Source organism: Hungatella sp. L36, from assembly GCF_014288035.1.
Window position 1 is genome coordinate 57672 of record NZ_JACOPC010000020.1, and the last position, 57671, is coordinate 115342.

General features: G+C 50.8%; 40 protein-coding genes (2 of these 40 cut by a window edge). 29 read left to right on the forward strand and 11 right to left on the reverse strand.

The window, feature by feature from the left end; translation table 11 throughout:
* The 5 genes from H8S80_RS29880 to H8S80_RS29900 form a co-directional block, all read left to right on the forward strand.
* On the forward strand, nucleotides 1–458 hold the 3' portion of the coding sequence (locus H8S80_RS29880; protein WP_117622908.1) for an RNA 2'-phosphotransferase. It extends 118 nt beyond the left edge of the window; the window shows 458 of its 576 coding nt (coding positions 119–576); the start codon falls outside the window, past its left edge; the stop codon is at nucleotides 456–458.
* Nucleotides 459–476: 18 nt separating this feature from the next.
* Nucleotides 477–1364, forward strand: a complete 888-nt coding sequence (locus H8S80_RS29885; RefSeq protein ID WP_117622880.1) for an SDR family oxidoreductase — start codon at nucleotides 477–479, stop codon at nucleotides 1362–1364.
* A gap of 458 nt (nucleotides 1365–1822) precedes the next feature.
* Nucleotides 1823–2587 carry an FAD binding domain-containing protein gene (locus H8S80_RS29890; protein ID WP_117622881.1) on the forward strand — a complete coding sequence of 255 codons (765 nt, stop codon included), beginning with the start codon at nucleotides 1823–1825 and terminating at the stop codon, nucleotides 2585–2587.
* A gap of 3 nt (nucleotides 2588–2590) precedes the next feature.
* A complete protein-coding gene (locus tag H8S80_RS29895; protein WP_117622882.1) occupies nucleotides 2591–3052 on the forward strand; it encodes a (2Fe-2S)-binding protein in 462 nt (153 codons plus the stop codon).
* Nucleotides 3053–3060: 8 nt separating this feature from the next.
* A complete protein-coding gene (locus tag H8S80_RS29900; RefSeq protein WP_117622909.1) occupies nucleotides 3061–5346 on the forward strand; it encodes a xanthine dehydrogenase family protein molybdopterin-binding subunit in 2286 nt (761 codons plus the stop codon).
* Nucleotides 5347–6136: 790 nt separating this feature from the next.
* Here the strand turns inward: H8S80_RS29900 and H8S80_RS29905 are convergent.
* The 5 genes from H8S80_RS29905 to H8S80_RS29925 all read right to left on the reverse strand — a co-directional run bounded on the left by H8S80_RS29905 (nucleotide 6137) and on the right by H8S80_RS29925 (nucleotide 12092).
* On the reverse strand, nucleotides 6137–7042 hold the full coding sequence (locus H8S80_RS29905; RefSeq protein ID WP_117622884.1) for a glycine betaine ABC transporter substrate-binding protein: 906 nt from the start codon (nucleotides 7040–7042) through the stop codon (nucleotides 6137–6139).
* 139 nt (nucleotides 7043–7181) lie between these two features.
* The gene (locus tag H8S80_RS29910) at nucleotides 7182–7904 is read right to left on the reverse strand and encodes an ATP-binding cassette domain-containing protein (protein ID WP_002601445.1); all 723 of its coding nucleotides are present in this window, start codon (nucleotides 7902–7904) and stop codon (nucleotides 7182–7184) included.
* 29 nt (nucleotides 7905–7933) lie between these two features.
* Entirely contained in the window at nucleotides 7934–8578 is a 645-nt protein-coding gene (locus H8S80_RS29915; protein WP_002601444.1) for an ABC transporter permease, read from the reverse strand.
* A gap of 186 nt (nucleotides 8579–8764) precedes the next feature.
* Nucleotides 8765–10303: a response regulator transcription factor gene (locus H8S80_RS29920; RefSeq protein ID WP_117622885.1), complete on the reverse strand. Its 1539-nt coding sequence runs from the start codon at nucleotides 10301–10303 to the stop codon at nucleotides 8765–8767.
* A complete protein-coding gene (locus H8S80_RS29925) occupies nucleotides 10278–12092 on the reverse strand; it encodes a sensor histidine kinase (protein ID WP_117622886.1) in 1815 nt (604 codons plus the stop codon). The genes H8S80_RS29920 and H8S80_RS29925 overlap by 26 nt, the downstream gene beginning before the upstream one ends.
* Nucleotides 12093–12273: 181 nt before the next feature.
* Here H8S80_RS29925 and H8S80_RS29930 point away from each other — a divergent pair, with 181 nt between their 5' ends.
* The 4 genes from H8S80_RS29930 (at nucleotide 12274) to H8S80_RS29945 (ending at nucleotide 17702) form a co-directional block, all read left to right on the forward strand.
* On the forward strand, nucleotides 12274–13647 hold the full coding sequence (locus H8S80_RS29930) for an ABC transporter substrate-binding protein (protein ID WP_117622887.1): 1374 nt from the start codon (nucleotides 12274–12276) through the stop codon (nucleotides 13645–13647).
* A 99-nt stretch (nucleotides 13648–13746) separates the two neighbouring features.
* Entirely contained in the window at nucleotides 13747–14655 is a 909-nt protein-coding gene (locus tag H8S80_RS29935) for a carbohydrate ABC transporter permease (RefSeq protein ID WP_117622888.1), read from the forward strand.
* Nucleotides 14655–15494 carry a carbohydrate ABC transporter permease gene (locus H8S80_RS29940; RefSeq protein WP_117622889.1) on the forward strand — a complete coding sequence of 280 codons (840 nt, stop codon included), beginning with the start codon at nucleotides 14655–14657 and terminating at the stop codon, nucleotides 15492–15494. Before H8S80_RS29935 ends, H8S80_RS29940 begins: the two co-directional genes overlap by 1 nt.
* Nucleotides 15495–15506: 12 nt before the next feature.
* The gene (locus H8S80_RS29945) at nucleotides 15507–17702 is read left to right on the forward strand and encodes a glycoside hydrolase family 88/105 protein (RefSeq protein WP_117622890.1); all 2196 of its coding nucleotides are present in this window, start codon (nucleotides 15507–15509) and stop codon (nucleotides 17700–17702) included.
* A 77-nt stretch (nucleotides 17703–17779) separates the two neighbouring features.
* Here the strand turns inward: H8S80_RS29945 and H8S80_RS29950 are convergent, their stop codons facing one another.
* Entirely contained in the window at nucleotides 17780–19198 is a 1419-nt protein-coding gene (locus H8S80_RS29950) for a PspC-like choline-binding domain-containing protein (protein ID WP_025529171.1), read from the reverse strand.
* Between the two features lie 381 nt (nucleotides 19199–19579).
* Between H8S80_RS29950 and H8S80_RS29955 the strand changes: the two genes are divergently transcribed.
* The 7 genes from H8S80_RS29955 to H8S80_RS29985 are packed head-to-tail and all read left to right on the forward strand — an operon-like array spanning nucleotide 19580 to nucleotide 25812.
* On the forward strand, nucleotides 19580–21478 hold the full coding sequence (locus tag H8S80_RS29955) for a BglG family transcription antiterminator (protein WP_117622891.1): 1899 nt from the start codon (nucleotides 19580–19582) through the stop codon (nucleotides 21476–21478).
* Nucleotides 21472–21909, forward strand: a complete 438-nt coding sequence (locus tag H8S80_RS29960; protein WP_002601441.1) for a PTS sugar transporter subunit IIA — start codon at nucleotides 21472–21474, stop codon at nucleotides 21907–21909. The genes H8S80_RS29955 and H8S80_RS29960 overlap by 7 nt, the downstream gene beginning before the upstream one ends.
* Nucleotides 21910–21920: 11 nt before the next feature.
* The gene (locus H8S80_RS29965; protein ID WP_002601440.1) at nucleotides 21921–22184 is read left to right on the forward strand and encodes a PTS sugar transporter subunit IIB; all 264 of its coding nucleotides are present in this window, start codon (nucleotides 21921–21923) and stop codon (nucleotides 22182–22184) included.
* 30 nt (nucleotides 22185–22214) lie between these two features.
* Nucleotides 22215–23498, forward strand: a complete 1284-nt coding sequence (ulaA, locus tag H8S80_RS29970) for a PTS ascorbate transporter subunit IIC (protein WP_117622892.1) — start codon at nucleotides 22215–22217, stop codon at nucleotides 23496–23498.
* Nucleotides 23499–23541: 43 nt separating this feature from the next.
* Complete coding sequence (locus tag H8S80_RS29975; protein WP_002601438.1) at nucleotides 23542–24459, forward strand: phosphotriesterase family protein; 918 nt, start codon at nucleotides 23542–23544, stop codon at nucleotides 24457–24459.
* A gap of 11 nt (nucleotides 24460–24470) precedes the next feature.
* Nucleotides 24471–25091, forward strand: a complete 621-nt coding sequence (locus H8S80_RS29980) for a bifunctional 4-hydroxy-2-oxoglutarate aldolase/2-dehydro-3-deoxy-phosphogluconate aldolase (protein ID WP_002601437.1) — start codon at nucleotides 24471–24473, stop codon at nucleotides 25089–25091.
* Between the two features lie 4 nt (nucleotides 25092–25095).
* Nucleotides 25096–25812 (forward strand): creatininase family protein, encoded by a 717-nt coding sequence (locus tag H8S80_RS29985; RefSeq protein ID WP_025529174.1) that lies wholly within the window; start codon nucleotides 25096–25098, stop codon nucleotides 25810–25812.
* Between the two features lie 68 nt (nucleotides 25813–25880).
* Here the strand turns inward: H8S80_RS29985 and H8S80_RS29990 are convergent, their stop codons facing one another.
* Complete coding sequence (locus H8S80_RS29990; protein WP_117622893.1) at nucleotides 25881–30131, reverse strand: 2-hydroxyacyl-CoA dehydratase; 4251 nt, start codon at nucleotides 30129–30131, stop codon at nucleotides 25881–25883.
* 234 nt (nucleotides 30132–30365) lie between these two features.
* Here H8S80_RS29990 and H8S80_RS29995 point away from each other — a divergent pair, with 234 nt between their 5' ends.
* The 6 genes from H8S80_RS29995 (at nucleotide 30366) to H8S80_RS30020 (ending at nucleotide 39352) form a co-directional block, all read left to right on the forward strand.
* Nucleotides 30366–31307, forward strand: coding sequence for a magnesium transporter CorA family protein (locus H8S80_RS29995; protein ID WP_002601434.1), 942 nt, complete (start codon nucleotides 30366–30368; stop codon nucleotides 31305–31307).
* A gap of 33 nt (nucleotides 31308–31340) precedes the next feature.
* Nucleotides 31341–32186 (forward strand): rhomboid family intramembrane serine protease, encoded by an 846-nt coding sequence (locus tag H8S80_RS30000; RefSeq protein ID WP_002601433.1) that lies wholly within the window; start codon nucleotides 31341–31343, stop codon nucleotides 32184–32186.
* Nucleotides 32187–32204: 18 nt separating this feature from the next.
* Complete coding sequence (gene pyk / locus H8S80_RS30005; RefSeq protein ID WP_117622894.1) at nucleotides 32205–33641, forward strand: pyruvate kinase; 1437 nt, start codon at nucleotides 32205–32207, stop codon at nucleotides 33639–33641.
* A 547-nt stretch (nucleotides 33642–34188) separates the two neighbouring features.
* Nucleotides 34189–35457, forward strand: coding sequence for a diaminopimelate decarboxylase (locus H8S80_RS30010; protein WP_002601431.1), 1269 nt, complete (start codon nucleotides 34189–34191; stop codon nucleotides 35455–35457).
* A 443-nt stretch (nucleotides 35458–35900) separates the two neighbouring features.
* Nucleotides 35901–36611, forward strand: a complete 711-nt coding sequence (locus tag H8S80_RS30015; RefSeq protein ID WP_025529176.1) for a Bax inhibitor-1/YccA family protein — start codon at nucleotides 35901–35903, stop codon at nucleotides 36609–36611.
* A 272-nt stretch (nucleotides 36612–36883) separates the two neighbouring features.
* Nucleotides 36884–39352, forward strand: coding sequence for a transporter substrate-binding domain-containing diguanylate cyclase (locus tag H8S80_RS30020; RefSeq protein ID WP_117622895.1), 2469 nt, complete (start codon nucleotides 36884–36886; stop codon nucleotides 39350–39352).
* Nucleotides 39353–39448: 96 nt separating this feature from the next.
* Here H8S80_RS30020 and H8S80_RS30025 read toward each other — a convergent pair whose 3' ends face one another.
* On the reverse strand, nucleotides 39449–40609 hold the full coding sequence (locus H8S80_RS30025; RefSeq protein WP_117622896.1) for a M20 family metallopeptidase: 1161 nt from the start codon (nucleotides 40607–40609) through the stop codon (nucleotides 39449–39451).
* Nucleotides 40610–40708: 99 nt separating this feature from the next.
* Here H8S80_RS30025 and H8S80_RS30030 point away from each other — a divergent pair, with 99 nt between their 5' ends.
* Together H8S80_RS30030 and H8S80_RS30035 are read left to right on the forward strand one after the other, a co-directional pair.
* Nucleotides 40709–41599, forward strand: coding sequence for a S8 family peptidase (locus H8S80_RS30030; RefSeq protein WP_002601427.1), 891 nt, complete (start codon nucleotides 40709–40711; stop codon nucleotides 41597–41599).
* A gap of 223 nt (nucleotides 41600–41822) precedes the next feature.
* On the forward strand, nucleotides 41823–49652 hold the full coding sequence (locus H8S80_RS30035; protein WP_117622897.1) for a carboxypeptidase regulatory-like domain-containing protein: 7830 nt from the start codon (nucleotides 41823–41825) through the stop codon (nucleotides 49650–49652).
* Nucleotides 49653–49748: 96 nt separating this feature from the next.
* Here the strand turns inward: H8S80_RS30035 and H8S80_RS30040 are convergent, their stop codons facing one another.
* Nucleotides 49749–51062 carry a DEAD/DEAH box helicase gene (locus H8S80_RS30040; RefSeq protein WP_117622898.1) on the reverse strand — a complete coding sequence of 438 codons (1314 nt, stop codon included), beginning with the start codon at nucleotides 51060–51062 and terminating at the stop codon, nucleotides 49749–49751.
* A gap of 210 nt (nucleotides 51063–51272) precedes the next feature.
* Between H8S80_RS30040 and H8S80_RS30045 the strand changes: the two genes are divergently transcribed.
* Nucleotides 51273–51632: a helix-turn-helix domain-containing protein gene (locus H8S80_RS30045; protein ID WP_002601424.1), complete on the forward strand. Its 360-nt coding sequence runs from the start codon at nucleotides 51273–51275 to the stop codon at nucleotides 51630–51632.
* Between the two features lie 151 nt (nucleotides 51633–51783).
* Here H8S80_RS30045 and H8S80_RS30050 read toward each other — a convergent pair whose 3' ends face one another.
* Complete coding sequence (locus H8S80_RS30050; RefSeq protein WP_002601423.1) at nucleotides 51784–53247, reverse strand: SLC13 family permease; 1464 nt, start codon at nucleotides 53245–53247, stop codon at nucleotides 51784–51786.
* Between the two features lie 174 nt (nucleotides 53248–53421).
* On the opposite strand from H8S80_RS30050, the gene H8S80_RS30055 reads away from it, so the two are divergent.
* The 3 genes from H8S80_RS30055 to H8S80_RS30065 all read left to right on the forward strand — a co-directional run bounded on the left by H8S80_RS30055 (nucleotide 53422) and on the right by H8S80_RS30065 (nucleotide 56508).
* On the forward strand, nucleotides 53422–54102 hold the full coding sequence (locus tag H8S80_RS30055; protein ID WP_002601422.1) for a Crp/Fnr family transcriptional regulator: 681 nt from the start codon (nucleotides 53422–53424) through the stop codon (nucleotides 54100–54102).
* Nucleotides 54103–54129: 27 nt separating this feature from the next.
* Entirely contained in the window at nucleotides 54130–54525 is a 396-nt protein-coding gene (locus H8S80_RS30060) for a nucleoside 2-deoxyribosyltransferase (protein WP_002601421.1), read from the forward strand.
* Between the two features lie 117 nt (nucleotides 54526–54642).
* Entirely contained in the window at nucleotides 54643–56508 is a 1866-nt protein-coding gene (locus H8S80_RS30065) for an aryl-sulfate sulfotransferase (protein ID WP_117633161.1), read from the forward strand.
* A 150-nt stretch (nucleotides 56509–56658) separates the two neighbouring features.
* Here H8S80_RS30065 and H8S80_RS30070 read toward each other — a convergent pair whose 3' ends face one another.
* Nucleotides 56659–57510, reverse strand: coding sequence for an AraC family transcriptional regulator (locus H8S80_RS30070; RefSeq protein ID WP_117622901.1), 852 nt, complete (start codon nucleotides 57508–57510; stop codon nucleotides 56659–56661).
* A 144-nt stretch (nucleotides 57511–57654) separates the two neighbouring features.
* Between H8S80_RS30070 and H8S80_RS30075 the strand changes: the two genes are divergently transcribed.
* On the forward strand, nucleotides 57655–57671 hold the 5' portion of the coding sequence (locus H8S80_RS30075) for a glycoside hydrolase family 2 TIM barrel-domain containing protein (protein ID WP_117622902.1). Its footprint extends 3061 nt past the window's final position; 17 of the gene's 3078 nt are visible here — the first part of the coding sequence; the start codon lies at nucleotides 57655–57657; its stop codon lies beyond the right edge, outside the window.

Below are 57671 nucleotides of genomic sequence, written 5' to 3' on the forward strand. Positions count from 1 at the left end.
GGGCTGAGGTGGAGGAATTGATTGAGGGATTTCAGAAAACGGGAAGGCCTCTGGATCTGGAAATGCTGAAGGAGATTGTGAGAACAGATGAAAAAGGGCGTTACCGCATGAGTGAAGACGGTACGCTGATCCGGGCAAACCAGGGCCACAGTATTCCGGTGGATGTGGAACTGAAAGAAACGAAACCGCCCAAAGTGCTGTATCATGGGACGGCGGAGCGTTTTCTCCCATCCATTATGGCCCAGGGGCTGAAATCCATGAGCCGGCTGTACGTCCATCTGTCCGGGGATTATGAAACGGCTGTAAAGGTTGGAAAAAGGCACGGAAAGCCGGTGGTATTGAGCGTCGATACGGAAAGAATGACGAGAGACGGAGCGGTATTTTACCAGTCTGAAAACGGAGTGTGGCTGACCGGACCGGTGGAGAGTAAATATCTGGAAGTCATGGACAGAGAATAAGGTGACGGAGGAAGCAGTATGGAGAGATGGTTGGTAACAGGAGCAAACGGATTTCTAGGCTCCAGGCTTATGAAATTTTATCAGGAAAAATATGAGATAACGGGAGCACATCATGGGAATCTGGATATCACGGATGAGGCAGCGGCGGCAGAATTCGTGAGAGCGGCGGCCCCACAGCTGGTCATTCACTGCGCGGCCATCTCCAACACCGGGACGTGCCAGGAAAATCCGGGCCTGTCGGAGGCGGTCAATGTGAACGGGGCTGTGAACCTGGCACGGGCCTGCAGGGAGACCGGGAGCAGGCTGATCTTTATGAGCTCGGATCAGATTTACGCAGGAAACCGGACCATGGTACCGGCGAAGGAGGAGAATACTCCGGAGCTGGTCAATGTCTACGGGCTTCACAAACGGCAGGCAGAGGAGGAGATTATGGCCATACTTCCGGACTCAGTGTGCCTCCGATTGCCGTGGATGTATGATTTCCCCTGGCGGGGGCTAAAGAGCAACAGCAACCTTCTGGGGAATTTACTGAAGGCTCTGATTCAAAACCGTCCATTGACGCTTCCTGTCCACGATTATCGCGGAATCACCTGGGTCATGGAGGTCGTGAAAAATATAGAGGCGGCGGGAACGCTTCCGGCGGGAATCTATAACTTTGGCAGCGGAGGTACGCTGTCCACATATGAGACGGCGAGAGCGGTTCTGGTGATGGTGGCAGACGGGGAGGACAGAAGCGGACTTCTCATTCCTGACCAGGAGCGGTTTGCAGAGCAGCCCAGGAACCTGCTGATGGATACAGAAAAAATACGAGGCTGTGGGATTGAATTTCCGGATACGCTGGAAGGATTCCGCAGGTGTTTTGAGGAGAGTCCGGAATATATGACGGGGATGATCCGGCAGCGATAGGAATGGCCTTTCGCGGGGAAAAAGACATCAGAGTCGAAATGAGGGGAAGCCGGGGCGGAAAAGTGCCTTAACTTCCCGGTGAATTATCAGGGAAAAGTCGAAAAATGTAGAAAAACAGCGGAAAACCGAAGAATCGATTGTCAAAGCCGGAGTGAGTATGATATACTTTTTCCGGCTTTATGTCTGCCCGGAGTGAGGCGGCATAAGGCCGGATGCGGAATATTTTATTTCGAGTAACAGTTAATTTTTAACAGTTACTATTTAACAGAAAATTGCAGCCCATGAAACAAAAAATGCTTTGCAGGAGCAGCGTGCCCCGCTTGATCGGGTATGCACACTCCGTGCCAGGGAGGTGTGGTTGGTGAAACATCCGTGCTTCGGCGTGCGAGTCCGGCGAACCGGACATTTATTCTGTTGTTGCAAAAGAAGGAAAGCTTTGGAGTCAGGAGGAAATTCTGGTGGTAAGGTTTAAAAATTACGTGAAGGCGGGAAGCCTTTCAGAGGCCTATGAGCTGAATCAGAAAAAGAGCAGTATTGTAGGCGGCGGTATGATGTGGCTGAAGCTTCAGAACCGCGTGAAAATGACCCTGATCGATTTGTCGGGACTGGGGCTCGATACGATCGAGGAGACGGATGAGGAATTCCGGATCGGCTGCATGTGCACCCTGCGCATGCTGGAGACACATGAGGGGCTGAATACATATTTTCAGGGAGTTTTTAAGGAGTGCACGCGGGCGATTGTGGGCGTTCAGTTTCGAAACGGGGCGACGGTCGGAGGCAGTGTGTTCGGAAGATTTGGTTTTTCCGATATCATGACCTGCCTGATGGCGCTCGATACTTATGTGGAGCTTTATCAGGGCGGAGTCGTCTCCCTGAAAGAGTTTAACCACATGAAATACGACCGCGATATTCTGGTGCGCATTATTATAAAAAAAGACGGCAGAAGGGCTGCTTACGCGGCTCAGAGACGATCCGGTACGGATTTCCCGCTGATTGCCTGCTGTGTGGCAAAAAAAGAGGGGACATGGTACGTATCGGTCGGAGCCAGACCCTCCAGAGCGGAAGTGGTGGAAGTCGCGGCGGCGGACGGCAAGGTGGACTGCGGTGCCGTGGCGGAGCGTTTCCGATTTGGAGACAATACGAGAGGAAGCGCCGAATACCGGAGGCATCTGACGGAAGTTTACGCAGGGCGGCTGATGAAGCAGCTTGGCGGGGAGGTGTAGAACGTGGAGATAGAATTTACCTTAAATGGAAAAGTGACGTATGCGGAGATCAAGGACGATACATCCCTGTTTGATTTACTCCGGGCAAAAGGCTGCTACAGTGTAAAATGTGGCTGTGAGACGGAAAACTGCGGCCTGTGCACCGTTCTGGTCGATGGGAAGTCGGTTCTCTCCTGCTCTATGCTGGCGGCCCGTGTTGATGACAGGGACGTGGTGACTCTGGAAGGCGTTCAGAAGGAAGCGGAAGAGTTTGGAATGTATCTGGCGGGAGAGGGAGCCGAACAGTGCGGATTCTGCAGTCCCGGCCTGATCATGAACGTGCTTGCAATGGAAAAGGAACTGGTTCAGCCGGAAGAAGAGGCAGTCAGGGAGTACCTGGCCGGCAATCTCTGCCGGTGCAGCGGCTATATGGGCCAGATGAGGGCCATCAGAAAGTATCTGGCGAGGGGAGGAGAGGCGAGATGAAAATGGAAATGCAGGCGGTAAATTCCCCCGTAATAAAGGTGGATGCCAGAGCGCTGGTAACGGGAAAGCCTGTCTATACGGATGATTTGGCGCCGAAGGACAGCCTGATTGTAAAGGTGCTCCGCAGTCCTCACGCTCATGCCCTGATTAAGGCAATCGATGTGAAGGCCGCCTCCGAAGTGGACGGGATTGCCTGTGTACTGACTTATGAGGATGTGCCGGATAAGCGTTTTACCATGGCAGGTCAGACGTATCCGGAGCCCAGCCCCTATGACAGGCTGATTCTGGACAGGAGAATGCGGTTTGTAGGAGATGCAGCCGCTGTCGTGGCGGGCGAGACTGAGGAAGCGGTGGATCACGCCCTTCGCCTCATCAAGGTGGAGTATGAGGTCCTGGAACCTGTCCTCGATTTTCGGCAGGCGAAGGATCACGAGATTCTGGTCCATCCGGAAGAAAACTGGAAGAGCCTCTGTCCGGTTGGAGCGGATAACAAACGTAATCTGTGCGCTTGCGGCGGAGAGGAAGAGGGTGACGTGGATAGCGCGCTGGAACGGTGCGAGTATGTGATTGATCGTGTCTACCATACGAAGGCAAACCAGCAGGCCATGATGGAGACGTTCCGCGCTTACACCTATATGGATACATACGGCCGTCTGAATGTGGTGGCCTCCACTCAGATTCCATTTCATGTGAGAAGGATCCTCGCCCATGCGCTCGATGTGCCGAAATCCATGGTGCGCGTGATCAAGCCGAGAATCGGCGGTGGATTCGGAGCGAAGCAGACCGTGGTGGCGGAAGTCTATCCGGCCATAGTGACCATGAAGACGGGAAGGGCGGCTAAGATCGTCTACTCCCGCTATGAGACCCAGATTGCCTCGTCTCCGCGCCACGAGATGGAGATACGTGTGCGCCTGGGAGCGGACGCGGAAGGAACGATTAAGGCTATTGACGTCTACACCCTTTCCAATACGGGGGCGTACGGAGAGCACGGACCGACAACGGTTGGACTTTCCGGCCATAAATCCATTCCGCTTTACCGGACGCCGGAAGCATTCCGGTTCCGTTATGACGTGGTCTATACAAACGTTATGTCCTCCGGTGCTTACCGCGGATATGGAGCGACACAGGGGATTTTCGCAGTGGAATCTGCCGTCAATGAGCTTGCGGCTGCTCTTCACATGGATCCGGTAGTGCTTCGGGAGAAGAACATGGTAAAGGAAGGCGATGTGATGCCGGCCTACTACGGCGAGAAGCTGAACAGCTGCGCGCTGGACCGTTGTATGGCGAGAGCGAAGGAAATGATCGGATGGGATCGGAAATACCCGCGCGTGGACATGGGCAATGGGAAGGTCCGGGGAGTCGGAGCGGCCATGGCTATGCAGGGATCTGCCATTTCCAACGTGGACGTGGGTTCGGTGGAGATCCGTGTCAATGACGACGGCTTCTATACCCTGATGATCGGTGCCTCCGACATGGGTACCGGATGTGACACGATTCTGGCACAGATGGCAGCGGACTGTCTGGAATGCAGTATGGACCAGATCGTCGTGCACGGCACCGATACGGATGTGTCTCCTTACGATTCCGGTTCCTATGCCTCCAGCACCACGTATCTGACGGGAATGGCGGTTGTCCGGGCCTGCGAGGAACTGAGGCAGAAAATCGTGGAAAAGGGAGCGGATTACTTAGGATGCGATGCAGCGCAGCTGGAATTTGACGGCAAACGGGTCTATCAGCCGGAAGGGGAATTAGAGATCTCCTTAAAGGATATTGGCAACCGCATCATGTGCTGCAACGAGAAGATGCTGTCAGCCGGATACACCCATACTTCCCCGGTATCACCGCCTCCATTTATGGTGGGAATGGCCGAGGTGGAGGTGGATACGGAGACCGGCGAGGTGGAACTGATCGATTACGCGGCCGTTGTTGACTGCGGAACCGTTATCAATCCGAATCTGGCGAGAGTTCAGACCGAGGGCGGAATCGCCCAGGGCATCGGTATGGCGCTGTATGAGGATATCACCTACACGAAGAAGGGCCATTTGATTGAAAATTCCTTCCTTCAATATAAGCTTCCAACCAGGATCGATGTGGGAAACATCCGGGTGGAATTTGAGAGCAGCTACGAGCCGACCGGCCCGTTTGGCGCGAAGTCCATCGGCGAGATCGTGATCAACACTCCGTCACCTGCCATCGCGGGCGCTGTGGCGAATGCGGTCGGAGTGCAGATTCGGGAGCTTCCGATCACTGCGGAAAAAGTGTATCGGGGGATGCGTGAGCAGGGAAAAGAGTAAAATAATAGAGGGACCGGAACATGAAATATTCTCAATGTTCTGGTCCCTCTTTTATGATAAGAAGAGTATAACATGAGAACGGCGCCGGTATAATAAGAAAATCAGTTGTTTTAGAAAGCAGCAGGGGGATTGTGGAGTGGTATAAAAATAAGATATCCTAAATTTTAGGATAAAATAGTGTTGTTATATCCTAAAAATTAGGATTTAATTAGTATGAGAGGGAGTGATGAAGTGGCGAATAAAACGTTTGCCATCAGAAGCTTTCAAAAAAACAGTAGAATACTGGGAACGAAAAAAAGAACCAATTACAGGGCCAATCCCTGAGAGATGTTTTCCCTTAAGACTTTGGTATATGTATCATGATGTGATATGCTCGGTTATAGAGGTAGACGAGAAAAACAGTAGAATCAAGCTTTATAATTTTACTGACAGCTATTTGAAAAGGGCCTTCGGCAGGAATTCATAGCCGAACTGCCAGGATTACAGAGGGCAAAATGGCGGAGGATGATTTCGGGATCAGAATTGAGAGGTGATCTCATATGACAGAATTATTTGAGCAGGATAGAAAGACGGATGACAGGCAGTCTCCTAAAGGTATACCCGCTGATGAATGAAGTGAAAATTCAAAACGTTTTGCAGCAGTTTTGATGAGCATTTATAATTATGCAGGGACTGCATATGTGAAACCGGACGGCCCCTTAAGTGTATCACCTGATAAGGTCCCGGGGGCCGTCCTGTTTTGCATATGATGAAAGTATTATTCACAGAAACTTACACAATGTCGCTCAATTTACTTTAAAAGCCCCTTCTCAGTCAAAAAGTCTTTTGCGACATCTTTTTCATCCTTCTGATCCACTTCCACAGCGTAGTTCATGGCGCGCATCTCATCGTCGGAGATCTGGCCCGTCAGTTTTTCCAGGGTCTCGCTTAACTTGGGATATTTCTTTAAGGTATCCTGGCGGACCACGGTGGCGCCGTAATAGGTGGCAAAAATATGCTGGTCATCTTCCAGCAGGGATACATCGGCCACGCTCAGCTGGGCGTCGGTGGTGTATGCATTGGTGACATCGATCTGTTTATCGGCCATGGCGGTGTACTTTAAGGCGATATCGATGTCCTTGACATCCTTGAAGTTCATGTTGTAGGCGGACGCGAGGTAGTTGAAGCCATCCTCACGCTCCATGTAGTCGGGATTCCCCCCGAATACCAGCTGGTCTGACACGGCGGCCAGGTCTGTGAAGGTCTTGAGGGAATACTGGTCGGCAGCTTCTTTTCTCACTGCCAGGGTATAGGAGTTCTGGAAGCCATAGAGGCCGGTCCAGTGGAGTCCCATCTCTTCGTAGCCCTTCTGAAGATTCTCATAGAGGACATCGGAATCGTTCTCCTGTTCCTTCTTTAATACGGTGAGCCAGCCGGTTCCGGTGTATTCCGGATATAAGTCGAAATCCCCCTTTAACAGTGCCGGCTGGATGTTCGTGGTACCACCGCCGACGCCTTTGGTAATCTCTACTTTTACACCAAGATCATGCTCGATTAACTGGCCGATAATCTCGGTCAGTACGTACTGCTCCGTCATGGGCTTGGACGCGATCTTTATGGTTCCCTGTTCTTTCTTTGCACAACCGCCGAGTGACAGCGCTGCGATGGCTGCTGTTCCGATGACTGCGGCGGCAGCTAATCTTTTCCATTTCTTCATGACTGAATCCTCCTGTGATCGATCTGTATTCCCGCGAGCAGCAAGCCAGACGGACACGCTGCCCGTTGCCTGCGGCGGGATTTTTGACTTGCGGCTCCGTGTGATACGGAGCTCTATATAAAAAGCAAAGGGTTCCACCTTAACCGGCCACCAGCCGGCGGACAAAATCCGTTGCAGGATGTTCCAGGAGCTGGGCGGGCGTTCCGTCCTGAATGATATGCCCCTGATCCATGACGAGGACGCGGCTGCCAAGCTTTAAGGCTTCCTTGATATCGTGAGTGACAAAGACGATGGTTCCGCCCAGTTCCTCATGAATCCGAAGGATCTCCTCCTGAAGCCGCTTGCGGGTGATCTCGTCGACTGCGCCGAAGGGCTCGTCCATCAGGATGATCTTTGGAGAGTTCATCAGTGCTCTGGCGATTCCGACTCTCTGGCGCTGGCCTCCGGATAATTCGCTGGGATAGCGCTTCAGCATCTCTGCGTCCAGACCGACGGTCTTCGCCAGCTGACGGGCGCGGGCCGCGATGGCCGCTTTGTCCGGGGACTTATAGAGATTCGGCACATAGCAGATATTTTTCTCGATGGTCATATGCGGGAAGAGGCCGATCTCCTGAATGACATAGCCGATTCCCCGACGCAGCTCATTGATATCTGTATGGGAAATGTCCGTGCCGTTGATACAGACGGTTCCCTGCTCCGGTGTGAGCAGCCCGTTCATCAGCTTCAGGGCTGTGGTCTTGCCGCAGCCGGAACTGCCGATCATGGTTAAAAATGTGCCCTGTTCCACACTTAAATTAAAATGTTCCAGGATCCGGTTTGGTCCATAGGACATGGTAATATCCTTTAATTCGATGACACTCATGATAATCCTCCTTACAGCGGTCTGTCCCCTTACGGAGCCAGATGCCATTTCTTACGAATATGACGTTCAATATAAGCCACCAGCTGATCGGAGGCGAGAGCCACGAGGGCGATCAGGATGCTGCCTGCATACGTCATGGCGGCGTTGTTCGTCGTGATGCCGCGGTAGATAGCTACTCCCAGGCCGCCTGCTCCGATATAGGAGGCGATACCGCTGAGTGAGATCGTCATGACCACCATACTGCGGAGTCCTGCCACGATGACCGGGAGCGCCAGAGGCAGCTTGACCTTATAAAGAATCTGCCAGGGTGTGCTTCCCATGCCCTTTGCCACCTCGATGGTGGACGCCTCAATGGTGGTGATGCCGGTATAGGTGTTGCGGACCATAGGCAGCAGCCCATAGATGGTGAGCGCGATGGTCGCAGTCTTATTGCCGATGCCGGTAAATGGGATTAAAAAGCCCAGCATGGAAATCGATGGAATCGTATAGGCCACGTTGATGACTCCGATAATCCATGTGGCGAACCGCCTGTGCTCGCTGATTAAAATACCGAGAAAGAGACCGATAGAGCCGGAGATGAGAATCGCTGTCGATGCGATCTTTATATGCTGAAGAATCAGCTCCTGGAAGAACGGCCAGCGTTCCGCGTAGAGGGAAAAGATTCCGTGAATCATTAGATGACCTCCATTCTGTCATTGGTATGAATGATACGTGAGATAGAACACACGTTCTTGCTATTATACTACAAAAGTGGTGGGGAAGCAACCAGATTCTGGAAATCAGGATAAAAAATAAGATCCGGCCCGGACATGCTTTTTACATGTCCGGGCCGGTTAGCAGGGGTCATAAACAGTCGCTGTTCAGGAGAGATCAGTCGATTTTTTTCCCATCTTTTTTACGTAGGCGCTGGGGATCATTCCTGTGTATCGTTTGAATATCTGACGGAAATACTGGGGATTGTTGCCAAAACCTACCTTTTCCGCAGCCAGCTCGATTTTTTCCGTATCACAGCTGACGAGTAGTTCCTTGGCCTTCTCAACCCTCTGGCTGCCCAGATAATCAGAAAACTTCATGCCTGTTTCACGGATAAATTTCTTGCTTAAATAGTCCACATTCATGTAAAGGTAATTCTGTGCGATCCATTTGAGAGTCAGGTTTGGGTCCGAAAGATTGTCATTGACATACTCGACGATCTTCTCAATGACATCACAGTAGGGGGCCGGTTCGGCGGACAGCTCCTTCAGAAAATGGGAAATCCGTGTGTGGATGGTATGGTATATGTCTGATAAGTGTTCCTGCCGGTTCAGCTCCAATAGAAATTCTGTCGCGGTAATCGGAGAGCATAGGGTTCCGCCGGAGGAGAAGCAGATGTAGATGCCAAAGGCCAGCTGTTTTAAAAACTCCGGATTCGTCACTTTTTCCAGAATTCCGTACAGCTCCGAGATCGAATCCTCCGAGCGTGCAGGCCCTTTTTCCATGATCTGCATGGAGAGGAAACGCGTGCGGCTGATCAGATTCTTGTAGTTGCAGGTAGGGATAGGATGGAAATTATGAATGCATGAAATGGTTCCGTACCGCTTAACCTTTCCCAGGATTTCCGTCAGCAGGTCAGACAGGCGTTCATAGGACATCCGCTGGTAGGTATGCTCCACGGTCTGAATGGGAAAAACCAGTTTCCTCATGAATCCGTCAAAATCATCGTAGCATGTCTGGCAGTTCTTAAAAAAGATAATGAGCGTGTTATGGACATAGATTCCATGAAAGGGAATACCGGGCAGGAATCGGTTCTGGTATTCCTTTAACTGCTGAAGGCAGCTTTCCAGGGAGCCTTCTTCCAGATAGTAAAGGTAACAGAGCTCATAGGTGGTGCTGTCAAAATCCAGAAAACGTCTGTAGGGCTGATACAGCATGTCACAGTCGCTGTCGGAGGAAACGCCTTCGTTGATTAAGTTGGTAATCATATTGCTGTACAGCTGATTCAGCAGCTGGTTCTGCTGTTCCTGCGTTTCATTGAAGGCCTGGCGGTGGAGGCATTCGCTTATTACCTCCTGTATGCACTCTGTGATCTGTTCTTCGTTGCAGGGCTTGAGTAAATAGTGACGGACGCCGTATTTCATGGCCTGCTGCGCATAGTTAAATTCTCCGTAGCCGGACAACAGGATAAAGCGTGTGTCCAGATCTGTACGGGATACTTTTTCAATCAGCTCCAGACCGGATAAGCCGGGCATCATGATATCGGTTAATACAATGTCGGGTGATTCATCCAGGATCATGTCGTAGGCCTCGGCTCCATCCTGACAGACTCCGATCAGTTCGATTCCAAGGCTGCTCCAGTCAATAATTCGTGATATACTTTCCCTTATAATTCGCTCGTCATCCGCGATGATCAGTTTCAGCATCAGGTGATTCCTCCTTTAAATACGTATAGGGAATGGCAATCCGGGCTACCGCCAGATCGTCCTCGTTGTACAGGGAGAGGCCGAAACCTTCTCCGAATGCCAGACGGAGCCGCTTGTGAATATTCAGAAGTCCGATGCCGAGCCCCCGTGGGATAACGGAAGAATCGGCCAGCTTCTCTAATATATTTTCTTCAAATTCTGATCCGTCATTTTTGACATACAGGTAAAGAATGCCGCCTTCCCGCTGCGCCCCGATCAGTATGTGACAGCCCTCCCGATTCCGTTCCACTCCATATTGGATCGCATTTTCCACCAGAGGCTGAATGGTGAGCTTTAATATCTCCACGTCCAGATATTCGGCGGGGATGGAGATATCATACCTTAACCGGTTCTCATACCGTATTTTCTGGATTGTCATGTAGGAACAGACGATTTCCAGCTCTTTCCTGATGGTAAAATGATTCTCTTTCGTGCTCAGGGTAAGACGAAGCAGCGCGCCTAAGGATTCCACCATGGCGGAGATATCTGCGGCCCCAATGTCCTTTGCACGCCAGTTCACGGACTCCAGTGTGTTGTACAGAAAATGCGGGTTAATCTGATGCTCCAGAGCCTTAAGCTGTGCCTCCTTCTTCAGCAGTTCATTTACATAATTTTCAGTAACAAGCTGCCGGATCTCCGTCGCCATGGTGTTAAAGGTATTGTGGATCATGCCGATTTCGTCTCTTCGCTTTCCATAATCATAGCCAATCTCCAGAAGCTCCATGTCGCTGTTCCGGAAGCGGTTCATCTTCTGGATCAGATAATCAAAATGCTTTGTGATGTTGCGCATCAGAGTGTCCGACAGCACAACAGAGAGGAGAAGGGCGGCGAGAAGTATGATGGAACAGTTGATATAAATGGTAAAGATGGAGCGGTACATATCTGTATACGGCGTCAGACAGTAGTAATCCCAGTTATAGCGGATATTGGAGCCGTTGATGGAAAGTGTATTTTTTACTGTAAAATATTTTCGGCCGCTGACATCGATAACCTGATAGGGAGCCAGCGCTTCCTTCCGCACGCCGTCTGCCTCTGAGACAGAAAATTCCTCCGGATAGCAGACCAGTTTATGGTTCTCATCGAAAATAAGATAGTAATTATCCGTCACCTGTTTTCGGGCATGAGTGGCGTCACGGACCATGGAATAGAAGTCGATGAAGATCGATACGGTTCCCATATGGGTTAAATCCAGCCGGTCCAGTTTCCTTACGGAGCGAGCCAGGATAATTCCGTATTCACTGCTGTAATCGTTGATCCATAGCGCGGCTCCGCGCATGGGCTTTACCTCCTCCAGAATCGGCGCCATGACCTCTTCCGGGGCGGTATCTAAGTGATTTAGGTAAGTCTTGACCGTCCTTCCATCCAGATCGAGATGGATGGAATCAATGTAATTGCTGCTGTATTGGTTGTAATAGGACAGGAGAATTTTCTGCATCCGGCTGATGGCCTCATTTTTTTCGTAGGGACTTTTTAAGGACCGGTAGGCGCCCAGCTGTTCCTGAAGCTGGGCATCCGTGATAATAAGTCCTGACAGGGTTTTGATATTGTTCAAAGATGCTTCGATATCTGCAGCGGACTGAGACATGGAGTCCGCGACCTTGTCATACAGAAGTCTGTTGTTGTGCTGCATAATAAGTCCCATGCTGGTAAATGAGGCCAGCCCTACGATCAGAACGGCCAGTATGGAAATAAAGCGCATTTTCTTTTGCAGCTTCATGTTGTTCAATGCGTTTTTTATGATCTCTATCATAGAAGATTCCCCCCGCTTTTGCTTAAGAAGAGTATACTGAACCTGGATGAAGAAAACAAGAAAATTTCCGGAAAGAGCGGTTTTTTGACCCCGGAAGACGGTTAGCCGGATTGTTTTTGTACCTGCGATCCGTATAATAAGTACTAGTACTGAGAATAAAAGGATAAAGGAGAAGAACGAGATGAAAAAAATGTTTATGATGGCGGCCGCAGGCGTGCTGGCAGTGAGTCTGACTGCATGCGGGGGGAACCAAAAGAGTGCGACGGAAAGCGTAAATGCGGGGGCGGAGAAGTCCGAAGCGCAGAAGACTGAGGCGTCACAGGAGAAGACGGAAACCGAAGGAAAGGCAGAAGAAAAGCACATGACAATGACGTGGTGGGGAAACCAGGTCAGGAATGAAAGGACCGAGGCGGCTCTCGATCTGTATTCAGAGGAGAACCCGGGGGTTACCTTTGACAGTCAGCCGGCGGAGTGGAATGATTACTGGGTGAAGCTGAATACGGCGGCAGGAAGCGGAGAGCTTCCGGACCTGGTGCAGATGGATTATAAGTATCTGGCCCAGTTTGTGGACAGCAATTCCCTGGTGGATTTAACGCCGTATATGGATGACGGCACCATCGATACCAGTAACATCAATCCATCCACTTTGGATCAGGGGAAAATTGGAGATAAAATATATGCGGTCAGTCTGGGCCTTAACGCGCCGGCCATGTTTTACAACAAGACACTGACCGATCAGCTGGGAATTGAGATTAAAGACAATATGAGCATGGATGAGTTTATTTCCATTTGTAAAGAAATCTATGAGAAATCCGGTGTGCAGACGACAATCGCCTACAACGACGGAGAGAATTTTATTGAATATATGATGCGTGATCAGGGATACGTTCTGTTTGAAAACGGGAAATTAGGGGTTCCAGGGCCGGAGCCGCTTGAGAAATTCTTTGCGCTGTATGAGCAGGGCGTAAAGGAAGGCTGGCATGTAAGCCCGGATATCTATGCAGAGCGTACCCTGGGTTCGGTAGAGCAGCAGCCGATGGTTTACGGCGGCGAAGCGTGGTGCCAGTTCAACTATTCCAACCAGCTGACCGCAGTAGAGAAAACCGCAAAAGAGGGAATCGGTTTTGAGGTCGGGATTACCACCTGGCCGGCGGATCACCCGGAAAAAGCCAATTACCTGAAGCCAAGCCAGTTTATTTCCCTGTCCGTGGACAGCAAAAATCCGGAAGAGGCGGCAAAGGTCATCAATTACTTTACGAATTCACAGGGGTGCAACGACATTCTTCTGGCAGAGCGGGGCGTGCCGATCTCGTCTGTTGTAGCTGCGGACACGGCAGAGAAGCTGGATGATGTAAATAAGCGAATTGTGAATTATATTAACGATGTGGTAACACCTTCCTGTTCCAAGATCAATCCTCCGTCTCCGGATGGAACCAGCGAGGTATTAAAGGTAATCGATCAGCTGGAGGAAAAGGTCTGCTACGGCGAGATGACCGCAGCGGAAGCTGCAAAACAGCTGTTTGAAGAAGGAAATAAAATTTTGGGAAGTAAATAAGAGGTTGGGAAGTAAATATGCAGAGACGTAAAAAGCAGGGTAAGATGCATTCTGCCCTGCTATTTTTCTGCCAGTTTCAGGTTCAGGAAGGAGTATTTCATGGGAAAGAATAATAAAACGTTGAGACAGAAACTGAATACGGAGGAGACCGCGGGAATCATCTGCACCCTGCCGTTTACCTTTGGATTTCTGGCATTTACCATAGTGCCCATGCTGATGTCACTGTATTATGCCTTTACGGATTACGATATCAAGAATCCGCCGGTTTGGGCGGGATTAAAAAATTTCATTAAAATGTTCACCGACGATCCCCGGTTCGTAAAGTCTCTCCAGGTGACCTTCTACTTTGCGCTGACCTCGGTTCCGCTGCGTCTGATCTTTGCCCTGCTTGTGGCTCTGCTGCTGCTGAGAACGACAAAGGCGACGTCCTTTTACAGAGCGGCTTACTACCTGCCATCTATTATCGGCGGCTCCGTCGCAGTCTCCATACTCTGGAAGCGGATGTTTGCAAAGGAAGGTGTCGTCAACGCGATTCTCGGAATGTTTGGGATTCACACGACGTTTGCATGGCTTGGCAATAAGCATACGGCCATCTGGGTTCTGGTGGTCCTGGCCGTATGGCAGTTCGGTTCCTCCATGCTTATCTTTCTTTCGTCGTTGAAGCAGATCCCTCAGAGTCTGTATGAGGCCGCCCGGGTGGATGGCTCCAATAAGTGGCAGCAGTTCTGGAAGATTACACTGCCGCTTCTCACACCGACGATCTTCTTTAATCTGGTGATGCAGATGATCAATGGATTTCTGGCATTTACACAGTGTTACATTATCACGCAGGGAAAGCCCATGGATTCCACCCTGTTTTACACCGTATACATGTATGAACAATCGTTTCAGTTCAACAATGCGGGGTATGGCGCCGCCATGGCCTGGGTGATGCTGCTGATCATCGCCCTGATTACAGCAGTTCTCTTTGGAACGAAGAAATTCTGGGTCTATGAAGGAGGATTATAATGAGCAGGAAAAAAATAGGAACGGTATTCTACCATATTATCGTATGCGGCATGGGAATTATTATGATTTACCCACTTCTCTGGATGATCATGAGCTCTTTCAAGGAGAGCAACACGATTTTTTCAACGGCCAGAAGTCTGATCCCGGAGCATTTTATCCTGGATAATTATAAGAACGGCTGGAAAGGATTTGGAAAGACGTCCTTTTCCGTATTTTTTAAAAATTCCTTTTTTATCTCCACCGTATCGACTTTGGGCGCGGTAGCGTCCTCCGCCATCGTGGCCTATGGCTTTTCGCGGTGCCGTTTCCGTGGGAGAAAGGTGCTGTTTGCAGCGATGCTGGTATCCATGATGCTGCCGTTCCAGGTTATCATGATACCTCAGTATCTGTGGTTTAAGGTACTTGGCTGGACAAACAGCTTTAAGCCGCTCATTGTGCCCTACTTTTTCGGCCAGGGATTTTTTATCTATATGATTATGAATTTTATCGATGGAATTCCGAGAGAGCTGGATGAGGCGGCTAAAATTGACGGCTGTTCCTATTACGGAGTCTTTGTCAGGATCATTCTCCCTCTGGTCGTCCCGGCCCTTATTACATCGGCGGTGTTTTCCTTTATGTGGAGATGGGACGATTTCCTGTCGGCTCTGCTGTATGTGAACAAGACGAGTATGTATCCGGTTTCTCTCGCGTTAAAGCTGTTTGCAGACCCCAGCTCGTCGTCGGATTACGGAGCGATGTTCGCCATGGCGACGCTGTCGATCATGCCTGCGATCATAATCTTTATCTGTCTTCAGAAATATTTGGTGGAGGGAATATCGACCTCCGGATTGAAAGGATAAGAGTGAACGAGTATGGAAAGATATGAGAGTATTTATTATCGGGGCGGTGCGGAGATCAGCAATGTACTCCGGACCGTGGCAAACCATTATATCGGAATGAATCCGCCGGAGCCTTTTACGTTCTGTGCATTTTCCAGGGAGGGCCCTGGCTGGGACAGGAATGGCTGTCTGTGTATGGATTTACGGGAAAAGCTGCCTGACGCAAAGCAGGGGGAAAATGCCTATGCCGCCTTCCGTATCTGGAGTGACAGTGAGGAAGAAAAGCTCTTTGAAATGGCGTGCTTCGGCCCTGCCAGGCTTTATGTGGCCGGAGAAATGGTATTCCAATCTTCCGTGACGGAGGAGGTGAACGTGAAGCATAAGAAGGCATTCCCCGTTCAGTTAAAGAGGGGGTGGAATGATTTTATCTTCTGTTTTAGCAGTACAGCTTCCGGATTTGGAGCCATGATCGCACCGGAGGAGGTGCGATGGCACTGGCTCCCGTTTTTGGCACCGTTCACCGAGAGGGAAGGCTGTCTCGGAGCCGTCTATTCACAGGCTTTTCCGGGAGATTTCAGGAAAATGAAACCGGATTTCTGCCTCGGCGGAAGCGAAAGAGAGACGGGATTAGAATGGTATCCCCAGCGCTGGAGCGGGGAGGCGGCAGACTGGAACCGTGAGGCAGCAGGCGGGCACCGGTGGGAGACAGTATTTGGAGAAATCGAACCGGGACAGCGTATCTATGGCAAAACCAGTCTGCGGGGAGACGGACGCGAGATTATGATTCAGACCGGGGCCGGTGGGACCGGGGCCTGTGACCGTGTTCGGGTATGGCTGGATCAGACGGAAATACTGGACTCCTGCCAGGAACAGAAAACGGCCTGCGCGGCTGCGGAAGGCTGCCACACGGTGACGGTCATGGTGGAGAGAACCGGCCTGTCAGAAAAGGGAAATTATCCCTCTGTGGAGATATACACGGAAGGCGGACCTGCGTGCTGTGAAATGCCGGAGCGTATATGCGGAGCGACGGGAGACTGGCTGTATCTGGGCCCGTTTGAGAACTCTGTACCTGTTTTCCGTCCGGAGGAGCTTACCCTGAACCGTCTGTATGATACGGGAAATGGAGGAACCTACTGGCGCCTGGACGGAAAGGACAACTGGGTACGGCCCTGCCTGCAGAATGAGTTGTTTGGCAGATGGAACTATCCTCTGGGAGTCACGCTGTACGGCCTGCTTCAGACCGGGCGCCATCTGGAGGAGAACGGAATTACACAGTATGCGGCCAGTCATATAGCACAGTGTGTTCAGATGCAGGAATACGCCATGTGGGACGAGGCTGTCTACGGATATCCACAGATTAACAACCAGCTCTGTACCATGTCCATGTTGGATGACTGCGGATCCTTCGCCTCTGCCATGCTGGAGGCATACAGCGAAATCCATGAGGAGACTGCAAAGACGGCAGTCAAAACCATTGCAAAGCGGGTGGCGGATCATATGGAGCACGTGCAGGAGCGGCAGGAGGATGGTGCTTTTTACCGGATATGCAAGGACTTTTTCATGGAGAACACCATGTGGGCCGACGATCTCTATATGAGCACCCCATTTTTAATCCGTTACTATCAAATGACGGGGGATGCCGTTTATCTGGAGGATGCGGCGAAGCAGTTTATGCTGTTTAAAAAATACCTTTTTATGGAACGGGAACAGGTGATGTCCCACGTGTATGATTTCAAGTATCAGACACCGACGAAGATGCCATGGGGAAGAGGGAACGGCTGGGTTCTTTTCTCTCTGTCGGAGGTACTGGCCGTGCTTCCGGAGGACCATCCGAAGCGGGAGGAGCTTCTTACATTTTTCAGGCAGCTGTCGGAAGGGATCTTAATGCTTCAAGGTGGAAATGGGCTGTGGCATCAGCTCCTTACCCATGAGGATTCCTATGAAGAGACATCCTGCACCGCTATGTTTATCTATGGTTTTTCAAGGGGAATCCGGTACGGATGGCTTCCGGATGAGGACAGACGTTACAGAAAGGCGGTCCAAAAGGCCTGGGAGGGCCTGACAAAGTATGCGATTGACAGAAAAGGCAATGTATACGGCGTTTGCCGCGGTTCCCAGTATTCATTTACGCCGGATTATTATAAGTACGATCTGACGTCCAGGGACAACGATACCCATGGAATCGGCATCGTCCTGCTGGCAGGAATCGAGGCGGGAAAGCTTGAATAAACAGAAAACAGGATCCGCCGGGGCGGATCCTGTTTTCTGTTTATAGTTTAAAGAGTGCTTGTGATGGCGGAATTTCATTACTCTTTTTCGTAACCTTCATAGGTGACAATACCCTGCTTATTCGTGCTGAAGTACTTGTCGTCGCCGTTCTTTAAGTTCTTCTTGCCCTTAGCGAGTTTTCCGGAGGTGCCGATTAAGTAGTCTTCGCCATTGTAAGATACAACCTCGTATTTTGCATCGCGGTCAGCCTTCAGCAGGCGGCCCTTGATGTAGATGGAATCGTCATAGATTCCGTTGTAGCCGGCACCCTTGTCGCTGCCGGACTTGCGGAAGTTGTAGGTATATTTCTCGCCGTCGATATCGATAGTGGTCTTGCCGGTAGCCATGACGCCTTCCTTAGGAGAATCTCCGAAGTAGTATACGTCGCGCTCGTCAGCAGAATCCGGAAGATCGCTTTCTGCCTCGATCTCTTCGTAGGAATCGATCTTCTTGTCATCATCGAAGGTCAGCATATAGAGTCCGTGAAGCATTTCGCCCTTTTCGTTGAATGCGTAGCGGTAGTTGTTGATTGTCTTGATCTGGCTCTTGACGAGATCGCCGTTGTTCTGAGCGTAGAACCAGTATTCTGTTCCGTCATCGTAAGCTTCAGGATCTACCTCTGCGCCTGGAATGGTCTTGAACCAGCCCTTGGCCAGCCAGCACTGTTCCGGAAGGTTGTAGTATAAGTTGCTTCCGCTTGCAGTTGTGGTGGAAGCCTTGGCATACCACTCGGATTCCGCTGCGCCGTTTTCATTGAAGCGGTATTTTAAACCGTTGATGGTCTTGGTGGTATCTTTTACTTTTTTACCGTTGGTACCGAAGTAGAACCAGTAGGTTCCGTCGAAGTTATCCTCTTCCGTATCCGGATCGTCGACCTCCTGAAGGCTCCATGCGTTTAATACCTGAGCGCCGTCATCGGAATTGCCGCAGTAGTACACGCCCTCTCTCCAGGCTTCATCGCCTGTGATTCGCTCGGAATCCTCGCCAACCCATCCGAAGAGCATTCTTCCTTCTGAGTCAAACGCATATTTTTTCCAATCTCCGCTGGCTTTGCGGATCGATTTAAAGGAGGTCTTTCCGGAGCTGGAGGCCTTGTAGGCTTTTCCGTTGTTCTGGAAGTAGTACCAGTACGTCTCCGGTGAGTCTTCTTCCTCGTAATCGGAAGGGATTTCCCGCCATTCGTTGGATACCATGGCACCTACGGAGTTTACATAATAGTAGTCATCGTCATATTCAATGACGCTGCTCTTGGCCATATCTCCTGATGAATCGAGATAGAACCAGTTGTCGCCTGATTTCTTCCAGGCATCGGTCACTCTGCTTCCGCTGGAGTCGATATAGACCCAGTTGTCGCCTTCCATGGTCCAGCCCTGTGCTGCAAATGCTGTCATAGATGCGCCTATGGTAAATAGCGCGGCAGCGCATGGAAGAATCCATTTTTTCATCTGTTTCTTCATAAATTAATTTCCCCTTTCAAAAGAAAATCGTATCCTCTCAGCAGCTCTCCTGCTGATAACACGACTTTAAACCATGGAGCGGCTCCAAGGTCAAGCGGAGTAAAAAAGGCGTAAGAATGCGTAAGAAAATAAAAAAATATTAAGAAAATCAGCTCTTGACCATGGACCTGCTCCATGGTTTAAAATAAAAGCTTTTTTCAGTACAGAGGAGCGGCAGCAGTACCATAATAACCATAAAATCCCAATCCAGCCGTGCTATGATAGCTATATAATGATGATGTCACTTACTAACCGTCATTTGTTGAAATCGACATCTTATTGTCAGATTATTATAATGAAGTTACAGGAGACAGGCAGGGCTGCAACAGAGAGGAAAACATTATGTATACAAAAACATTTCAGGTTGTCCAATACCTGGCTGACACTCTGGATAGTTATGTCACCTCCGGACAGCTGGGGGCACATCTGGGAGTCAGCAGCAGGATGATTCTTCGCTATGTCAAGGAAGCAGAAGCGCTGGGAAGGGAGAACGGATTTGAAATCCGTTCTTATAAGGGAAGGGGGTATCAAATAAAAATCACAGATCAGGTGCGCTGCCAGGCATTTTTTAAGGACATGGGAGGCCACACGGGCAGTCAGGGGGATGAGCTGATACGGGAAGTGGTGAGACGGATCCTGATCTGTGACGGATGTAAAATGGATGAGCTGGAAGAGCTGTTCAATTACAGCCGCTCCAGCATGTCCAGAATTACGACGCTGTCCAACTCCTATCTGGAGAATTTCGGACTGGAGCTGTTCAGCAAAGCCTATACGGGACTCTACATCAGCGGGAATGAGATCAGCATACGGGACTGTATGTACCATCTGCTGGAAAAGACAGAGGAAGAGGAAATCTGGAACGCCCTCGATATCCGGGAGGTGCAGGAGAGGGATATCCGCAAGTGGATGGACAGATGCTTCAAAAAATACGGGCTCTGTGCAAAGGAAAAAGAAGAGCAGCAGTTTTTCAAATACCTGGCCATTACGATCAAGAGAATCTCTCTCGGAAAGGAGATTTACTTCGGCTATCTGGCTCATCTGGACGGAAAAGAGCCGTTCAAAGCGCAGATGAAGACGACCAGGTGTCTGTTAAAGAAGTATTTTCCTAATAACAGGCTGGAAGGGGAGTGCATGTATTTGACTCTGATCTGGATGCAGACGTTTGGCGGAAACAGCCGGATCAACCAGATCGACGAGCACAATCTCATGTTTTTCCACGGTCTGGTCATGAAGGGGCTGAAAAAAATCCAGGATAACTACGGTGTGGATTTGAACGGCGATGAAGTGCTGGTCAACGGCCTGATCCTCCATGTGGCCTCCAGTTACGGCAAATACCTGGTACATATGGAGACGGAGAATCCGTTTTATGAGGAACTGCAGAAGATCTATCCGACGGCCTACTATTACGCCATCGAGCTGGCGGAATGCATTACGGAGTACACAAAACAGAATCTCTCCGTCGGGGAACTGGGATTCCTCACCATGTACTTTGCATCTTCCCTGGAACAGGAAAATAAGATCCGTAAGTTTAAGACTGTTTTAATCAGTGAGACCATGCCTGGGGCTGCGCGCCTCTTAAAGAGCCGGCTGGAGCAGACCTATACCGGGCTGGAAGTAATGGATATGGGGAATTACGGAGAAGGAGATGCACTTCCGGAGGAGGCGGACTTTTATATTACGATGCTTCCCTGCGGCCAGGAGAGCAGCCTGGAAAAGGAAGTGGTCACAGTCAGCCCGTTTCTGAATGAAAAGGACCAGATGAGGATCAATTTCGCCCTGATGCGGTTAAAAAGGCGGGAAAGCCTTGAGACCCTGTGCAGGCGGGACGGTTTTTATCTGTGGGACAAGCCCATGAGAAAAAAAGGCGTGCTCACCAGAATCTGCGATCTGCTGATCGAGCAGGGGAGGCTTTTAGAGGAACAGAAGAATGCCGTCATGAAGCGGGAGAATCTGGTGTCCACGGAGATATCGCCCTTTGCGGCACTGCCACACTGTCTGATTGACGGAGAGAGCTTTTTCGTCTTCGTACTGATGAAAAATCCCGTTCCATGGGGAAAGGCCAATGTGAGACTGGTGATCCTGGGCTGCTTTAAAAGAGGAGATGAGAAAATCAAGGAAGTGCTGGAACGATTGTTCCTGCTGGTATCAGATGAAGAGTGGATCAATAAACTGGCAGGCAGTAAATGCTATGAAGAATTTATTACATATTTAAGGGAATTTGATGGAGGGTACCTATGCTGACAGACATATTGACAAAGGACGTAGTCCGGCTGGATGTGGAAGGACTTACAACACCGGAGGAGGTAATTCATTTTAGTGGTCAGCTGTTAGTGAACAGTGGGAAAGTGAAGGAAACTTATATTGAAAAAATGGAGGAGGCATTCCATGACCTGGGTCCCTATATGGTCATGGCGCCGGGAATCGCAATGCCTCACGCAAGACCATCGGGAGATGTGTCTGAGCCCTGCATCAGCTTCATCAGGCTCAAAGAACCTGTGTCGTTTCATCACCCCTTTAATGATCCGGTGAGACTCGTATTTGCTCTGGGCGGTGTGGAAAACGACAGCCATCTGGCATTGCTTCAGGAACTGGGGAGATTTCTGGAGGACGATAACGTCAGAGAACGGCTATTGACAATCACCTCTTACGGGGAACTGGCAAAATTAATATAGAAGGAGAATTTATGAGAGTGATAACAGTGTGTGGAATGGGATTTGGCACCAGTCTTATGCTTCTGATGACGATTAAGGATATCGGTAAGAAGCATCACGTAGCAGTGGAAGGGGAAGCGGTGGATCTGGGTTCCTACAAAGGAAAGCCCTGTGATCTGATTGCGGCTTCCTCGGAGATCGCCAAACAGATCGTGGCCGATGTGCCGGTTCTGTCGGTTACCAATTTACTCGACAAAAAGGGGATCGAAGAAATGATTCTTCCTTATATGAAATAACTGAGGAGAAGACAAAAGGAGAAGAACGGTATGATAAAATTTTTAGTTGATTTCTTAAGCCAGCCTACGGTTGTGTTAGGCCTTGTAGCTATGATTGGTCTGATCGCTATGAAAAACAGCGTGTCGGACGTTATTTCAGGAACCTTTAAGACGATTCTGGGATTTTTAATACTGAGCGCCGGATCCAATGTCATTGTGGGGGCTTTGATTCCGTTCAGTTCTATGTTTAACAGCGCGTTCGGCATGGCGGGGATCGTGCCGGAGGATAACTCTCTGGTGGCTGCGGTGCAGGTCATATTGGGATTTGAGACGCCTCTCATCATGCTGTTCTCATTTCTGATCAATCTGCTTCTGGCGCGCATCACGCCGTTTAAGTATATTTTCCTGACCGGACATATGATGTTCTCATTCGCTGGTACCATGGCGATCGTCCTGGATCAGATGGGAATCAGGGGCTGGGAAGCGGTGGCAATCGGCTCTGTAATCCAGGGAATATCCATGATCGTATTCCCGGCTATCGCCCAGCCGTTTGTGAGAAAAATATTAAAGACGGATGAAGTGGCATTTGGTTTCTGGGGAAGCTCCCTTGTCTGTCTGAGCGGATTCGTAGGCGGCCTGTTCGGCAAAAAGGATCGTGATCCGGAACAGGACACCTGGGAACAGGTTCACGTATCCGACAAATTCAATTTCCTGAAGGACATGTCCATCCTCATGGCCATCGTCATGATTGTGGTATATATCCTGACCGCGCTGATCGCAGGCCGTGAGACGGTGACGGCGCTGTCCGGCGGACAGAACTACATCATCTATACCCTGATTCAGGCTCTCACCTTTGTGGCGGGCGTACTCGTCCTCTTACAGGGAGTCCGCATGTTCCTGGGAGAAATCATTCCCGCGTTCAAGGGCATCAGTGAGAAGCTGGTTCCAGGCGCCAGACCGGCCCTGGATATCCCGATTTTCTACAGTGTCGGACCGATGGCAACCACTGTTGGTTTCCTGGCGGCGATGGTGGGCGGTATCATCAGCACCATGATTACCACCAGAATGAACGTTGTCGTGCTTCCGGGCGTGATTGGTCTCTTCTTCATGGGCGGCGCGGCAGGCGTGTTCGGCGATAAACTGGGCGGCAAAAAGGGCGCTGTGGCAGCAGGCCTCTTCCTCGGTGTGTTCTTCACCCTGATTGTGGCTGCTGCATATCCCTTTGTCAATGTGGGCGCTTACGGAGTGGAAGGCTTATGGTTTGCTTCGACGGATGCCATTATCGTATCGGTGCTGATGCGCCTTGTGGGCATGGTGTTCGGTATCCCGCTGTAAGTCGTTTGACTGCTGCAATTTTAATTAGAAAGAAGGACATAAAATGGAAAGATTCGCAAGGACAGTTTTGGGTGACATCAAGGGAGAGGAGATGGGATTTACGTATCCCCATGAGCATCTCCACGCGGTTCCGCCGCCATGCCAGAAGGACAGGGATTTAGAGCTGAGCAGCTATGAAAACAGCGTGCAGGAGCTCCTGAATTTTAAGGAGGTCGGGGGACGTACCCTGGTGGAAGCCTCTACGCTGGACTATGGCAGGGATTTGAACATTCTGAAACGGATGGCTCAGGAGACAGGGGTTCATATCATCGCTACCACCGGCTTTAATAAGCACATCTACTATCCGTCCTGGGTGGCGGAAAAGTCCATGGAAGAGATCGCGGGTATGCTGGCAAAGGATGTGATGGAAGGCGGCGACGGATCGGATGCGAGAGCCGGATTCATCAAAATCGGCACGTATTACAACATGATCCATCCTCTGGAGAAGAAGACGACAATCGCGGCGGCCACCGCACAGAAAGCCTGCAAAGCGCCGATCTGGGGGCATACGGAGGCCGGCACCATGGGCATGGAGGTGCTTGATATCCTGGAAAATGAAGGTGTGGATTTAACCACGGTGGCCCTGGGCCATCTGGACCGCAATCCGGACGAGTACTATCTGCTTAAGCTGGCCGACCGGGGAATCTATATTCAGTTTGACGGGCCAGGCAAGGTAAAATACCATCCCGATTCTACGAGGGTAGCCCTCATCCGTTCCCTGATCGGGCATGGTTACGGCAGGCAGCTGCTGATATCCGGGGATATGGGACGCGCCTCCTATCTGGAGGCCTACGGCGGAGGTCCGGGATTCCGCTTTATCAAGACGAAATTTATCGCCCGTCTTCTGGACGAGGGTATCAGCCAGCAGGATATCGACACGATCTTTATCGAGAATCCCAAGCGGTGGCTGGCCGTATTTTAAGGAGGGCGCACATGATTGAATCGATCAGACTCATGGCAATTATTCGGGATGTGGAGCCAGTTTACGCTGTACCCATCGCAGAGACGCTGGTGAGCGAAGGAATAACCGGCATTGAAGTGTCCTTAAGTGACGCGGAAAAAGGATTCGGCTGTATTGAGAACATTCAGAAGAGGTTTTCGCCGGATGAAATCTGTTTGGGAGCCGGCACGGTTACGAAGAAGGAGGAGGTGGACCGGCTGGCCGCCATGAAGATTCCTTTCTTCTTAACGCCGGGCTACGACGACGAACTGGTGGCTTACGGCCTGTCAAAGGGTATGGAGGTTCTGCCTGGCGTCCTGACACCTGGAGACGTTCAGAAGGCGCTTAACAGAGGCGTCAGGCGTCTCAAGCTGTTCCCGGCCGATGCCTTTGGAATGTCTTATATTAAAAGTCTGAAGGGGCCTTTTCCGCAGGCGGAGTTTGTGGCTGTGGGAGGCGTGAATGAGACTAATGTGTCCCAGTTTCTGAAGGCAGGTTTTGCCGGCGCGGCCGCCGGCAGCAATCTGGTGCCCCGTAAGTCCACGGACGGGAATCTGGAGCTGATCCGGCAGAAAGCCCGGCTGTACGTCCAGGCAATGGAAAGGGAGGCATAAAGCGATGGCATTTATCGTCCAGAATATGACCTGGCCCATGGTGAAAGAACGGCTGGAGGTGTGTTCCACCGCCATCGTACCCATAGGCTCCACGGAACAGCACGGCTATCACCTCCCTCTGGGAACCGACGTCTTCCTGGCGGAACATCTGGCGCGGCTCATATCCGACCGCACCGGGGCGCTGGTATTTCCAACACTCAATTTCGGCTATTCCTGGGTATGGCGCGACCGGATCGGCACCATATCCCTCCCTCAGGACCATTTGCAGCTTATATTAAAGGACATTGTAAAATCCGTGGAGCGGTACGGCGTGACGAAGCTCGTCTTTTTAAACGGCCACGAGGCCAACGGCGCCTCCATGAAATATGCGATCCGCGATATCCAGGACACCACCTCTGTGAAGGTTCTGGGAATGTTTTATCCGGGCCTTCAGCCCATTTACGACAAATATATGGAGAGTCCTACCTGGGGAGGCATGTTCCACGCCTGCGAGTTTGAGACATCACTCATGCTGTCTGCCAGGGAGGAGCTGGTTCACATGGACCTGGCCCGGGCCGAGTATCCGGACAGGCCGCCCCTTTACGGGATGGACAATACCTCCATCGGCGACTTGAGCGTGTCCGGTACATACGGCGATCCCACGGCCGCGGCCAAAGATAAGGGGGACCGCATGTTTGAGGAGTTCGCCGCGAATGCCGCGGATCTGATTACCAGGCAATAAAGAATAAGATGCGCAGCATCGAAAAGAAGGCCGCTGCAGGGCTTAAAAACCCTGCGGCGGCCTTCTTTTTATTTTGTATCCTGCACACGCATATTCTTCTGCGCGGTAGACAGCATCAGCTTAATTCGGTTTAACTGGTTTACCTCGCTTGCGCCCGGATCGTAGTCCACGGCGATGATGTTGGAATTCGGATATGCCCTCCGCAACTCCTTGATGACGCCCTTACCCACGATGTGGTTCGGGAGGCATCCGAACGGCTGCGTGCAGACGATGTTGCCGACGCCGCTGTGGATGAGCTCCAGCATCTCACCGGTCAGGAACCAGCCCTCGCCGGTCTGGTTGCCGATGGAGACGAAGTCCTTGGCCATGTCTGCCAAATTAGCGATGCGGGCCGGGGCGGTAAAGTGTTTGCTCTTTATCAGTTCCCTGCGGGCTACCCTGCGGAAATACTCGAGGAGCGAGATTCCCATGTTGCAGAGATTAGCGCTCGATTTTTTGCCTCCTAAGTTGGCGGCCTTAAAGTTGCTGTTGTAGAAGCAATATAATAGGAAATCCATCAGATCCGGCATCACGGCCTCGGCGCCCTCGGATTCCAGCAGTTCCACGATGTGGTTGTTGGCCAGAGGCGAGAACTTGACGAGAATTTCTCCGACGATTCCGACCTTTGGCTTCTGGAGTCCCGGAATTCTGGGAAGCTCATCGAAATCCCGGATGATTCCCGAAATATTGCGGGAAAACTCCATCATGTTCGGGATCCGCTTCGACAGGGACTTAATGCACCGCTCTTTCCATTTCTGGTGGAGCGCATTGGCGGAGCCGGGCTCCTTCTCGTATGGCCTTGTGGCGTAGAGGACCCTCATGAAAATGTCGCCGTAGACGACAGCCTGCATGGCCTTGGTAAGCAGCGGCAGCGTGATGGCAAATCCGGGGTTCGTCTCCATGCCGTTGGCGTTGACGGAGATGACCGGAATCTGGCCCATGCCGGCGCGCTCTAAGGCACGGCGGATAAAGCCGATATAGTTGGACGCACGGCAGCCGCCTCCGGTCTGGCTCATGAAAATGGCTGTGTGGTCTAAATCGTATTTGCCGGACAGCAGGGCGTCCATGATCTGGCCTACCACGATTAAAGAGGGGTAGCAGGCGTCGTTGTTGACGTACTTTAAGCCTGTGTCGATGGCGGAGCGGTTGTCATTCTGCAGGACCTCCACCTTGTAGCCGAAGGAGCGGATCGCCGGTTCGATTAAGTCGAAATGGATCGGCGACATCTGCGGGCAGAGGATGGTATAATCCTTCTTCATGTCCTTCGTAAATGTTATGCGGTGGTAGGCGCTGGAAATCACTTTCCGCTCATAGTGCTTCTTATCGCGCACGCGGAGCGCGGCTATGAGAGAGCGGACGCGGATTCTGGCTGCGCCTAAATTGTTGACCTCGTCGATCTTGAGCACCGTATAAATCTTTCCGGAGCCGGTTAAGATATCATTTACCTGGTCCGTGGTGACAGCGTCGAGGCCGCAGCCAAAGGAGTTTAACTGGATTAAATCCAGGTTGTTCTGTGATTTTACGTAGCTTGCGGCACGGTAGAGGCGGGTGTGGTACATCCACTGGTCCGTGACGACAAGAGGCCGTTCGATCTCTCCCAAATGGGAGATGGAGTCCTCTGTCAGGACCGCGAAGCCGTAGGAGGTGATCAGTTCCGGAATTCCGTGGTTGATCTCCGGGTCCACATGGTAGGGACGGCCTGCAAGGACGATGCCGTGGCGGTCGTTTTCTTCCATCCACTTCAGTGTCTCCTCGCCCTTTTTCTCCATGTCCAGACGGGAGGCCAGAAGCTCCTCCCACGCCTTGTGGGCAGCCGCTTTCACTTCCTCAGCGGGGATCTGGAAATCCTCAAAGAAGACCTCGGTCAGCCGTTTTGTCAGGACCTCCTCGTTGGTAAACGCCATAAAAGGATTGAGGAAACGGACGTTTTCCGTACCCAGCTCTTCCACGTTGTTTTTGATGTTTTCGGCGTAAGAGGTGACGATGGGGCAGTTAAAATGGTTGCCGGCGTCAGGCGTCTCGTTGCGCTCGTACGGAATGCAGGGATAGAAGATGGTCTTAATGCCCTGCTTGATCAGCCACTCGATGTGGCCGTGAGTGATCTTGGCCGGGTAGCATTCCGATTCACTGGGGATGGATTCGATTCCCAGCTCGTATATCTTTCTGGTGGACTGCGGGGAGAGTACCGTGCGGAACTTCAGCTCCTTTAAAAAGACAGCCCAGAAGGGGTAGTTCTCATACATGTTCAGCACCCGCGGGATACCGAGCACGCCTCTTGTGGCTAAATCCGCGCTCAGCGGCTCGTAATCGAACATGCGGTGGTATTTGTAATCAAATAAGTTGGGGATCTCCCTCTTGGCCCGTTCCTTACCCAGCCCTCTCTCACAGCGGTTGCCGGTGATGAACTGCCGGCCGCCGTCGAAACGGTTGATCGTCAGAACGCAGCTGTTGGTACAGCCCTTGCAGCGCGTCATGGAGGTCTCGTAGTGAAGGCTCAGGATCTTCTCCATGCTTAACATGGAGGTGGTCTTCGTACTGTCATACCGCTCTCTGGCGATCAGCGCGGCTCCGAAGGCGCCCATGATGCCGGCGATGTCGGGGCGTACCGCGTCACACTCGGCGATCTTCTCGAAGCTTCTTAAAACCGCGTCGTTGTAGAACGTACCGCCCTGTACGACGACGTGTTCACCTAAATCGGAGGCGCTGGTGATCTTGATGACCTTAAATAAGGCATTTTTGATGACGGAGTAGGCGAGACCGGCGGAAATGTCGGCCACGGTCGCCCCTTCCTTCTGCGCCTGCTTTACATTGGAGTTCATGAACACGGTGCAGCGGGTTCCGAGATCCGTGGGATTTTTTGCAAAGAGTGCTTCCCTCGCAAAGTCCTCCACACTGAAATTCAGGGAATTGGCAAATGTCTCGATGAAAGAACCGCAGCCGGAGGAGCAGGCCTCGTTTAGCTGAACGCTGTCCACGGTGCCGTTCTTGATGCGGATGCACTTCATGTCCTGGCCGCCGATGTCCAGGATGCAGTCCACATCCGGCTCGAAAAACGCCGCGGCGTAGTAGTGGGAAATGGTCTCCACTTCCCCTTCGTCCAGCAGAAATGCGGCTTTTAAGAGCGCCTCGCCGTATCCGGTGGAGCAGGAGTAGACGATCTCACTGTCCTCGGGCAGCTGGCTGTCGATCTCGCCCATGGCCCGGATCGCCGTGGCCAGAGGGCTGCCGTTATTGCTGCTGTAAAAGCTGTATAGGAGCGTGCCGTCCTCGCCGACTAAAGCCACCTTGGTGGTGGTGGAACCGGCGTCGATACCCAGGAAGCATTTCCCGTGGTAAGAGGACAAATCGCCCTTTGTCACGCAGTGATTCTCGTGGCGTCTTGTGAATTCATCGTAATCCGCCTGGTCTGCAAACAGCGGATCCATGCGCTTTACCTCGAATTCCATCCGGATTCCGGAGGATAAGCGGGTAATTAAATCTTCCACGGACAGGAGCGCGCCGCGTTCCTCCGCGTTTAAGGCCGCGCCGATGGCGGCAAATAAATGAGAGTTCTCCGGGGCGATGATCGCGTCTCCGCTCAGATGCAGCGTGCGGATAAATGCCTTACGGAGCTCCGGCAGGAAATGAAGCGGACCTCCCAGAAATGCTACATTGCCCCGGATTGGCTTCCCGCAGGCCAGGCCGCTGATGGTCTGGTTGACCACCGCCTGAAAGATGGATGCCGCCAGGTCTTCTCTCGTAGCGCCCTCGTTGATGAGAGGCTGGATATCAGATTTAGCGAAAACGCCGCAGCGGGCCGCAATCGGGTAGATCGCTTTGTAATCCGCCGCATATTCATTGAGTCCGGCCGCGTCTGTCTGTAAGAGCGCAGCCATCTGGTCAATAAAAGAACCGGTGCCGCCTGCGCAGATACCGTTCATACGCTGGTCGATGCCTCCGGTAAAATAGATGATTTTTGCATCTTCTCCGCCAAGTTCGATTGCAACATCGGTCTGTGGGGCATAATCAGTAAGAGAAGCGGCTACCGCAACGACTTCCTGAATAAATGGAATCTCCAGATGCTTCGACAGCGTGAGTCCGCCGGAGCCGGTAATGGCAGGCCGTAAGTCCATGGGACCGAGCAAGTCGTAGGCTTTTTTCAAGAGGCTCGCCAGCGTTTCCTGTATATTGGCAAAATGCCGTTCGTAATCAGCGAACAATATGTGATGATCACCGTCTAATATTGCAATCTTAACGGTGGTAGAACCGATATCGATTCCTAACGTGTTATATGTAGTCATATGCGCGGGGATACTCCCCTGCCTCCTTCGTGTATAAGTAAGTTGTCGGGCTCACCGCACCCAGTTTACCATAAAATAAGAAATAATACAATCGCCGTGCCGTGTTAAAAAGTGTTAAAAAATAGTAAAATTTGTGTAAGATCGCCAAATCTGTTTAAAGTTCGTTTGACAAAAAAGGTATGGGACTCTATAATGTATAAGTCTAAGTATGCCAAGTAAAGGGGGAAGTATCTCATGATTCGCATTTTTAAAACAGAGAACGGTCTGATTCACCAGAAGGATGAGCTGTCACCAGGATCCTGGATCGCGCTTACAAACCCTACGGCAACGGAGATTCTGGAGATTGCCAACACTTACGGGATTGATCCCGATGATTTAAGGGCGCCTCTGGATGAAGAAGAGCGTTCCCGTATTGAAACCGAGGATAATTACACCTTAATCCTGGTGGATATCCCGAGTATCGAGGAACGAAACGACAAGGACTGGTATGTGACGATCCCTATGGGCATCATCACGACGGAAGAGGTCATCATCACGGTCTGCCTGGAAGAGACACCGGTACTGGGGGCGTTTATGGACGGCCGTGTGAGGGATTTCCACACGTATATGAAGACCAGGTTCATTCTGCAGGTGCTTTATAAAAACGCATCGCTTTTCCTTCAGTATCTGAGAATCATCGACAAGAAGAGCGGCGTTATCGAGGAAAAGCTTCACAAGTCCACGAAGAACCGGGAACTCATCGAGCTCCTGGAGCTGGAGAAGAGCCTTGTATACTTCACGACCTCCTTACGGTCCAACGAAGTCGTACTGGAAAAGCTGATGAGAAACGAGAAAATCAAGAAGTATCCGGAGGACACGGACCTTCTGGAGGACGTTATCATCGAGAACAAGCAGGCCATCGAGATGGCCAACATTTACAGCGGAATTTTGAGCGGCACCATGGATGCATTTGCCTCCGTTATTTCCAATAACTTAAATATCGTCATGAAGTTTCTGGCGACCATCACCATCGTCATGTCCATACCGACCATGGTGGCCAGCTTCTACGGAATGAACGTGAATTCAAGTGGAATGCCGTTTGCAGACAGCCCTTACGGATTTTTGATTGTCCTGGGATTTACGCTGGTGCTGACGCTGATCGTAGCCTGGATCTTTTCAAAAAAAGATCTGTTCTGATCTGTTATCAATGTATGTGAGAAGGATGGAAGAATGAAATTTTTTTACAATCTGGAACGCAAGTTTAAACGGTATGCGATTCCGAACCTGATGTATTATATTATCCTGATGTACGGCGTCGGACTCTTAATGGAGATGTTCGCCCCGGGATTTTACTGGCGGTTTTTATCGCTGGACGCGCAGGCGATTCTGCACGGTCAGATCTGGAGAATCGTGACATTTATGATTTACCCGCCGGGAGGCGGTATCTTTGGAAGCCTGATTTCCATGTATTTATACTATATGGTAGGAAATACGCTGGAACGTGTATGGGGGGCATTCCGGTTTAATGTGTATTTCTTCATGGGAATTATCGGCCATGTGGCGGCGTCGCTGATTCTGTATGTGTTCTTTGGCACGCCGGTGTATCTGACAACCGAATTCTTAAACTTTTCCCTGTTTTTTGCCTTTGCTGCAACATTTCCCGATCTGGAATTTCTGCTGTTTTTCGTTATTCCGATCAAAGCGAAATGGCTGGCTCTGTTTAATGGTATCTACTTCCTGTACGGCTTTGTCAAAGGGGGAACGAGTGTTCGCGTCACCATCGTGTTGTCTCTGTTAAACTTCATCCTGTTCTTCTTTATGACGAGGAACTTTAACCGGGTGAATCCGAAAGAGATCAAGCGCAAACGGGATTTCCAGAGGCAGTCGAAGATCATGCCCCAGGGAAGCACCCATCACAAATGCGCGGTCTGCGGCAGGACGGAGAAGGATGATCCGAACTTGGAATTCCGCTATTGCTCCAAATGCGAAGGCAGTTATGAGTACTGTTCCGAGCATTTATATACACATAAACACGTTACCCGGGAGGAAGACGAAGCCCGGAAAACCACGAAATAACCAGCTTGGAGGAAATCAATGAAGAGAACTAAAATTATCTGCACCATGGGTCCGAACACGAATGACCGCAATTTAATGAAGGCACTTGCCGAGAACGGCATGGATGTTGCAAGATTTAATTTTTCCCATGGAGATTACGAGGAGCAGAAAACGCGTCTCGATATGTTAAAGAGTGTCAGAGAGGAGCTGGATTTACCGATCGCCGCTCTTTTAGATACAAAGGGACCGGAGATCCGTACCGGCGTTTTAAAGGACGGAAAGAAGGTTACCCTGGTGGAAGGCCAGACGTATACGCTCACAACCGACGATATCATCGGCGACGAGACGATGGGCCACATCACCTATGAGCATCTGCACGAGGATGTGAAGGCAGGCAACAAGATTCTGATCGACGACGGCCTGATCGAACTGGATGTTGTGGAAGTGAATGGAAACAGCATTGTCTGCAGCGTTGTAAACGGCGGTGAGCTGGGCGAGAAGAAGGGCGTGAACGTGCCGAACGTAAAGGTCAAGCTTCCGGCGCTGACAGAGAAGGATAAAGCCGATATCTTATTCGGTATCGAGCAGGGCTTTGATTTTATCGCTGCGTCATTTGTGAGAACCGCTGCGGCGATTCTTGAGATTAAGGAAATCCTTTCCGAGCATGGCTCCAACATGGCTGTAATCGCTAAGATCGAGAACGCGGAAGGCATTGAGAACCTGGACGCGATCATCGAGGCCAGCGACGGAATCATGGTAGCCCGCGGCGACATGGGCGTGGAGATCCCGGCTCAGGAAGTACCGTATATCCAGAAGATGATTATTGAAAAATGCAACGTAGCCTGCAAACCGGTTATCACTGCGACTCAGATGCTGGATTCCATGATCCGCAATCCGCGCCCGACGAGAGCCGAGGTTACCGACGTGGCCAACGCCGTATATGACGGAACCGATGCGGTGATGCTGTCCGGTGAAACTGCTATGGGCAAGTATCCGGTGGAAGCGCTGTCGATGATGGCATCCATCGTGGAGGAGACAGAGAAGCATCTCGATTACTCCGCGTACCGGAAACGCCGTGTATCCGCTGCCAATGTGCATAACATCTCCAACGCCGTCTGTTCTTCATCCGTGGGAACCGCCCACGACTTAAACGCGAAAGCCATCGTTGCGCCGAGCATCACCGGATTTACGACGAGAATGCTTTCCAAATGGAGACCGGAGTCCCTGGTAATCGGCCTGTCACCGAGCGCTTCCGCTGTGCGTCAGATGCAGCTCTACTGGGGCGTAAAGCCGTTCCATGCAAAGCGTGCGGAGTCCACCGACGTTCTGATCTATTCCTCCATCGAGCTGTTAAAGGCCAAGAACATCGTGAAGGAAGACGATCTTGTCGTTGTAACGGCCGGAGTGGTAAGCCCGACGAACAAGCATGAGCCTGCGGCACACACCAATATCTTACGTGTGGTAACGGTTGATTAAGTAAAATAGTGGTTTTGTGGTGGTAGATACGCGGACTTTTGCATGGGGGATCGAGGAAAAGGGAGAGCAGGCGGCAGGGAGGGAAAGGTTCAGGGATTCCGAGGGGGTGGGACTAAGGGCGAACAGCCCCCTCCGCAGGGGTCCCGGGCAATTCGACCGAACGCCTGATGCGTTCGCTCTCAGTGCCCGCAAAATCGCGTCCTGAAAACGCGATTTTGCCCCTGCTCCGGCGGCTGTTCACCCTAAGTCCCACCGACCTCTGCATCATTCACCTTTCCCTCCCTGCCGCCCACTCTCCCTTTTCCGGCCAGACTGTGAAAAAGTCCGCTGAGTACTGGCTCCACAAGGGGAGAAGATATAATTGGCCATCCGCCATTTAGATTATTTACTAAAAAAAGTATAGACAAAAAGGTCTGTCCCCAGTACAATGGTTCGTAACGGAATCTGTACACGGTCAGACCTTTTTATTATGAGAGAAGGAATTGCGGAAGAATCTGGGGAAATGCCTGGCGTATGGAAAGTTTTTATCAAAGGAGGAGACAAGGCTTTGGAGAAAAGACCATTTGTGACGAAAGAAAAACTGGAAGAGATTGCAGAACAGTATCCAACTCCATTTCATATTTATGATGAAAAGGGAATCAGGGAGAATGCGAAGAAGCTGAAGGAGGCGTTTGCATGGAACCCCGGCTATAAAGAGTACTTTGCGGTGAAGGCGACCCCGAATCCGTTTATATTAAATATTCTGAAGGAATTCGGATGCGGGACAGACTGTTCCTCCGAGACGGAGCTGATGATGGCGGATGCCCTGGGATTTTCCGGCGACGATATCATGTTCTCTTCCAACGACACACCTGCGGAAGAGTTTCAGTTTGCCCATAGGATCGGCGCGATTATCAATCTCGATGATATCACCCATATTGAGTATCTGGAAAAGGCCATCGGGGAGATCCCGGAGACCATCAGCTGCCGTTATAATCCGGGCGGCGTGTTCAAGATCAGCAACGACATCATGGACAATCCCGGCGATTCCAAGTATGGCATGACGACGGAGCAGATGTTTGAGGCGTATAAGATATTAAAGGAAAAGGGCGCGAAGCATTTCGGAATCCATGCATTTTTAGCCAGCAATACGGTGACGAACGAGTATTATCCGCTGCTGGCCAAGATCTTGTTTGAGCTGGCGGTGAAGCTCAAAGAGGAGACCGGAGCCCATGTTAAGTTTATCAATCTGTCGGGCGGAATCGGGATTCCGTACCGTCCGGATCAGGAGCCGAACGATATCATGTCTATCGGCGAGGGCGTAAGAAAGGCTTACGAGGAGATTCTGGTGCCTGCGGGCATGGACGATGTGGCGATCTACACGGAGCTGGGCCGCTATATGCTGGGGCCCTACGGCGCGCTGGTGACGAGAGCCATCCATGAGAAACACACGCACAAGGAGTACGTGGGCGTGGACGCCTGCGCGGTGAACCTGATGCGTCCGGCCATGTACGGAGCGTATCACCATGTGACCGTTATGGGGCGCGAGAACGACCCGTGCGACCATAAGTACGATGTGGTCGGCTCCCTCTGTGAGAATAATGACAAGTTTGCCATCGACCGGATGCTGCCGGAGATTCACAAAGGGGATCTGCTCTACATTCACGACACGGGAGCCCACGGGTTCGCCATGGGATATAATTACAACGGGAAACTGAAATCAGCCGAGCTTCTTCTTCGGGAAGACGGTTCTGTGGAAATGATCCGGAGGGCGGAGACGCCAAAGGATTACTTCGCAACCTTTGATTTCTGTGATATCTTAAAGGAGCTTATATAGGATTCTTGCCTGAGGGCAGTGTGAATGAGGTGTTTTGGTCATAGAAAAGAAAAATCCCTGTGTCTTTCGACACAGGGTTGATTTTTCTTTAGGATTTTCGGATTTTCAAAAAGGGTGAAAGGATAATTTGTTACTTTGTGCATTTCTTATGTACTTAGTATAGCATACTGCCCTTGGAAATGTTTGTATATTGTTTGAATAGATTATGAAGATTTTCTTAATTCATCATCTGTTTCCATAAATCGGGGAGGCCAGTGAGGGCGGGGCTTCCCATTTTGCTTAAAATGAAAAGTTAAAAAAGATAACGGTTTTTTTACAATTGGTGACAGGGAAGCGACAATTGGTGACATATTCGCTTTTGGGGCCTTATTTTTGAAATAATTCATAGACTTTTCCTATGAAATATAGTAAAATGTAAAAAAAAGAAAGAGGGGATTATACATATGGATTATAATTCAACAAATCAGCCTTACGTTTATTCCGACAGCACCAGCGCAGAACCGCTGGGCAAATACACTGCAAAAACTTTCGGCTGGATGTTTGCCGGACTTCTTATCACATTCCTGGTAGCCATGTTTGGTTATACGACCGGAACGATTATCTACGTATTTGCGATTCCTTATGCCTATCTGGTTTTAGGTGTGGCGGAGATCGCAGTGGTTATCTTCTTATCCGCGCGGATCAGCAAGATGTCTGTCGGCACGGCGAGAGCGCTGTTCTTTACCTATGCGGTTTTAAATGGTATTGTCTTTTCCGCATACTTCTTAATGTACGACATGGTTGACCTGATTCTGGTCTTTGGCGCCACTTCCATCTTCTTTGGCGTTATGGCCGTGATCGGATACGTAACCAATGCGGATTTCAGCCGTATCCGCAACTTCTTAATGGGCGGACTGATCTTCCTGGTTGTATTCTGGGTATTATCCATGTTTATAAACCTGGGACAGTTTGAACTGATCGTATGTTACATCGGTATCTTCATTTTCCTTGGATTTACCGCGTATGACACACAGAAGATCAGAGCTTACCACCAGTATTACGCACAGGATCAGGATATGGCGGCGAAGGCATCCATCTTTTCCGCACTTCAGTTATACCTGGATTTTGTGAACCTGTTCCTGTATATCATCAGAATTGTGGGCAGACGTAAATAAGAATTGTCAGAATGAGGCGGTCCGGTGCGGGCCGCCTTTTTAATTTCGCATACCTGACGCTGTTTCCAGCCATTTGCGGCAGCGTGCTTCACTCTGCCTGTCATAACATGAAATGTGTTGTCTGTATTGGGTGAAAAAAATGAAAAAAATCGCTTAAAAGGGCGAATTTTCGACATAGGTGGCTGTAATCTGCCGGAAGTGTTTGACGATCTGAAGATTCTGGATTATGATTGGATATAAAGGTGAAAGATTTACTTGCAGGAGGTAAAAACATGAGTGACAGAAAACGGCGGTATAAGATGGTGAGCCCGTTTGTGGTACTGTTCTGTCTGCTTTTGTTTTCGTTTACAGCTGGAGCGGCGGAGAGCGGTACCCGGGTGGTCCGGGTGGGATATCCGATCCAGCAGGGCTTTACAGAGATCGATGAAAATGGAAATTACAGCGGATATACGTATGATTACTTACAGGAGATTGCACGGTATACCAATTGGGAATACGAATTCTTTACCATGGAAGGGACGCTGGATGAGCAGCTGTCGGAGATGCTCACCATGCTGATCAACGGCGACCTTGATTTGATGGGAGCCATGAATTACACAGATGGGCTTGCAGCGATCCTGGATTACCCCGAATACAGCTACGGAACCGCGCATAAGACGCTCTCCGTATTGAAGGATAATCTGGAGTATACGGAGTTTGATTACGAATCGTTTGATAATATCCGGGTTGCGGTGGTCAGCTTTGACGGCAGGGAAGACGAGAAATTAAATTCGTTTGCGAAGATGAACGGATTTCATGTGAATCAGGTTCTGTGCAGTACGGGAGAAGAATCGTTGGAACAGCTGCAAGCCGGAAACGTGGATGCGATGCTGGGGATGGATGTCGCCCTGAGGAACAGTGAACTGCGCGTAATTTCCCGGTTTGATTCCCGGCCCTTTTATTTCGGAGTGACGAAGGGGAATCAGGAGGTGGCGGGAGCGCTCAATAAGGCGATGGAGATCATCACCACCACCAATCCTTACTTGTCCGCGGAACTGAACAAGAAGTATTTTACCGGAGACGAAGGTCTGGTGCTCTCGAATTCGGAACTGGAATACATCGGCCGGAAGAAGACCATCAGGGCCGGAGTCATGCTGGGGCGGGCGCCGCTGCAGTACCAGGCAAAGAACGGAGAGATCAGGGGAATTTCCATCGAGGTTCTTAAGTACATAGAGGAACAGACGGGATTGACGTATGAGATCGTCCCCTTTCATAACTGGGAAGAGTATTCCAGAGCGGTGGAAGAAGGCACCGTCGACATGGTAATTGGGATCGTGGATGACTATGAAGGGACCGGATCTGACAGCTGTGCGCTGACACTCCCCTATCTGTCTGTCCCTCTGCAGCTGATTATGAATGATAAAGTAGAGAAGCTTGCCGACATGTCGGGAAAAAGGCTTGCGCTGCAGAAATCATTGCTGAAGGAGCAGAATACGGGGGGAGAAGTACTCTATTACGACAATATAGAAGGATGCATGGAGGCGGTTCATGAGGGGGATGCGGACTACTGCTACGGCAACAGCTACGCGGTCCAGTATTATATGGCCGGCCATGATTATAAAAATCTGCTCACATTTGCACAATCGGAGAACTGGTCTCAGAAATACTGTTTTGGAATCAGGCGGCCGGTGGATATTATGCTGCTCTCCATTATGAACAAGGTGATCCGGGTACTTCCGGAAGAGAGGATCAACCGTTTTCTCTATGAGAACGCGTACGACGCCGGTGAACTGACCTTTTCCGAATATGTGATGCGGAATCCGGAACAGAGCGTGCTCTATCTGGCCCTTTTTCTTCTGGTCGTGGTCACTGCTGTGTTTATTACCGTAGAGATCGCAAGAAGGCGGAATATGGCAAGGAAAGCGCTGGAGAACCAGCGGTATGAACAGCTCAGTGAGCTGTCCAACGAGTTCCTGTATGAGTATAATATCAGGGAAGGCACCTTAAATCTGACGGAACAGACAGCCGGATTTCTGGGGTGCGAAAGGAAGATACAAAACCCGGAGACCATGGAACAGAAGTATCCGGTGTTTGGCTATATGATTTCGCAGAAAGAGAACAATACGGAACACGAATGTCTGCTTCCAGGAGGAAATGTGCGGTGGCTTAAGGTCATCTCCAAGATGGTTCTGGATACTACGGGCAGACCGTGGTATGCGGTTGGGAAGCTGATTGATATCCAGATGGAACGCGAGATTAAAACCCAGCTGGAAGCGAAAGCCCAGCGGGACAGCCTGACCGGGGTCTACAATTCGGCTACCAGCCATCAGCTCATAAGGCAGGTGCTGGCGGAGGAAGACCGGAACGGCACGGGAGCCATGATTATCATGGATATCGATTATTTCAAGCAGATCAATGACTACCTGGGCCATTATACGGGCGATCAGGTGCTGGAAGAGACGGCTGAGATTCTGCAGGCGTGTTTCCGCACGGATGATATAGTCGGCAGACTGGGCGGCGACGAGTTTGTGGTCTTCATGAAGGCGGTGAGCGATCCGGAGATTGTGAAGCAGCGCTGCTGCGAGGTGCTGGACCGCGTGAAGGATGTGACAATGGAGAAACACGGAAAAGAAGTGACGCTGAGCATCGGCGCGGCCATGGCGGGCGGGGAGACGGATTACGATGTGCTCTACCGGAAGGCGGACCAGGCGCTGTATCAGATCAAGAAGCATGGCAGGAGTGGGGTTTTAGTTATGGAATAAGGAATACGCCCGCCGGGATACCATAGAGAATGGGATCCCGGACGGGCGTATTTTTATGCAGCCGTTTTTTATGCAGTCGTTTTCTTCGGAGGAAAATCAGAACAGCAAATCTTTTGCCAGCTGAGTCAGCACCTCTTCACAGCGCAGAATATCCTCACAGGGTACGTATTCATCCGGTTTGTGGGCCAGCTCCAGGTCGCCGGGGCCGTAGGACATGCAGTTGTGGCTGCCGAGTGTCCCGGCGATGACGGCGGTGTCTGTGTAACCGGGGAAAAAGCTTACGGCCGCCGGCTCTCCGGTGACCTTCTGGCAGGCTTCCCCCAGTGCCTTTAAGAGCGGCGACTGCTCGTCTTTTTCCACATAGGGGCGGTTCCCGGTGATCTGATACGATGCGGTGATGCCGGGAATCTCCTGTATGGCGTCCGCGATGGCGTCCTCCACGATCGTCACGGCGCTTGTCGTGTCCGTCGGCGGTACGAGGCGCATGTCGATCCAGACACGGCAGGAATCGGGTACCACGTAGGGACGGTAGCCCCCCTCAATCTGTCCGAAGGTCACGGTGGAAGCGCCCAGATCCGGATGGACCGGGCAGGAGGCGATCCGGCGGCGTATAAAGGAGATGAGCTCCGCCATGGCCGCGATGGCATCCGCGCCCTTCCACGGCGTGCTGGCGTGAGCCGTGATGCCCTTCACTGTAATCTCAAACCAGGTGCGGCCCTTGTGGGCCACCTCAATCCGGCCGTTCGTGGGCTCGGTATCCAGGACCCAGCAGTCCTTCGTGACCCAGCCATCCGCGATGGCGGCCTCGGCTCCGCGCATGAAGTCTTCCTCATCCACCGTTCCGATGAAGACAAGAGTACGCTTCGGTTTTTGGCCGTCCCGGGCCTTGAGAGCCATGGAGGTAAAGGCGGACAGGGCGCAGGCGAGGCCGGATTTCATGTCGCAGGCTCCCCGGCCGTAGATGCGGCCTTTGATTACTTCGGCGCCAAAGGGGGATACAGTCCAGCCCTCCCCGGTGGTGACAGTGTCCATGTGGCAGATATAGACGAGCGCGGGAGCCTGTTCCTCCCCCTCCAGCCTCGCCATGACGTTAAAACGGCCCGGGAGGACCTCCTTTTTGATGACGGGAACGTCCAGGCCTTTCAGATATTGGAAAATGAATTCTCCGATTTCTCCTTCATAGGCGCCGGGATCGGTGCTGTCGATGCGAACCAGGTTCATGGTCAGCTCCATGGCGTCTGAATTGTGGTTATCCATAATACGATTCTCCTTTTTTTCAGTTATTTCCATTATAGGGGTGAAACATGGGAATGTAAATGGAATATGCTAATAAAAAAGGAATCAGGTAAGTGGACTGTGAACCATGCGAGAGAAGTAATCCGATGTGAAGCGGCCTACCGTATGGGCCTGACTGGCCGCGGTATCGGTGTGGCCGTGCTGGATACGGGAATTTATCTTCATGAAGATTTTGAACATAGAGTAGCTGCGTTTACGGATATGGTGCACCGGAGACGGGAGCCATATGATGACAACGGTCATGGAACGCATATTTCAGGAATCATTGGCGGAAGCGGAAATTCTTCCGATGGAAGGTATCAGGGGGTAGCGCCGGAGTGCCATATAATTATGGTCAAGGTGCTGGACCAGAAAGGAAACGGATATGCCTCCGATGTTCTGGCCGGTATTAAATGGATCCGGGAGAACCGGGAACGGCTGGGAATCCGGATTGTAAATATATCGGTCGGTTCTTTCAGTAAGAAAGGCATGACTGAAAACTCCGTCCTGGTGCGCGGCGTCAATGCCGCCTGGGACGACGGTCTGGTGGTCTGTGTGGCTGCCGGCAACATGGGCCCCGGAAAGAACACCATAACTACGCCGGGCATCAGCCGGAAGGTGATTACGGTGGGATGCTCCGATGACTATAAAGAAGTGAATGTGATGGGAAACCGCATGATTGACTATTCCGGCAGAGGGCCTACCGGGGCCTGTATCTGTAAGCCGGAAATCATCGCTCCCGGAGCCGGAATCATCAGCTGTGCCCCGGAAACAGGGGGCTACCAGTCAAAAAGCGGAACGTCCATGTCCACGCCCCTGGTCTCAGGGGCGATTGCGCTTTTACTCCAGAAATATCCCTATATGAGCAACCGGGATGTAAAACTCAGGCTGAGAGAGCGGGCGGTGGATTTGGGGCTGCCCATGAACCAGCAGGGATGGGGAATGCTTGATGTGGAACGATTGATAGAATAAAGAAGCTTAAACTTTTACGAGACCATGATTAATTACGCGATTCATATGGAAGATGAAAGAACAGAGCCGCTGTCCGGGAGATGAAGCTACCGGATGGCGGTTTATTTTTAGATAGCTGAATTTCTAACTAATTATCAAGAAATATGACTTTTTATCATATTTTTCTGATTCGTCAGTTGTTATCATTAATATGTCATAAAAATTGTGAATCAGGAGGTATTTTATGAAAAAGTCTAATGGGCTTCGAAGGGGCGCGGCGGCACTGCTGGCCATACCGATGACACTGTCCGGCGTACCGTTTCCTTCCGCTGCACAGCCGCAGACAGCGGCTGGGGGGGCTGTGGGAGAAATTACGGTGGATCCGCAGATTCAGTATCAGACCTTGGAGGGGTGGGGGACTTCTCTATGCTGGTGGGGAAATGTAATCGGTTCCGCGGGGGAGCGGGATACCAATGGAAATGACCGGCCGGATCGTGAAGAAATCGCAGAGCTGGCATTTTCACCGGATTACTTAAACTTAAACATCGTCCGCTATAATGTAGGCGGCGGTGATAAGCCGGATTCTTCCATTAAACGGGTGGAGGGACGTGTTCCGGGGTGGAGTAAGGACATGTTCGGCACGGATGACGGAAGCGGAACATTTCTTGGGAATGACTTCTACCAAAAGGACCCTGCGCAGATGAATGATGCCGGGCAGATCTGGATGATGGAGCAGGCCAACAAGTGGCGGTTTGAAAGCAATGATATCATCAACGAGGTTTTTTCCAACTCTCCGCCGTATTACATGACGAAATCCGGCAGTTCTACGGGAGGAAACAGCTGGGACAAAGAGAACTTGAAGGACGACTGTTACGATGATTTCGGCTTATATCTTGCACGTGCCGTGAAGTGGCTGGACGGAAATTTAGAGAGCAAGTTCGGCACCGGCGTCGATTACGTGGAACCGCTCAACGAACCGGATACAAACTACTGGCTGAATGGCAGTACCAAGCAGGAAGGCTGTATTTTCTATCCTGGAGCAAGCCAGATAAAGGCGTATCAGGAGACTAAGAAGGCGCTGGAAGCAGAGGGAATGACGAATGTCAGGCTGACCGGCACAGATGAAACCAGCCTGTGGAATGCGATCAAGTCCTTTAACGAACTGGATATGCAGACACGGGGCGATTTAGAGGTCATCAGCGCCCATACCTACAGCGGCAGCGACAGTGAGCGGGCCAGGCTGCGGGATATAGCAGCTTCCTATGATAAGGGACTCTGGATGTCGGAGGTGACTAAAGGCGGCGGAGACGTACATAATGAGTGGTCTCATGGAAATATGGGCCAGTGCCAGACGAAGTCGCAGAGCGAAGGAATCATGTCTGATTTAAAGAACATGCAGTCTTCCGCGTGGATCGTATGGCTGGTTGCAGACAGCGAGTACGAGTGCATCCAGACCAATCAGAACTGGGGTCTGATTCATTACGTTTTCGAAGAAGATGGACCGGTAGAAGGCTACCACACCAATTTGTTTAACGGGGACGGGAGCGTGAAGGACAGTGTACCGGGGGCCGGATACTGGGCGGTGACGAAACAGTTCTATACCATGATGCAGTACAGCAAGTATTTAAAGGCCGGCTACACCATGGTTGAGATTGGAGACGGGGATATGTGCGCGGCAGTCTCTCCGGACCGCAGTGAGCTGGTAATTGTGGTTCAGAATTTCAGCGGAGACACGAGAGATACCACCATTGACTTGAGCGCATTTCCAAATGCTTCTGGAGTCAGGCTGTTCCGCACCAGCGATTCGGAGAACTGCGAAGAGGCAGAGGCGTCCATATCGGATGGCGTGTTAAGCGTATCGATGCCGGCAAGCTATTCCGTATCGACCTATGTCATTACGGGGGAGGACGGACCTCTTTACGAGGAGAGCAGTTATAAGAAGATCGTGGACAGCAATGTCGAGGCTACGGAGGATACCCGTGCGGCAGGTGCTGTAGATTTAAATAAGTTTGCTTATACCGGTTCCTGGGGCGAAGGCTGGGATTGGGGCACGCAGGAGAAGTACACTACCGAAAAGGGGGCCGAAGCGGTCTTTCGGTTCAGCGGCGTCCAGGCCTCCATTTACGGTAAAAAGTCCAGGAACGGCGCGAAAATGCTGATCTCAGTGGATGGAGAAGAATCGGTTCCGGTGAATGCGGGGGCCCAGTCAGAGACGAGGCGAAGCCATCTGTATACAACTCCGGTGCTGGAAGATGGAGAACATACCGTAACCATACGCATGGCGGAGGAACAGACAGCCAGTAAGCCGGAGATTGTGCTGGAATACGCGGAAATTACACGGGGCAAAGTGTCGGACAGCGGCGTCGGATATACGAAGGAGGCACTGGCCGCCAATGATTACGTTCTGTATACAGTAAACTGCGGAACCCCTGATCCGTCTGTTATTCCAAATCCCGAATCGGAACGGATGGGACTTCTTCAGTCGAGTGTAGACCAGGCTTATGGAAAAGATGCCAGGACGGGCAGAACCTGGGGACGCGACGGGGATACGGAGCATTCCATTGCAGTGAACTATGAAGGCGACGCGACGGACATTGGAAACAGTTTTATCTATATGTCAGAAAGTGCGGTCTTTGATATGGATAAGAGCTGTCTCGGGTACTCCTTCGAGATACCGGAGGAAAAGCTGGCGGGAATTGACTCTGATACGTTTGAGGTTACAGTAGCATTTAAGCACCCGTGGGATTGGAGATCGGTCGATGTTTCTCTGGAGGAAAATGTAGTTGAAGCCGGTATCGGATTAGACAAGAATGCATGGGTGGCCAGAACGTATCAGACAGAAGTCACCGACGGCGTGCTGAACGTCCAGGTTAAGAACCCGCAGAGAAACGGCAGCGGCCAGGATCCGATCTTAAATTACATCAAGGTACGGGCGCTGGAGGAGACGTATGATATTTCGGGGACCGTGAAATCCAGCCTCGGTGATCCGGCAGTAGATCTTGAAGTAAGGCTGTACAAGGGAAATGATACCAGTGGGGAACCGGCTGATACCGTCAGAACGGACGAGGCGGGAGCTTATGCCTTTAAAGGTCTGGAGGAAGGCGCTTACAGCGTGGTTCTTTCGGCCGCAGGTGATTATAAGGAGATTATAAAGAGGGTGACGGTTGAGGCCGCCGATGTGACGGAGGCAGACTTTACGCTGGGCGGCAGCAGTGAACTGTACACAAAAGAAGAACTGCTGGCTAATAATTACGTTCTGTATACGGTAAACTGCGGCACTCCTGATCCGGCCGTGCTGCCGAATGATAATACGGAAAAGATGGGGCTGCTGCAGTCCAATGTGGATCAGGAATACGGAAAAGACGCAGAAACAGGCGTTGCCTGGGGCCGTAATCCCGATCATGAATACGCAAAAGCGCAAAGTCACGGAGATGATGCGTATGACATGGGAAACAGCTATATCTATATGTCTGAGGAGGCGGTTTTTGATAAGGATAAGAGCAGGCTTGGATATTCTTTTGAACTGCCCCAGAATGATCTGGAAGGAATTGACTCCAATACTTATGAGGTCACCGTTGCATTTAAGCACTGGTGGGATGAAAGATGGGTCAACATTTCCCTGGAAGGAAAGACGGTCGCCACAGACATTGAACTCGGATATGGCGAGTGGGTCTGCAAGACATTTACGGCAGAAGTGACAGACGGTGTGCTGAATGTCGAAGTCGGAAGCCCGAGAAGAAACAGCAGCAAGCAGGATCCGGTCTTAAACTTCATTAAAGTCAGGGCTGTGGAAGAGAAAGAGCCTGTTATCACGGAATATGACTCCTTTACAGGAGCGGCAGGGGCCCCGATGTATGATACCAGCGGGAATTACATTCAGGCTCACGGCGGACAGATTCAGCAGCTTACCGTTGATGGTGAGACAAAGTGGTACTGGATCGGGGAAGATAAGACAAACGATTACCGTCCGGTAGGCGGCGTTCACGTATACTCTTCTGATGATTTATACAACTGGGATGATGAAGGCGTGGTGCTTCGGACTATGGAGAGCACAAGTGAGTTTGAATCCGATTCTTACTTTAAAGAACTGTATGGAGATAATACGAAAGAGGAACAGGAGCGTATCTTTGTAGATCTGGATAAGAATAACTGCGTGATGGAACGGCCGAAGATGATTTACAATGAGAAGAATGACAATTACGTCATCTGGTTTCACGCAGACGGGAGGACGCCGGACAGTGATGCGGACTATGGAAAGGCCAAGGCCGGCGTCGCGGTCAGTGACAGCCCGACCGGACCATTTAAACTGCTTGGGTCCTACAAATTAAACTATCATAATGACCCGGACGCAGACCACGGCTACGATGGCTGGGCTGGAAGAGGCTCCGTAAGAGATATGAACCTGTTTGTCGATGATGACGGAACTGCTTATGTGATCTACTCATCAGAAGGCAACAGAACTACATTTATCTCCAGGCTGAACGACGATTACACGGCACTGGAAGTGGACAGAGACGAGGCGGAGGAAGGCACACACTTTACGAGAAACTTTGTTGGTTGGTCGCGGGAAGCGCCGGCGATGTTTAAGTATAAGGAAAAGTATTATATGATCAATTCCGGCTGTACCGGCTGGTCACCGAATCCGGCGCAATATGCGGTTGCGGATCACCCCATGGGACCGTGGACCGGCATGGGCGATCCGTGCACAGACTGGGGTTCCAATACGACCTACGATACACAGAGCACCTGTGTGTTCCCGGTGGACGCGGAAAACGGCCAATACATCTATATGGGTGACCGCTGGAATGCAGGATATTTAAGAGATTCCCGTTACGTATGGCTGCCGGTTGAATTTCAGGATGGCAACCGCATTGCACTGAGACGCGATGAAAACTGGAAGCTGGAAGAACTGGCTGTGATCGTCTCTGAAATACCGAAACAGTTTGCCTCTCTGGCCGAACTCGCTGAAGCGCTGCCCGACAAAGTGGATGTGCTGGCAGGCGGGAAAATAAAGCAGGATGTAGCTATTACGTGGGATCCGATTGACGGAGATCAGCCGACAGTCGGCGAGTATACGGTTTATGGAGCACTGGAGGGGGTAAACAGAAAAATTGGATATACGGTTACAATTTTGAATCCAAATACCAGTTATTTCTTTGACTGCGGGACGGAGAAATCCGATTATTTTGAACTGCTGAAAGCCAATGCGGCTGACCTGCTTAATACGCAGCCGGATCAGGCCTACCAGCCGGAAAACCATGCCGGATATCTCGGTGAGGAGGATGTAAACTTCGGAAAACATAGCGGAGGCGGTCTGTACGGAAAAGGGTGGTGGGCAGAAGCGGATGAAGCCATTGAATATGCCTTTGATCTGGCTCCGGGAGAATACAGTGTCTTTACCGGATATCAGGAATGGTGGAATACGGAACGCGGCACCAGAATTTCGGCAATTATGGAAGGCACAGAAGAGGTTCTGTCCTCAAAAACGTTTACTCTGGGGCGGAATGACCGGAATCTGGTACAGGAGCTTAAGGTTACGGTCCCTGAGATGGAAAGCGGTACCTGCCGGATAACTGTCCGTGTGGAAAAGACCGGCAGCGCAGATCCCGTGCTGAGTTTTATCAGCATTGTACCGGAAAAGACAGTGGAAATGCTTTATACCGTCTCCGGCGCCATAACCGCAGACGATGACGCGGCGAAAGGTTTTGAAGTGAAGCTTTACGCAGGAGATGATAAGAACCTGTCGAGTCCGTCGGATGCCGTGAAGACTGGGGAAGACGGAACCTACACCTTTAAGGAATTAAAGGATGGAACTTACCGCGTTGAAGTGCCGGAGCAGGCTGGATTTAAACAGGAAGTAAAGGAAATTGCTGTAAATGGCAGAGACATAACAGACGTTAATTTTGCACTGGAAAAAAGTGATTCTGAAGAGACGCTCCACGAGGTTACAGGGACTGTGACCGCGGCAAAAGACGGTTCAGAACAGGGAATTGCAGACTTAAAGATCAATTTATATGAGGGAAGCGATATTACCGAAGCAAGCCCATCCAATGCAGTGAGAACAAGGGAAGACGGAACGTTTGCCTTTAGGAACTTAAAGGACGGGATTTACAGCATCGAGGTGCCGGAGCAGGCAGGCTTTAAGCGGGAAGTAAGGGTCATCACTGTAAACGGCGAAGATGTGGAGAACGTTGAGTTCAGCCTGACGAAGAAAACAGAAGAGGAGGAAAAGACGGAGATACGGGTTACCTCCCTACCTGTCAAGAGATCCTATCTGACCGGTGAGAATCTGGATCCGGAGGGGCTGGAGGTATCGTTGTTCCTGGATGGCGGGAAGGAACGCGCTCTGGATGAAGAGGAGTATACCGTAGGGAAGTTGGATTCCACAACACCCGGGACTAAGAAAATTATAATTACGTATGAAGACGAGAATCAGAAGGTACTGAAAACCTCATTTGAGGTCATCGTCTATAAAGAGGGAGCGGTTCCGGAGATTAAGATCGTGAGAAAACCCAATAAGCTTTTCTATCTGTGGGGAGAAGAACTGGATCTTACTGGCATGGAAGTGAGGGGATTAAACCTTGATGAGACAGGCGTGACCATATTAAATGCAGAAGATTACGAAGCAGTGTCCGATTTCTCAAAACCGGGAAAGGTGACAGTTACCGTGAGCGTTATCCTGGAAGATGGGGAGGCAGCGGGAACAGAACTGACGGATTCTTTCGAAGTGACGGTGTTCGGAAACGAAGAGGAAGAGGGATATGCCTTTGTTACCGGAATTACGATTACAGAGAATCCGCATCGGACGGTGTACGGACTGGATGAAGACTTTGACGAAGCCGGTATGGTGGTAAAAAAGACTGTGAGAGTGACAGTGGCTTCCTCCAGCAATGCAGTCTATACGGAAACATTGCCTCTCGAGGAACTGGAAATCGAGGCGGAGGAGTTCTCAAAAACCGGAAAGAAGAAGGTGACAGTCACCTGTTATGCCGACGGAGAAGACGGAGAGGAAACGGAATTTACGGATACGATCAGCGTGACGGTCGTTAGGTCCGGCGCCGCCCTGACGGAAGGGAAACTGGACGCTGTCTGGCGGAAGCTGGATAAGGAATTAAGTCTTGGAGCGTACTTAACGGAGGAAGAGAAACTGGAGGCGTTTAAGCAGGCGCTCGATGACGCATCGGAGACGCTTCAGGATCTGGAAAGCAAAGGAAGGCTGAGTGACAGGACATCTGCACTGCTCAGAAGAATGGAGAAGGCGGTTTTGGAGACATTTGGAAACATTACCACTTCTGTACAGGCTGACAGCCGTCTGAAGAATGTGCAGGCTGCAGGACTTGGCATGAGTGCGGATTTTGAGTCCGGGAAGATCCAGGAGCTGCGGCTGCGGTTTAAGAAGCCGGCAGATGGCATACCGGATGACATAACGGATAAAGTAACGAATTACGCTGCAATGGATATAACGCTTCTGGCAGACGGAGAAGAAATCCAGCCGAAACTGCCGGTCAGAGTCACTATGGACATTCCGGCTGGACTGGAAAAAGAGAATCTGGTTCTCTACCATTACCACAACGGCGAGATCGAATTAATCCGCCCTGTCATCAGCGGAAAACAGATGAGTTTTGATGTCTGGGAGCTTTCGCTGTACGTGGCGGCCAATACAAAGGAAACGCCCAAACCGGTGAGTCCGGGCAAAGACAGCGGAAGTGACGCGGATAACCAGGGGCCGGGATACACCATTCCTGGAACATGGAAGAAAGATGATACCGGCTGGTGGTACGAGAAGAAAGAAGGCGGATACATCAGCGCCTCCTGGGCCAGAATCGACGGTCAGTGGTACTATTTCGATGAATCCGGCTATATGAAGACCGGCTGGATCATGGATCAGGGAATCTGGTATTATCTGAATGAAGATGGAAGTATGGCGGCTCAGAGATGGATCCTGTGGAATGACAAATGGTATTATCTGAACTGGAACGGAGCCATGGCCGTGAATACCATGACGCCGGATGGCTATACAGTCGGATCTGACGGCGTATGGAATATGCCGGGCGGGAATCATAACAGTAAATAGAATAAGAACGGGCTTCAATACCGAAGATCGGACAGAGGGCAAATGCCTTCTGTCCGATCTTTGACTGTTTTAATCCGGGTTAGATAGAAGAGATACTTATTTCACTTTGGTTATCCTGCGGCCGGACGATGGCTTTTGAAAGGCGCGCTGCTGTGGCTTGGCCGATGGTTTAGCTGATGGCTTAGCCGATGGCTTGGCCGGGCGTTTCCCATCATTTTTGCGTGTGCTCTTTACTGGCCGCGGTTTTGTCTCCTTCGGAGGAACGATGAATACGGACATGGGGAACGGGTGGTCTTCCACGACCGGAATCGTCTTTCCAATGAGCTTTTCGATATCCTTCACATATTCTTTTTCTTCGATATCGCTGAAGGAGATGGCCCGTCCTCCGAGACCGGCCCGTCCGGTCCTTCCGATTCGATGGACATAGGTTTCAGGAACGTTTGGCAGATCATAGTTGATCACACAGGAAAGCTCCTCGATGTCAATGCCTCTGGCGGCGATATCGGTGGCTACCAGCACCTGGATTTCCCCGGATTTAAACTGATTGAGCGCTTTCTGACGCGCGCCCTGGGATTTGTCACCGTGAATTGCGGCGGCGTTTACTTTGTTTTTCGTCAGAAATTTGGCTACCCGGTCGGCGCCGTGCTTGGTGCGGGTAAAGACCAGGGTAGAGGTGATGGCCTCGCGCTTCAGCAGGTGAACTAACAGCGCGCGCTTATTCTCTTTATCCACATAGTAGAGAGAGCCGTCTATGATATCCACGGTGGATGAGACCGGAGTCACCTCCACCCGGGCTGGATTTTTCAATAGTTTTTCGGTCAGCGCCTGAATCTCGGCGGGCATGGTTGCCGAAAAGAACAGCGTCTGTTTTTTGACAGGAAGCAGTGCAAGGATCTTCTTTACATCATGGATAAAGCCCATGTCCAGCATGCGGTCCGCCTCATCCAAAACGAAGATTTCCACATGAGACAGGCTTATCTCTCCCTGGCCGATTAAATCATTTAACCGTCCTGGGGTGGCAACCAGGATATCGATACCGCGCCGCAGCTCTTTGATCTGGGGATTTGCGGAGACTCCGCCGAAAATGACGGCGCTCCTCACCTGGGTATGGGAACCGTACTCATTTAAATTTTCCGCAATCTGCAGGGCCAGCTCCCTGGTCGGAGTGAGAATCAGGGAGCGGATCACTTTTTTGGAATGTTTTTTATCCGATGGTTTCATCAGGTTTTGTATAATCGGTAAGGCAAATGCGGCCGTCTTTCCGGTGCCTGTCTGGGCGCAGCCCAATACATCCCGTCCGGCCAGCGCATAGGGAATTGCCTGCTGCTGAATGGGGGATGGTGTTATATAGCCCTTTTCTTCCAGTGCCTTTAACAGCAGCGGAGATAGTTGTAAGTCTTTAAAAGTCATGTATTTGTAGTTTTCCTTTTCTTCTATGGTTGTTAATGGTGAACGCCTTATGCTACCATAGATTTATGAAAAATACCAGACATAGTTAGAAAAATAATAAAATTATAATACTGACAGTAACAGTATGGATACTTGTGGTCTCTGTTTCGGCGGCGGGATAATGGATATACTTTTAGTAATTTTTATGATACTGAAAGGATAGGGTACTGTATGAAGAAGGATACATTTGGGGGGAGAGTACAGGAACGAAGGGAAGAACTCCACTATACGCAGGAGGCTTTGGCGGAGGTGCTGGGGCTGTCCTATAACTTTATCGTCGCGCTGGAGGGCGACAGGAAGAAACCCAGTATCCAGACCTTTACCAAACTGATCAGCGTGCTGGATGTTTCCGCTGACTGGCTTCTGGGAATTGAACCCAGCGAACACAGGAAAGAGCGGGAGGAGAGATTTAAATATATCGATGAAAAAATAGGCGATCTTTCCATCACGGCACAAGACCGTATTCTGACTGTGATAGAGACCATGATCAATTATGAAACCAGGATGGAGACGAGACGGCTGGAAAACTGAGTGGGTTAGAACTGAATGGGTGATCTGGCGAAAAGAGATATAAGCTGTAAGCGGCAGGAAGTAATCACTAAGAAAAAAAGACTTGAAGGCTGTACCAGTCAGCTCTTCAAGTCTTTCTTTTTTTTTTTTTTCAACGGCAGCCTGCTGTCCTTTAATGAATCAGCAGATTAGCAACCGGCATACTGATCAGCAGCACGATAGCCAGCTCGATCACCACAAAGATGGTCGTATATTTGTATATTTCTCCGGATTTCAGCCAGTCCTTGTTGCCGAAAAGCAGTGCGGCGAACGGGGAGGCTGCCGGTGTTATGGCCGCGGAGGAGAGCACGAACAAAATCATCATGGACACCACCGGAGCGGAGTTCATTCCTGTCGCCATGCAGAAGGTTGCGATAACCGGCTGCATTAAGAGGCCGATTACGAAGCTGTTGCACACGTTCGTTAAGATCACGGTAAGAACCATGATGATCACGGCAAATGCGGAGGCCGGGACGTTCTGAAGTACCGGCATCAGTACGGTGTTTAAGAATGCGGACACGCCTGTACTCTCGTTGGTCAGTGCATTTCCCAGCAGGATCGCGGAAGCGATGAGGAAATAGGTACTCCAGGAAAATCTCTTCATGGTGCTGGAGAAATCCATCAGCGGCTTCTTGGAGATCCGGATCGCGCACAGCAGGAACACATAGAAGGCGGCGATGCCGTATGTATTGGCTTTTACGAAGCGTCCGACCGGGTGCGTTGGCAGTACGCTGGGAATTAAAAGGATCAGGATGAACACGGTGAAAGAAATTGCAATGAATTTCTGGCGCAGGCTCATTGGCGGAAGCGGATTCTTATTTAACGTTTCCATCTTTAATTCTTTCAGCTTGCTGGTATCCGGTCTCAGTACAAACTTACAGAACAGAACCAGAACCACGATACAGACGGTCGCATGGATCAGGCCGGTAAGCAGGTAGCCGGCGTTATTGATCTCGATTACGGTTCCCATATTGCCGGTCACGGAAGCGTAGTTGCTGATGAGGGCGAGACCATTTCCCATGAACGGCGGGATGGGGAAGCCCAGCAGGGTCGCAACGGTGACGAGAATCAGCATGATGGTCGGGAACTTGTCATGTTTCTTGAGGCCTACTGTTTCAAAAATATCATAGAGGATCGGGCAGAATAAGAAGATCGGGGTAAAGCCGCCCATAAACGCGCCCATGAGCATGGAGCCAAGCATGATGAAGAATGCCAGCACCCAGGGACGGCCGAGGCAGATCTTCCTGGTCAGGAAAAATCGTCCGCAGTATTCCGTTAAGTTGTTCTCGATGAGACAGTTGATCGCTGTCAGCAGAAAGAGAACCTGAACGAGAATCGGATTGCCAAAGGTGGAGGTCAGCACCTCGTTCATGGTGCTGTATCCGGAAAGTCCCACTAAAAAGATAGAGAGAATACTGGAGATAATCGGGTCGGAAGTCGTCCATAAATACAGCGTACCGATGAAAATACCCAGAATTTCCATGCCGATTGGCGTGATACAGGGAAGCTGGAACGGAAGGTAGCGGAACAGCAGCATAATACCAATTCCGATTACCAGATGAATGGAGTAGAAATCCTTTTTTTTCGTTTGTGCCATAGTGAACCCCCTATTGTTTTTCTTTGCTGTTTTAAATTTCATAGAAATATGATAATATATTAACAAAGAGTAAAATATAGTCTTGGTTATATTTTTATTCCAATATTTGTAAAAAGATATAATAGGAAGTAATCAGATATAAAAGCGACAATTTGACGGGAGGACTTCGGTGAAATGGATCAAAACGGAGTAAAACAATACTTTGAGCGTTACGGTATGAGAATTGAAGTAAAGAGGGAGACATCGATCTGTAATCCCAGGCTGTCCGATTCCTATATTTATTACCTGGTGGAAGGCATCGCCAGTCTGACCTCCCTGACCATGGATGGAGAAGAAAAAGACTTCATCTATTTCCCCCACGACCATCTCCTTGGCTTTGCTCCGGCCCTGATGCGCCACTACAGGAAAATTCGCGGAGAAGAGCATACGCTGTCCGGAGACGACTGCTTACAGGAAAAGATCCCGTTCGGCATCGACACAAAGACAGACTGCGTCTTCTACCGCCTGGATGAGAGAACCTTCGAGATACTGCTGGAAGAAGACTCCCGTTTTCTCTCCTACATCATGGAGGCTGTGACCTGCAACTACGTCACTCTGGTCCGCAAATTCCACGATACCCAGGAGGAATGCGCCTCGAAGCGCCTCTATAAATGGTTTCTCGCCTTCAGCAGCCGCGAGGGCCAGTACCGCGCGGTTCCCCACGGCTTCACCTACGCTGAGATCGCCAAATACTTGGGCATGCATCCGGTCACCGTCTCCAAACTCTCCTCCGCCCTGAAAAAAGCCGGCATCATCAAAAAAGAAAAAGGCCGCATCCTCATCATCGACGAGGCCCGCTTAAAAGCTCTTATATAACAGTTATTATACAACGGGAGGGGACATATGAAATTCTACATCGCTTCAAGTCTTGTAAACTATGAACAGGTGCGTGACCTTTCACGTCTTCTGAGAAATGCCGGATGGGAGCATACCTTCGACTGGACATTATACTGCCCGGTGAAAGAAAACGACGCGGAGACACTGATGTCTGTCGGGGAAAAGGAATATGAGGGGATCAGGCAGTCGGATGTTGTGATAATTTTAACTCCCCAGGGCAGAGGAACTCATATAGAACTGGGGATGGCAATCGCGCTGAACAAAATAATTTACCTGTGTCACCATGACGATACGTACTTCAAGTGCGATAAGAATACATCAACATTTTATTGGCTCCCGCAAGTAAACCAGTTCATTGGAAATACGCAGGAAATTGCGGAAGAGGTGTTAAAGCTACAGTAAGAGGACAGAAAAAATTTCCAGAATATAGTCAAGGCTAATTTCCTGCCTTCTCCCCGTGTGTTATACTTTTGTCAAACGAAAAACCCGGCAGGCGCCGGAAGAAGGAGAAGAAAATTTATGGCAGGTGCAGTATACTCATTTGAAGAACACATGATTAAAAAACAGGCCAGAGCGGAGGAAGCAATGTTAAAGGAACTCCGTTCCGGAGCGTATACCATTGACAATCCGCTGGTATCGTACAATCTCTATCTGATTAATCCGCTTTCCGCGGTAATCTCCTTTTACACAGAGGAAGAGACCGCCGTTACAGTGACTGTATTTGGAAAAGCAAAGGAAGGCAATATCACACATACATTTCCAAGGGCGAAAGAGCATGTCCTGCCGGTGGTAGGCCTTTATTCCGGACAAGTAAACCGGGTGGAGGTGCGGGAATACCGTGGAAAAGTACATACGGTGGAGATCGAGGTGCCGGACGTATTTGAAGGGAATTCACCGGTTGAATCCATGGATACGACGCCGGAATACTTACAGGACGACTGCATATTCTTATCTCCGTCGGGGGCGGAGCTGGCGGTGGCTGTTGACTATGCGGGAGATATCAGATGGTGCCTGAACATCAAATGCGTATTCGATATGAAACGGCTGAAAAACGGCCATATTCTCATGGGTACGGACCGCCTCGTGCAGATGCCGTATTATATGTCCGGCATGTATGAGACCAGTGCCTGCGGCAAGATTTACCACGAGTACCGTCTGCCTGGCGGCTCTCACCATGATGCGTTTGAGATGCCGGACGGCAGCCTTCTCTGCCTGACCGAGGATCTGACATCGGGCACCGTGGAAGATATGTGCGTGCTGATTGACAGGGAAACGGGTGATATTTTAAAGACCTGGGATTATAAGAATTTCCTGGAGCCCGGACTGGGAAAGAGCGGCAGCTGGTCAGAGAAGGACTGGTTCCACAACAACGCGGTGTGGTACGATGAGAAGAGCCGCAGCCTGACATTTTCCGGAAGACATATGGATTCCATCGTCAACATCGATTTTGAGACCGGAAAGCTTAACTGGATCCTGTCCGATCCGGAAGGATGGCCGCAGGAATGGGTGGACCGCTATTTCTTCAAGCCTGTAGGAACCGACTTCGAGTGGCAGTATGAGCAGCACGCATGCCTGATCACCCCGGACGGCGACGTCATGTGCTTTGACAACCACCACTGGGGATCCAAGATAAAGGAGAACTACCGCGCGGCGAAGAATAATTATTCCAGAGGCGTGCGTTACAGGATTAATACGAAGGATATGACGATCGAGCAGATCTGGCAGTACGGAAAAGACCGCGGCGCCAGGTTCTTCTCCCCCTATATCTGCAACGTAGAATACTATAACGAAGGCCATTACATGGTTCATTCCGGAGGAAGCGCCTACAATAAGGACGGCGAGATTTCCGAGTCCCTGGGCGCGCTGGAGCAGAATATGGGCGGCACGCTTTTCGCCACAACCGTGGAGCTCTGTGACGACAGGAAGATGCTGGAGCTGCATACCAAGGGCAATTACTACAGGGCTGAGAAGATGAAGCTGTACGCGGACCAGGGCAATTTAGAGCTGGGCGAGGGTTCTGTGCTGGGCGAAATGGGCATCACGAAGGAATTTGACACAGATATCCCGGCTCCGGTAAGCAGCGAACTGATTCCAGACCGCTATGAGGCTAGAATCGAGGATGAGGACGACCGTTTCACCTTCCATGCGAAATTCGAGAAGGGCCAGCTGGTTATGCTCATGCTGGAGCAGGGCGAAGAGAAACACCGTTACTATATTTCCACCACAGCAGTTTCCCACAAGGCCATGTGCTGCGGAACGTTTTTGGAGTCCGATGAGCGTGTGACGAAGACCAATGTGAACAAGGCGGGAATGAAGGGAACGTACGAAGTCTTTGTTGTGATCGACGATACCAAGTATCCGTGCGGAGTATCGATTGAGTGCTAAAGCTGTTTTGCCCGGGAGCGTGTTTGAAAATATTTTCCGCCGCGCTTCAGGGCGCGTCATAAAATCATAAAGATGTCAGGGAAAAGACTGAGGAGGCCGCATCCGCTTCCCCGTACCCTATAACGGGGAGCTTTCCCTGATGCGGCTCTGTTATGGCAGGACTTTCCGGTAAGCAGCCGGTGAAAGTCCTGTCTGTTTTTTAAATATTCTGCTGAAATACAGCGGGTTTTCGTAGCCGATGATGGAACCGATCTCGCTGACCGGGCAGTCGGTGCTTTCTAAGAGCTCCTTCGCCTTATTAATCCGGATGGAAGTCAGATATTTACAGGGCGGCACGCCCACGTACTGCTTAAAGCTCCGGATAAACCAGCAGGTACTCATATGAAGGCTGGCCGCGTAATTGGAAATATCGATGTCTGCAGAAAAATTTTCATGAAAGAACTGGACCGCGTGCTCCATTTCTTTTTGGATCTGCGGTTTATTCTTTCCGCCCTCTGCGATCTGGCGCTGTACGGTCAGAAGAAGCTGTTTAAAATACAGCGAGGAGAAATCACCGCTTAAGGGGCGCGGCAGCTGCAGCTCCCGGATCATGGAGAGAAAGAGCTCCTGGTAGTGGGAGACACATCCGGTGCGCAGAATGCGGCGGCCTTCCAGACTCAGGCCGGTGCTGGAGAGAAGCCCCGCCGCCTCATATCCCGTGAAATGGACCCAGAAGACCTCCGGCCTGTCCTCCAGGAGATACGTATACTGCTGATATTCTCCCGGCCCGTATAAAACCATGCTCCCGGCGGGAATGGTGACTGCCTCACCGTTTAAGACAAATTCGGCTTTGCCTGAGGCGATATAGAGAAGCTGGTAATCGGGCCGGCCTGTGGCCCTGATGGTGGTCATGGAGACGCGGGTCAGCAGGCGGTAGACTCCGCAGCAGTTGATCCGCAGGGGGATCGTATTATCTTCCAGTTCCGCGTCGGATATGTCCAGATATCCCGTATTCGTATACATGGCTTGATTCTCCTTTCAGGTCTGCGATACCTTCTATTCTATGATTGTATCATTTTGTGCATGTTTTGTCTAACGAAGGATATGGATTTTTCAGCCCGCTATTTTATAATAAAGGAAAGAATGAAAGAGGAGGATTGAAAATCCATGATAATACCGAGACA

Bases quoted from the DNA above. Each gene is read 5' to 3' on its own strand.
- H8S80_RS29910 (WP_002601445.1), bottom strand. From the start codon at position 7,904: ATGAGTGTCATCGAATTAAAGGATATTACCATGTCCTATGGACCAAAC.
- H8S80_RS29900 (WP_117622909.1), top strand. From the start codon at position 3,061: ATGCAGGCGGTAAATTCCCCCGTAATAAAGGTGGATGCCAGAGCGCTG.
- H8S80_RS30065 (WP_117633161.1), top strand. From the start codon at position 54,643: ATGGCAGGTGCAGTATACTCATTTGAAGAACACATGATTAAAAAACAG.
- H8S80_RS30000 (WP_002601433.1), top strand. From the start codon at position 31,341: ATGAAATTTTTTTACAATCTGGAACGCAAGTTTAAACGGTATGCGATT.
- H8S80_RS30025 (WP_117622896.1), bottom strand. From the start codon at position 40,609: ATGGATAACCACAATTCAGACGCCATGGAGCTGACCATGAACCTGGTT.
- H8S80_RS29915 (WP_002601444.1), bottom strand. From the start codon at position 8,578: ATGATTCACGGAATCTTTTCCCTCTACGCGGAACGCTGGCCGTTCTTC.
- H8S80_RS30050 (WP_002601423.1), bottom strand. From the start codon at position 53,247: ATGGCACAAACGAAAAAAAAGGATTTCTACTCCATTCATCTGGTAATC.
- H8S80_RS30060 (WP_002601421.1), top strand. From the start codon at position 54,130: ATGAAATTCTACATCGCTTCAAGTCTTGTAAACTATGAACAGGTGCGT.
- H8S80_RS29930 (WP_117622887.1), top strand. From the start codon at position 12,274: ATGAAAAAAATGTTTATGATGGCGGCCGCAGGCGTGCTGGCAGTGAGT.
- H8S80_RS29920 (WP_117622885.1), bottom strand. From the start codon at position 10,303: ATGCTGAAACTGATCATCGCGGATGACGAGCGAATTATAAGGGAAAGT.
- H8S80_RS29940 (WP_117622889.1), top strand. From the start codon at position 14,655: ATGAGCAGGAAAAAAATAGGAACGGTATTCTACCATATTATCGTATGC.
- H8S80_RS29950 (WP_025529171.1), bottom strand. From the start codon at position 19,198: ATGAAGAAACAGATGAAAAAATGGATTCTTCCATGCGCTGCCGCGCTA.
- H8S80_RS30020 (WP_117622895.1), top strand. From the start codon at position 36,884: ATGAGTGACAGAAAACGGCGGTATAAGATGGTGAGCCCGTTTGTGGTA.
- H8S80_RS29945 (WP_117622890.1), top strand. From the start codon at position 15,507: ATGGAAAGATATGAGAGTATTTATTATCGGGGCGGTGCGGAGATCAGC.
- ulaA (WP_117622892.1), top strand. From the start codon at position 22,215: ATGATAAAATTTTTAGTTGATTTCTTAAGCCAGCCTACGGTTGTGTTA.
- H8S80_RS29975 (WP_002601438.1), top strand. From the start codon at position 23,542: ATGGAAAGATTCGCAAGGACAGTTTTGGGTGACATCAAGGGAGAGGAG.
- H8S80_RS29885 (WP_117622880.1), top strand. From the start codon at position 477: ATGGAGAGATGGTTGGTAACAGGAGCAAACGGATTTCTAGGCTCCAGG.
- H8S80_RS29990 (WP_117622893.1), bottom strand. From the start codon at position 30,131: ATGACTACATATAACACGTTAGGAATCGATATCGGTTCTACCACCGTT.
- H8S80_RS30045 (WP_002601424.1), top strand. From the start codon at position 51,273: ATGAAGAAGGATACATTTGGGGGGAGAGTACAGGAACGAAGGGAAGAA.
- H8S80_RS29905 (WP_117622884.1), bottom strand. From the start codon at position 7,042: ATGAAGAAATGGAAAAGATTAGCTGCCGCCGCAGTCATCGGAACAGCA.
- H8S80_RS29935 (WP_117622888.1), top strand. From the start codon at position 13,747: ATGGGAAAGAATAATAAAACGTTGAGACAGAAACTGAATACGGAGGAG.
- H8S80_RS29965 (WP_002601440.1), top strand. From the start codon at position 21,921: ATGAGAGTGATAACAGTGTGTGGAATGGGATTTGGCACCAGTCTTATG.
- H8S80_RS29980 (WP_002601437.1), top strand. From the start codon at position 24,471: ATGATTGAATCGATCAGACTCATGGCAATTATTCGGGATGTGGAGCCA.
- pyk (WP_117622894.1), top strand. From the start codon at position 32,205: ATGAAGAGAACTAAAATTATCTGCACCATGGGTCCGAACACGAATGAC.
- H8S80_RS29955 (WP_117622891.1), top strand. From the start codon at position 19,580: ATGTATACAAAAACATTTCAGGTTGTCCAATACCTGGCTGACACTCTG.
- H8S80_RS29985 (WP_025529174.1), top strand. From the start codon at position 25,096: ATGGCATTTATCGTCCAGAATATGACCTGGCCCATGGTGAAAGAACGG.
- H8S80_RS30040 (WP_117622898.1), bottom strand. From the start codon at position 51,062: ATGACTTTTAAAGACTTACAACTATCTCCGCTGCTGTTAAAGGCACTG.
- H8S80_RS30015 (WP_025529176.1), top strand. From the start codon at position 35,901: ATGGATTATAATTCAACAAATCAGCCTTACGTTTATTCCGACAGCACC.
- H8S80_RS29960 (WP_002601441.1), top strand. From the start codon at position 21,472: ATGCTGACAGACATATTGACAAAGGACGTAGTCCGGCTGGATGTGGAA.
- H8S80_RS30055 (WP_002601422.1), top strand. From the start codon at position 53,422: ATGGATCAAAACGGAGTAAAACAATACTTTGAGCGTTACGGTATGAGA.
- H8S80_RS30035 (WP_117622897.1), top strand. From the start codon at position 41,823: ATGAAAAAGTCTAATGGGCTTCGAAGGGGCGCGGCGGCACTGCTGGCC.
- H8S80_RS29925 (WP_117622886.1), bottom strand. From the start codon at position 12,092: ATGATAGAGATCATAAAAAACGCATTGAACAACATGAAGCTGCAAAAG.
- H8S80_RS29995 (WP_002601434.1), top strand. From the start codon at position 30,366: ATGATTCGCATTTTTAAAACAGAGAACGGTCTGATTCACCAGAAGGAT.
- H8S80_RS30070 (WP_117622901.1), bottom strand. From the start codon at position 57,510: ATGTATACGAATACGGGATATCTGGACATATCCGACGCGGAACTGGAA.